Origin of the sequence: Ferrimonas balearica (assembly GCF_019802085.1) — a bacterium.
GTDB classification, from domain to species: Bacteria; Pseudomonadota; Gammaproteobacteria; order Enterobacterales; family Shewanellaceae; genus Ferrimonas; species Ferrimonas balearica_B.
In genome coordinates this window covers 900,781-944,149 of record NZ_JAHVHV010000002.1, presented here as the reverse complement: position 1 = coordinate 944,149, position 43,369 = coordinate 900,781, and the positions used below count along the sequence as shown (strand labels likewise).

The window sequence follows — 43,369 nt, the reverse complement described above, 5'->3', positions numbered from 1 at the left end:
GTCAAGCACGCTGAGCTGGAGACCGCTGGGGTGCCCTGGGTGAAGCACGCCGAGCTGGACACCGCTGGCGTTCCTTGGGTCAAGCACGCTGAGCTGGAAACCGCTGGGGTGCCCTGGGTGAAGCACGCCGAACAGAACATCGCTGGCGTTCCCTGGGTCAAGCACGCTGAGCTGGAAACCGCTGGGGTGCCCTGGGTGAAGCACGCCGAACAGAACATCGCTGGCGTTCCCTGGGTCAAGCACGCTGAGCTGGAAACCGCTGGGGTGCCCTGGGTCAAGCACGCCGAACAGAACATCGCTGGGGTGCCCTGGGTCAAGCACGCTGAGCTGGAAACCGCTGGGGTTCCCTGGGTGAAGCACGCCGAACAGAACATCGCGGGTGTTCCCTGGGTGAAGCACGCCGAACAAACTTTTGCCGCCGTACCCTGGATCAAAGAAGCCCAGGAGAAGCCCCAGCCCAAGCCTCAGACCAACAACATTCCTTGGCTGAAGCCTAAGCAAGTGGCTTAACGACGATTCGGGACAGGTATTGGGAGAAGAAAGATGATTGAACTGTTGAAAAAAGCTTTGGGTCACCACCCCCGCCGCAAGAAAGTCACCCTGCCTCAGGGCCTGCAGTGCCTGGAAGTGGTCAAAGCGGAGCGCTGGTGGCATTGAGCGCCACCAACGCCATCAGGGTTTCATGACGGTGGCGTTGAGCCTCTGCCGACGGCGGTGCAGCTGACGCTCGGCCTGAAACAACGGCCACAGCAGGGGCCCGAGCAGCAGGGCTTTGATGCCCCAGCGCAGTGGGGTCATGCCCTCTTTCGCGGCTTCAACATAGAAAAACGGCGCACTGAGCAGCGCCAGGCAACACCAGAAGACCATCGTACCCCCTTCAATTGGCGAAGGCGCATTGTACACAGAATCGCCGGCCAAGAAAGAAAAAGGCGCCCGAAGGCGCCCTGGAGCGATCACGATCACAGACTATGAATGAAACCGGTCTCCGGATTCGGCCATCGCCAGCAACGTCGGCGCAGGCTCGAAGCGGTCTCCGAAACGCGCCTGGTAGCCTTGTAGGATGGACACCAGCTTGTCCGCCCCCATGGCATCGATGTAGCGGAAGGGCCCGCCCAGGAAAGGCGGGAAGCCGATGCCAAAGATGGCGCCGATGTCGCCATCCCGAGCGGAGGCGATGATCCCCTCCTCGAGGCAGCGCACCGCTTCATTGAGCATCTGCACCACGCAGCGCTCCGCCAGCTCCGAGCCGGTCAAGCGCGCTTGCGGCGTCAGGCCCAGCACCTGGTAGACGGACTCGTCCACCGGTTTGCGGCCCTTGCCCTTACCATCGTAGCGGTAGAACCCTTTCCCGTTCTTCCGCCCTTTACGCTCATCCGCCAATAATTTGGCGAATGCGGCGGGCGCGGCGAATCGTTCTCCCAGTTCTCCCTCCAAAATCGGCGAAATTTTGGCACCCACGTCGATGCCGACTTCATCCAGCAGGGTCACAGGGCCCACCGGAAAACCGAATTTCACCAAGGCTTTATCCAGCGCCTCAATGGGTTCACCCTCGAGCAGCAGGTTGGCCGCTTCGTTCATGTAGAGCGCCAGGATGCGGTTGACGTAGAAGCCGGCACCGTCCTGAACCACGATGGGCGTCTTGCCCTGCTTGCGAGCGAAGGCCACGGTGGTGGCGATGGTCTCCGGGGAGGTGCCTTTGTGGGCGATCACCTCCACCAGGGGCATCTTCTCCACCGGGGAGAAGTAGTGCAGGCCTATCACCTTATCCGGGCGGCTGGCCGCTTCGGCGATCTGGCCGATGGGCAGCGACGAAGTGTTGGAAGCGAAAATGGTGTGTTCGCCGCAGTGGGCTTCCACGTCCTTCACCATCTGGTGCTTAAGGCCCAGATCTTCGAACACCGCCTCCACAACGATGTCCACATCCTTGATGCCGTCGTAGCGGGTGGTGGTGGAGAGCAGGCTCATCGCCTTGTCGCGCTGGACCGGGGTCAGTTGCTTCTTCTTGACCCGCTTATCCACCTGCTTGTAGGTGTAGGCCAGGGCGTTTTGCAATCCGGGCTCGGCAATGTCCTTGATGCGGGCCGGCACCTTGGCCTTCAGCGCCGTCACCGAAGCGATACCGCCCCCCATCAAACCGCCACCAAGCACCATCGCCTTGTTCACCGGCAGCGGCTCGGCCTCACCGGCGCCACTTTCCTTTTTCATCTCGGTGGTGGCAAAGAAGATGCTGCGCAGCGCCTCGGACTCCGAGGTGGCCACCAGATCACCGAAGTGGCGGGCTTCCGCCTCGTAACCGGCGCTGGCGCTTTTCTCCATGCCGGTGCGCACACAATCGATGATCTTCAGCGGCGCCGGGTAGTTACCCTGGGTCTTGGCCAGCACCTTCTTGCCCGCCTGGTCGTAGATCACCTTGCGGCCAAAGGCGCTGCTCTCCAGCAGCTTCTCGGCACCTTTAAGATTGGGTTTGACCTTCTTGCGCTTGCCCTTGAGGGCGTAGCCCTTGGCCACCTCCACCAGTACCGACAGTGGCACGGTTTCCTCCACCAGGCCGAACTTCTTAGCCTGCCGGGGGCGCAACTGTCGGCCCGAGAGCATCATGTCCAGGGCGCGAGCCACTCCCACCAGGCGCGGCAGACGCTGGGTCCCGCCGCCGCCGGGCAGCAGACCCAGCTGGACCTCCGGCACCCCCAGCACCGTCTTGTCGCTGTCGGAACTGATGCGGTAGTCGCAAGCCAGGGCCAGCTCCAGGCCACCGCCCAGGCAGGGGCCGTGGATGGCAGCCACCACAGGCACGGAAAGGTTGGCCAGTTCATCGAACAGCTGCTGGGCACCGCGGGAGATCTGGTAGGCGTCCTCCGGGCTCTGGCAGGCGTCCAGCATGGCGATGTCCGCACCGGCGATAAAGGAGTTGGGTTTGCCGGAGGTGAACACCACCCCCTTGATGCCGCTGTCCTGGGTGATCTGGCCCAGCATATCGCGCACCTCGGTGGCGAAGCTGTCCCGCAGGGTGTTCATGGTCTCGCCGGGCACGTCCATGGTGATGATGGCCACGCCATCGCTGCCCACCTCGAGGCTAAAAGTCTTGTCACTCATTATTCGGCCTCCACAATCATCGCGGCCCCCAGGCCGCCGGCAGCGCACGCGGTGGTCAGGGCGGTCCCACCCCCACGCCGCTTCAGTTCACGACACACCTGGGTGATCAAGCGGGCCCCGGTGGCGGCAAAGGGGTGGCCGTAAGCCAGCGAGCCGCCCATCACGTTGAACTTGGTCATGTCGATTTCGCCAATGGCGTCGCTGCGCCCGAGTTTCTCCTCGGCGAACTTGCGGCTGGCGAACATCTTGACGTTGGCCAGCGCCTGGGCGGCAAAGGCCTCGTGCATTTCTACCAGGTCCAGATCCGCCAGGCTCATCCCGGCGCGCTCCAGTGCCAGGGGCGTGGCGTAGGAGGGGCCCATCAACATGTCTTCCCAGACGTCAATGGCGGCAAAGGCATAGCTTTTGATGTAACCGATGGGCTCGTACCCCATGGCCTTGGCCTTGCTTTCCGGCATCAGCAACAGGGCGGAGGCCCCGTCGGTGAGCGGGGTGGCGTTGGCGGCACTGACACTGCCGTGCTTGCGGTCGAACACCGGCTTCAACTTGACCAGCTTCTCCAGCTGGATGTCGGCGCGGATGTTGTTGTCCCGTTCGATGTAGTGCTTGTAGGGGGGGACATGGCAGGTCATCACCTCGTCGGTCAGCAGGCCATCATCCCAGCTTTTTGCCGCCAACTGGTGCGAACGCACCGCCATCTTGTCCTGATCTTCGCGACTGATGCCGTGGGTCTTAGCCATCTGCTCGGCGGTCTGTCCCATGGAGAGGCCGGTGGAGTACTCCGCCACCGCCGGGGGCACCGGCAGCAGATCCTTGAGCTTAAGCTTCTTAATGACGTTCAGACGCTGGCCCAGGGTGCGGGCCTTGTTGAGGTCCACCAGGGCGTGGGCCAATCGACGGCTGACGCCGATGGGCAGCACCGAGCTGGAGTCCGCGCCGCCGGCGATCCCCACCTCGACGGTGCCGGCCATGATCGACTCCGCTACATTGACCGCCGACTGGAAAGAGGTGGCGCAGGCGCGGGAGACCGAGTAGGCGTCGGTGTGCACCGACATGCCGGTGCCGAGCACGATCTCCCGGGCGATGTTGGGCGCCGCAGGCATCTGCACCACCTGGCCGTAGACCACCTGGTCCACCACCTTGGGATCCAGGTCGTGGCGACTGAGCAGCTCCGACACCACCATCTTGCCCATGTCCAGGGCACTGATCCCGTGAAACTCCGTTGCCTGGCGGGCAAAGGGGGTGCGCAAACCCGCCACGATGGCGATGCGATCGCCCCCGGCGGTTTTGACCTCTTGTCGTCGACTCATCGCGGTTCCTCTCGATGTGGGCCAGACGGGGCTCAAAGTGTGATCCATGATGGTCTGACCAGTAAAGTGTGACTCGATTCTAACTTTTCGCAGCCCAGTTTCAAACAGTTGTGTGAATCCCTTCGTCTCCTGTGACAGGGGGTTGGGCGTTCCGCGCCACTTGAATCCGCCGCCTGACCTCGATATAACGGCGATTACCCTGATTTACGTTAGTTTTTTTATGAAGCCCGACACCAATCTCAGCCGCCGCCCCCTGTCCGTTTGGATCGCCCTTATTTACCTGCCGCTGGGCGTGCAGATGCTGTTCTGGATGATGGGGTTCGGTTTGGTGGACTTCTCCCTGGCCACCAGCCTGACGGAGATCCCCATGATGCTGGTGCGCTACTACGTGGCGATCACCATACTGCTCTACCCCGCCTTTTTCGGGTACGGCCTCTTCTACAGCCTGCATCTGAACCGCATCGGGGCCCCGGCCTGGAAAGTGATTCGCGCCAGCCTGATCCCCTTTTTGAGCGCCGCCCCCTACCTGCTGGTGGGCGAGATCCAGGGCTATTTTCAGTAATCCCGGCCTGAGCCCGGACGCCAGACAAAATCGAGGATCCCATGCAGCTGGAACGACTCAATCAGATCCAACACTATCTCCAGCAGATGGTGCTGGGCCAGCCCGCCCTGGTGGAGGGCCTGCTTATCGCCCTTATCGCCGACGGCCACCTGCTGGTGGAGGGCCCGCCGGGCCTGGCCAAGACCCGGGCGGTCAAGGCGCTGGCCGACTGCATCCAGGGCGACTTTCACCGGGTGCAGTTCACCCCGGATCTGCTGCCGGCGGATCTCACCGGCACCGACATCTTCCGCCAGGAGACCGGCCAGTTCGAATTCCAGCCCGGGCCCCTGTTCCACAATCTGATCCTGGCGGATGAGATCAACCGAGCCCCGGCCAAGGTTCAGTCCGCCCTGCTCGAGGCGATGGCGGAGGGGCAGATCACCGTGGGCAAGCGCAGTTATCCGCTGTCCAAGCTGTTCCTGGTGATGGCCACCCAGAATCCCATTGAGAACGAGGGCACCTACCCACTGCCGGAGGCCCAGCTCGACCGCTTCCTGCTGCACCTGGCCCTGGACTACCCGGACGCCGAGACCGAGCGGCAGATCCTGGCCCTGTCCCGCAACGAGGCACTGCAATCCCCCCTGGCGGCGCCGGAGCCCATCAGTGAGCAGGAGCTGTTCGGTGCCCGACGCCAGGCGCTGGATCTCTACCTGGCCCCACAACTGGAGCAGTACATGGTGGCCCTGGTGATGGCCACCCGGCAGCCGGCCCAGTATGACGATACCCTGGCCGGCTGGATCCAGTGGGGCGTCAGCCCCCGGGCCACCATCGCCCTGGAGCGCTGCGCCCGGGCCCGGGCCTGGATCTGCGGGCGCGACTATGTGGCGCCGGAGGACATCCAGGCGGTGGCCCCCAATGTGCTGCGCCACCGCATCCTGCTCAGCTATCAGGCCGAGGCCGAAGGGGTGGACGCCGATCAGGTGATCCAGCGCATCCTCAAACTGGTGGCGGTGCCCTGATGCCCCTGGCCCTGCCCCGCCACGGCGATGGTGTCACCCTCAACCTGCCGGAGCTGCTGGCCCGTGCCGAGCATCGCAGCCTGGTGCAGAGTCACCACAGCGGCCAGGCCCGGGCCCTGATGGCCGGTGAACGCTTAAGCCGGCTCAAGGGCCGGGGGATGGAGTTTGCCGAGGTGCGCGGCTACCAGAGCGGTGACGACGTGCGCACCATCGACTGGCGGGTCACCGCCCGCACCGGCAAGGCCCACACCAAGCTGTTTCGCGAAGAGCGGGAGCGCCCGGTGTTGCTGTGCGTCGATCTGGGGGACCGTCTGCGCTACGGCTCCGAACTGATGCTGCAATCGGTGCAGGCGGCGCACCTGGCCGCCCTGCTGGGCTGGCACGTCAGCAGTGCCGGCGACCGCCTCGGCGGGCTGATCTTAAGCGAGCATGGCCACCGTGAGCTCAAACCCCGGGCTCGCCGCACCGGACTGCTGGCCCTGCTTGAGGCCCTGGTGGAGCTGCACCCGCCCCAGGGGCCCAGCGAGCCCAATTACTGGGAGCGGGGCCTGGCCCGACTCGAACGCCTCGCCCGCCCCGGCACCCTGGTGGTGGTGATCACCAACACCCTGGGGCTGGATCCGGCCAGCCTCACCACCCTGTCCCGGCTCAAGCGCCACGGCCAGGTGCGACTGTTTAACCTCACCGATCCCCTGTTTGATCGCCTGCAACAAACCCCAGGCGCCCTGCCGGTACGCCAGGCCGGCGCCGGTCTGCCCCTGACCGGCTGGCTCAATCGCCGCAGCCGTGACCAGCTGGCCGAACAGTGGCAAACCGCCCGGGACCTGGCACAAGCGGGGGTGCGCCAGCACCAGCTGGCCTACAGTGAGATCAGCGCCACCGAGCCGCTGGAGCAGCAGTGGCGGAGGCTCTGGTTATGAACCCCGGTGCCGCCCTGCACGACATTACCCTGCCCGGGCCGCTGAGCCCCTGGCCGGCCCTTTGGGTCTGGCTGATTCCCCTCGCCCTGCTGGCGCTTTTGGCACTGGCGCTGTGGCTCTATCGCCGCCGCCGTCACCGCCTGGCCCCGCTGCGGGCCGCGCAGCAGGAGCTGGCGCAGCTGAAGGCCAGCGAACCGACCCTGCCTGCCCAGGTGCAGGCGCTGCTCAAACGCTGCTGCCTGGCCTACTACCCCCGGGAGGGAGTCGCCAAGCTCAGCGGCGACCCCTGGTACGCCTTTCTTGACCGCGCCCTGGCCCCCACTGAGCGCGGCCAATGGCCGAAACTGATGGGCAACCCCTATGCGGCCGAACCCGGCCACGGCGGCGAGGCGCTGCTGCGTCACTGCGCCCGGGTGCTGCCCAAGCTCGGTGACCGGCGACCACGCCAGGAGGGCCCATGCTGAGCCTCGCCCTGCCCTGGGTCCTGTTGCTGTTGCCCCTGCCCTGGTTGCTGCCCCGGGCCCGGGCCGCCCGGGCTCGCGCCCTGATGTTGCCGCAGGCCCTGATGCCCAGCGAAGGGCTGGGTCAGGCGCCTCTGCCCCACCCGCTGTGGCGCTACCTGGCGGCCCTGGCCTGGCTGCTGCTGTTGCTGGCCGCCAGCCGCCCACTCTGGGTGGGCGAGCCCGTCCCCCTCAAGCGCGAAGGGCGGGATCTGATGGTGGCGGTGGATCTCTCCGGCTCCATGCAGATTGAAGACATGGAGCTTAACGGCCGGGTGGTGGACCGTTTCACCCTGGTCCGCCATGTGCTGAGCGACTTTATCGAGCGGCGCGACGGCGACCGGCTGGGGCTCATCCTCTTTGCCGATCAGGCCTACCTCCAGGCCCCCCTGACCTTCGACCGCTTTGCCGTCAGCCGCTTCCTGCAGGAGGCCCAACTGGGGTTGGTGGGCCAGCAGACCGCCATCGGTGATGCCATCGCCCTGGGGGTCAAACGCTTCTCCGAGCTGGAGCAGAGCTCCCGGGTGCTGGTGCTGCTGACCGACGGGGAGAACAACGCCGGGCGCTTTAGCCCCGCCCAGGCCACCGCCCTGGCCCGCCAGGCCGGGGTGCGCCTCTACACCGTCGGGGTGGGCTCCGCCGAAGTGCGCCGCCGGGGGCTGCTGGGCACCCGCACTTTGAACCCCTCCACGGATCTTGACCGGGCGGAGAGCGAGCTGACCCAGCTCAGCGAGTCAACCGGTGGCCGCTACTTCCGGGCCCACGACGCCGATCAGCTGATGGCCATCTACCAGGAGCTGGACGCGCTCGAGCCCCTGGCCCGGGACGACACCCAGTGGCGACCGGAAACCGAGCTCTACCATTGGCCCCTGGGCGGCGCGCTGCTGTTGCTGCTGGCCTGCCTGCTTCGGAGGGCCTATGGCTGAACTCCACCTGGTGCGCCCCTGGGCGCTGCTGCTTATCCTGCTGCTGCCCCTGTTGTGGTGGCTGCTGATGCGTCGTGAGGCCCAGGCGGGGGTGTGGCAGCGCCTGCTGCCCCGCCACCTGCAGGCGGCGATGCTGGACGGCGAAGGCCAAAGCGGGAAAGGTGAGCGCCCACTCTGGCTCTGTCTGGGTCTGCTGCTGGCCATCCTCGCCCTAGCGGGCCCCAGTTGGGACAAGCAGGAGGTGCCGCTGTACCAACTGGGTCAGGGGCGGGTGCTGGTGATCGACCTGAGCTTCTCCATGTGGGCCACGGATCTGCCGCCCAACCGCATGACCCAGGCCCGCTTCAAGGCCACGGATCTGCTGCGCCAGGCCAAGGAGGGGGAGATGGCCCTGGTGGTCTACGGGGGTGATGCCTTTACCCTGGCCCCCCTGACCGAAGACCGAGCCACCCTGCTCAACCTTTTGCCGGCCCTCTCCCCGGAGATCATGCCGGTGCCCGGCTCCAACCTGCCGGCCGCCTTGACCCAGGCTGACACCTTGCTGCGGGACGCCGGATACCAGCAGGGAGAGATCGTGCTGCTTATCGATGACCTGCTGCCCGAGCACGCCGAAGCGGCGATGGACCTGGCCCGGAGTCAGCCCTGGCAATTGAAGATCCTGGCCCTGGGCACGGCGGAGGGCAGCCCGATGCAAACCCCCAACGGCGAGCTGATCCGCGGCCGGGACGGCAGCGTGGCCCTGGCCCGCACCAACTTCGACCTGCTTGAACGTCTGGCCGAGGCCAGCGGCGGTCGCTTGGTGCGCTATCGCCCCGGCAGCGGTGACATCGACGCCCTGCTCGATCCCCTCACCGCCCTGGATGCCGCCGGTGGCGCCAACCGCAGCGAGCAACAGCACAGCCAGTGGCGTGACCGCGGCGGCCAGCTGCTGGTGCTGGCCCTGCTGCCCCTGGCCTGGGCCCTGCGACGCCAGGCCCTGCTGGCGCTGCTGCCCCTGGCGTTGTGGCTTGCCCCGCCCCCGGCCCAGGCCGCCTGGTGGCAAACCGACGATCAAAAAGCCAAGGACCTGTTTGACCAGGGCCAATTCGCCGAAGCGGCGGAGCAGTTCGACTCCCCCGCCTGGCGGGGCAGCGCCCACTACCGGGCCGGTCAGTACCAGCAGGCCCTGGACGCCTTCGAACAGGCCGAAGGCGTGGACGCCCTTTACAACCAGGGCAACGCCCTGGCTCAGTTGCAACGCTATCCGGAAGCCGCCGAACGGTACCGCCAGGTACTGGCCCAGCAACCGGAGCACCAGCAGGCCAAGGACAACCTGGCCTGGGTGGAAGCCCAGCAGCCCCCGCCCCAGGACTCTGACAGCGCCGGCGAACAGGGAAAGGACGGGGAGGAGCAGCCCGAGCAAAGCGGTGACCAACCCTCGCAAAACGGCGAGCAAAGCGATCAATCCGGCAGCGACGACGCCCAGGACGCGCCGCCGACGGGCAACAGCGAATCCCCCAGCGACGCCCAGGAGAGTGCCTCGCCTGAGGACCCCGCCACGGGAGAGGGAGAGTCGCAAACGCCCCCGCAGCCTCAGCCCCAAGATCAGCAGCAAGGTGAGCCCGCCAACGATCCCCACGGCGACAGGGCCGAGGAGGCCACACCGCCGCCCACCGGAGGGGAGTCGAAAAGCGAGGCCGAACCCGACGCCCAGGCCAGTGCCGCCCAGATGGGGGATGGGGATCTGGGGGAGGAGCAGCTTCAGCAACTGCTCAATCAGGTCCCCGACGACCCGGCCCGGCTGCTGCGCAATAAAATGGAGCTGGAATACGAGCGCCGCCGACAAAACGGCACCATCAATACGGAGCGAACCCAGTGGTAAGTCCCAACGCCTTTCGGTCACTGATCCTGTGTCTGCTGACCCTGCTGATCTCACCGGCCTGGGCCCTCACCCAGTTGCAGGCCACCGTGGATCAGAACCCGGTCACCGCCGGCCAGTCCTTCATTCTCGAGGTGGTGGCCGACGACGACCTGGACAGCAACGCTCTGGACACCAGCGCCCTGCTCAGCCAGTTTGCCGTAGGCCAGACCCAGGTCAGCCGATCCACCCAGATCGTCAACTTCGACGCCCGGCGGGAAACCCGCTGGACCATCATGCTGCTGGCCCGGGAGCCGGGCACCCTGACCATTCCGGCGCTGGAGGTGGAAGGGATCCGCTCCGCCCCCATTGAGCTGACGGTACTGGCCCGGGGTCAGGAGGCCGCCGATGGTCAGGCGCCGCTCATCTTCCTGGACACCGAGCTGGCCTCCCAGAGCGTCTGGCTGGGCCAGCCCCTGCTGGCCACGGTACGCCTCTACCTGGGGGCGGATCTACAGCGCGGCGCCCTCAACGCCCCCAGCCTGGACAACGCCCTGGTGCGGCAGCTGGGGCAGGACCGGGAGCAGAGCCAGATCATCAAGGGCCGGCGATACCGGGTGGTGGAACGCGACTACGTCATCGTGCCCCAGACCACCGGTCAGCTGACCCTGGAGGCGGCCAGCTTCGAGGGGGACGTCATGGTGCCCAGCGCCCGGCGCGATCTCTTCGGCCGGGCCCAATCCCGCCCCATGGCAATCCAGGGAGAGCCCCAAACCCTCACCGTCAAACCCAAGCCTGCGGCCTACCAGGGCCACTGGCTGGCGGCGGATCTGGTGACTCTCAGCGACAGCCTGGAGGGCGACAGTCAGTTCGAGGTGGGCCAGCCCATCACCCGAACCCTCACCCTCACCGCCGTGGGCGCCGTGGAGGAGAGCCTGGGGGAGGTGGAGGTCAGCCTGCCCGAGAGCTTCCGCCTCTACCCGGACAAGGCCGAACGCAGTGGTGGGGTGCAAAACGGTCAGCTGATCGCCCGGCTGCAGCAGAGCATGGCGATGGTTCCGGCCCAGCCCGGCACCTACACGCTGCCCCAGATCCGGGTGCCCTGGTGGAACGCCAAGCTCAATCAGCAAAGTTGGGTGACGGTGCCCGCCAAGACGGTGACCGTCACCGGCCTGGCCGGCGCGCCCCTGGACGCCCCCGCGCCGACCCTGGCCCCGCCCCAGATCCCGCCAACTCAGCCGGTGGCCGAGCCCGGCCTTTGGCCCTGGGTCAGCCTGGCGCTGGCCCTGGCCTGGCTGACCACTTTGGTGTGGGGCTGGCGTCGCGGCCAGGCTCCAGCATCGCCAAGCGTGCCACCCTCGGCACCGGCTCCCAGCGCCTCCCTCAAGGCTCTATTGGTCGCCTGTCGCGCCAACGACGCCGCCAAGACCTTGGCCCTGCTGCCTCGCTGGGCCAGCGAACACCAGGGTCGGGCGGTCTCCCTGGCCCAGTTGCCGACCCTCTACCCCGCTCTGGCAGCGCCACTGGAAGCGTTGCAACGCAGCCGCTACAGTGCCCAGAGCGCCCAATGGCAGGGGCAGTCCCTGCACGCGGCCCTCAAGGCCCTGCCTCAGTCCAGCACCGGGGAGGGCGAAGGGCCCTTGCCGCCGCTGGATCCCACCACCAGAATGGAGTCATAGCGGGGGCCCGGCACCTCGCTCCAGCAGGATGGAAAAATGTTGAACTGGCTAGGAAAGAAAACAGGCACTGCTGCGGTCTCCTCAGACATGATCAGCAAACAACGACGCTACGAGACGCTGGTGCGCGCCCTGCACGGTGATCTCTACCGATACGCCTATTGGCTGTGCCACGACGCGTCCGTGGCGGAAGATCTGGTTCAGGAGACCTTCCTGCGTGCCTGGAAGGCCCTGGACTCACTCAAGGATGACAAGGCGGCCAAGTCGTGGCTGATCACCATCCTGCGGCGGGAAAACGCCCGTCGCTTCGAGCGCAAACAGCTGGATCTGACCGACATCGACCAGTGTCAGGTGGCGGATCAGGACAGCCTCTCCAATGAGCAGGTGGCGGACCACCAGGTGCTGCACCGACAGATGCGGATGCTCAGCCCGGAATACCGGGAGCCCCTCATCCTCCAGGTGATGTACGGGTTCAGCGGAGAAGAGATCGCCGAGATCCTCGAGCTGAACCGCAACACCGTGATGACACGCCTGTTCCGCGCCCGCAATCAACTTAGGGAAGCGCTCAATCCCACTCAAGCATCAAGGGGTCACAGCAATGGATGAACTGGAATTTCGGCGCCGGGCTTACGCCGATCCCAATCAGCGTGACGACGACTTCCTCGCCGCCATCGAAGAAGCCGACAGTCGCGCGGACTTTATTCAGGAGTTGCAGGCGATGGATCGCCAACTGGAGCAGAGCCTCAAAGTGCCGGTGCCCGAAGACCTGGCCGAGCGGCTGCTGCTGAAACAGAACCTGACGGTACACCGGGTGCAAAAGCGCCGCCATCGCTGGCAGATGGCGGCCGCCGCCTCGGTGGCCTTCGCCGTGGGCCTGTCACTGGCGGTTATTAAAGAGGGGCCGGCGGATCTGGGCCAGCACGCCCTGGCCCACGTGGCCCATGAAGCCGGCTACGTGGATACCGTGGATGAGCGGGTGGATCTCACTGCCCTCAACACCAAGTTGGCCAGCTTCGGGGGTCAGTTCAGCGAACTGCCCGGTCAGATCTACTACGCCAACTACTGCGACTTCGAGGGGATCCGCAGCCTGCACGTGGTGATGGGCTCCGAACAGGGCCGGGTGACCCTGTTTGTCATCCCCAAACAGAGCCAGATGTCGCTGCCGGCCCAGTTTGCCGACCAGCGCTACCACGGCATCGGTGAGGACCGCGGCCAGGTGCATCTGGCCATCGTCGGCGACAAGGGCCAGCCCCTGGAGCCGGTGCTCAAGCGGGTGGAAGCCGGCTACCAGAGCCTCTGAACCCACAGAAAAGGAAAACGGGCCATCGGGCCCGTTTTTTTATGGCGACTCCAGCACCATGTCCAGGTGGAGCACGCCACCGTCGTCGTAGGGCTCGGAGCACACCGCAAAGCCAAAGCGCTGGTAGTAGTCCTTGAGCGCCAGCTGGGCGGAGATCTTGATGGGCCGACCGGGAAAGCGCTGGTGCGCCTCGTCGATGCCCGCCTGGATAAGCGTCGGGCCCAGACCGCTGCCCCGGACGCTCGGACTCAGCACGATGCGGCCCAGCTTCAGCGGCCCCGCCTGCACGTGCAGCAGACGCAGGTAGCCCACCAGCTCCCCCCCCTGCTCCACCAGCAGGTGGGCGGCGGCCTGGTCCTGGTCATCGAGGTCCTCGTAGAGGCTGTTCTGCTCCAGCATGAACACCTGCTCGCGCAGGCGCAGCAGCGCGTAGAGCCGATGCCCGTCCAACTCGTCGAACGCCATCCAGAACCACTTTGCGTCTGAATCCCGTTTGCTGGCCACCATCACACTCCTCTGTTAGCATCACTTCGCATTTCGATAGAAAACACCAGAATATAACAATGATACCGACCGCCACCATGATCACCTTCTTCGCCTATCTCATCCTGCTGCTGGTGATAGGCACCCTGGCCTGGAAGGCCACCTCCACCTCCTCGGATTACATCCTCGGCGGACGCAAGATGGGGCCCGCGGTCACCGCCCTGAGCGTCGGCGCCTCGGACATGTCCGGCTGGCTGCTGCTGGGGCTGCCCGGCGCCGTCTACCTCTCGGGGCTGTCGGAGGCCTGGATCGGCATCGGCCTGGTGCTGGGGGCCTGGGTGAACTGGCACCTGGTGGCCAAGCGTCTGCGGGTCTACACCGAGTTCACCCAGGACTCCCTGACCCTGCCGGACTTCCTCGAGCGTCGCTTCGCCGATAAGGGCCTGCTGCGCCTGGTGGCGGCCTCCACCACCTTGCTGTTCTTCGTCTTCTACACCTCCTCCGGCATGGTGGGGGGCGCCATCCTGTTCGAGCAGGTGTTTGGCCTGGATTACACCACCGCATTGCTTATCGGCGCCGCCATCATCGTCTCCTACACCTTTGTCGGCGGTTTCTTCGCGGTAAGCTGGACCGACTTTTTCCAGGGGATTTTGATGCTGCTGGCCCTGCTGCTGGTGCCCATGGTGGTGTTCGGCAGTGACGCCCCGACCGCCGAGCTGGATCCGGCGATGCTGGCCCTGCTGCCGGAGGGCACCACGGTGCTGGCCATCGCCTCGCTGATGGCCTGGGGCCTGGGCTACTTCGGTCAGCCCCACATCCTGTCGCGCTTTATGGCCATCGGCCGGGTGGCGGACCTGCCCACCTCCCGCCGCATCGCCATGGGCTGGATGGTGCTCTCCCTGATCGGCGCCCTGGCCACCGGCCTGGCCGGCGCCGTCCACTTCGCCGGCAGCCCGCTGACCAACCCGGAAACCGTCTTTATCGAGCTGTCCAAGGTGCTGTTCAACCCCTGGATCGCCGGCATGCTGATCGCCGCCATCCTCTCCGCCATCATGAGCACCATCGACTCCCAGCTGCTGGTCTGCTCCTCGGTGGTCACCGAGGACTTCTACCGCAAGTGGATCCGCCCCGAGGCCAGCGAGAAGGAGCGGGTCGCCGTGGGTCGTCTGACGGTGCTGGCGGTGGCGGTGGTCGCCACGGTGATCGCCCTGAACCCCGAGTCCAGCGTGCTGGGCCTGGTGAGCTACGCCTGGGCCGGCTTCGGCGCCGCCTTCGGCCCGGTGATCCTGCTGGCCCTGTTCTGGCGTCACTACAGCCGCCAGGGCGCCATCGCCACCATTGTGGTGGGCGCGGCCACCGTAGTGATCTGGAAACCCCTAAGCGGCGGGTTGTTCGATCTCTACGAGATCCTGCCGGGCTTCCTGTTTGCCACCCTGGCGGGGGTTCTGGTGAGCAAGATTTGGCCGCCGGAAGATAAGGTGCTGACCCTGCACGAAAAGTTCGAGCAGCAACTCTAAACCCAAATACAACAAAGGGCGCTTTTTGCGCCCTTTTTGTTTACTTTTTGACAACCCGTTTCGCACATTGCCCCCCGGTTTTTAGTGTTTCCCCACAAAAAGCCGACATTTTCCCCGAAAATGTCATCTGGTCGGATATGTAGACCAGTGCCGTCCCCCTAGAATTCGACCCCAATATTACAAGACCAACTGCCACTTAAGAGAAAGCAGATGAAGACGATGAACAAGACTTTGCTCGCCACTGCCGTTGCGCTGGCCAGCACCCAGGCCATGGCCGCCGGCTTCCAGCTGAACAGCCAGTCCGCCACCACCGTTGGCCGCGCCGCTTCCGGTGACGCCATCATTGCCGACAACGCCTCCGTGCTGGCCCGTAACCCGGCTGCCATGGCGCTGTTCGATGAGGCTGCCTTCTCCGGTGGCATCACCTACGCCGACGTGATGGTGGACGTGATGGACGTCAACTACGGCGGCACCGACCTGGGCAGCATCGACGACGCCGCCGAAGGCAAGATCATCCCCAACATCTTCTACATCCAGCCGCTGAGCGACCGCTGGGCCATCGGCTTCGGCGCCTTCTCCAACTTCGGCACCGGCACCGACACCTCCGCCCTGTTCAGCCGCGTCCCGGCCGGCGAGACCGGTCCGCTGGATCTGATCGGCAACACCGAGGTGACCACCGTCAACCTCAACGCCAGCGTCTCCTACCGCATCAACGAGCAGTTCAGCGTCGGTGCTGGCCTGGACGTGATCTACGGTGAGGGCAACCTGACCCGCGCCCAAGGTGTCATCTCCGCCGATGCCGACGGCTACGCCGTGGGCGGCATCCTGGGTGCCACCTACGAAATCAACGAAAACCACCGCCTGGGCCTGAGCTACCGCTTCAGCCCCACCGTGGCCGCCAGCGGCGCGGTCGGTGCCAACCTGGTCGCCAACCTGCCCACCGGCAACCCGATGCTGCCTGAATTTGCTGCCGCCATCGCTGCCGATTTCGATGAGCTGGAAGTGCCGCTGCCGGACATCTTCCAATTCGCCGGTTTCCACCAGCTGACCAACCAGTTCGCCGTGCACTACACCGCCCAGTGGACCCAGTGGAGCGCCTTCGACCAGATCACCGCCACCAATGGCACCGGCACCGCCCAGTGTGTGGACAACCCCGTTGTCTGTGCCGCCGTTGGCAGCCAGATCCCCGGTGGTTTCCCCATCTCCGTTGACCTGGGTGACGTAGCCCTGAAGGACTACCAGTGGAAGGACTCCTGGTTCCTCTCCTTCGGTGGTACCTACACCATCAACGACAAGTGGACCGTGCGTGCCGGCTACGCCTACGACCAGGGCGTCGTGGACGAGATCGCCTCCCTGTCCATCCCGGACTCCGACCGTCAGTGGTTCTCCGCCGGTCTGGGCTACAACCTGACCCCCAAGTCCACCATCGATCTGGGTGTGACCTACGTGAAGGGTGAAGAGGTTCACCTGACCGAAGAGTCCGCCCTGGTGGGCCCGGTGAACGCCGTCACCGAATCCGGCGCCATGTACTACTCCGTGCAGTACAGCCATCGCTTCTAAGCGGGTCTGGCACGACAAAGGGGACCTTCGGGTCCCCTTTTTGCGTCCTGCGACCGATTGTCGCGCTTTCAGACTTTCCCCTTGCCTCCTCCCCCGCCCTCTGCTGTGCTGGCTTGGACCCATGCATCATTAAATTAGATTTTTCTAATTCTTGTATTTTAGAAATTACTAATTTATGATCTCAGCATCCTAAGACCAACCTTGGAGTCGAGATGAAAGCCGGTCTTATCCGCTTTGCCACCGAACGGCCCCGCACCGTCTACGCCCTGATCGGCGCCCTGGTGCTGCTCACCGCCGCCCTGATCCCCAATATCCAGATCGACACGGATCCGGAGAACATGTTGCCGGCGGACGATCCGGCCCGGGTGTTCCACAACCAGGTCAAATCGGACTTCGCCCTCTACGACAGCATCGTGGTGGGCGCCGTGGCCGAGCAGGGGATCTTCAATCCCGACTCCCTGGCTTCCCTGCATCAGCTGACCAACGCCATCCTGAAACTGGATGGGGTGGTTCAGGCGGATCTGATGGCCCTGTCCACCTCGGACAACATCACCCAGGAGAGCCCCGGCACCATCCGCTTCGAGTACCTGATGCGCGAAGCCCCCCAGACCCAGGCCGCCTCCGACGCCATCGGCGACGCCGTGGCCCGACTGCCGATGCTGGACAACACCCTGGTCTCCGGCGACGGTAAGGCCGCCGCCATCTACGTGCCCCTGCAGGATAAGGACGACAGCTACGCCGTGGCCGAACGGATCCGCGCCCTGATTGCCGAGCAGGCCCCCAAGGACACCTACTACCTCACCGGTCTGCCGGTGGCGGAGAACCAGTTTGGCCATGAGATGTTCGTCCAGATGGCGATCTCCGCCCCCCTGGCCGGCGCCATGATCTTCGCCCTGATGTGGTTCTTCTTCCGCAGCCTGCCCCTGGTGGTGGCCCCCATGCTGGTGGCCATGGCCACGGTGATCGCCACCATGGGCACCCTGATTGGCATGGGCTACACGGTGCACATCATGTCCTCGATGATCGCCATCTTCCTGATGCCCATCGCCGTGGTGGACTCGGTGCACATCATGAGCGACTTCACCGATCGCTACCGGGCAGGGAAAGACCCCAAGGCGGTGATCCGCGAGGTGATGGGGGATCTGTTCAACCCCATGCTGTTCACCTCGGTGACCTCCGCGGTGGGCTTCTACTCCCTGATGCTGACCCCTATCCCGCCGGTGCAGATCTTCGGTGCCTTTGTCGGCAGCGGGATCCTGCTGGCCTTCCTGGTCTCGATCCTGCTGGTGCCCGCCTACGTGGTGCGAATGAAACCCGCCACCCTGGACGCCATGCAGGCCCGACTGCACGGCCAGGGCCAGGGCGGCCTGCTGGCCCGCATCCTGCCCAAGGTGGGCCGCGGCGGGGTGCGCCTGGCCAAGCCCATTGTGGTTGTCGCCATCGCCGCCCTCGCCTTCTCCGCCGTGGGGATCGGTAAGATCCAGATCAACGACAACCCGGTGCGCTGGTTCAAGGCGGACCATGAAATTCGAGTGGCCGACAAAGCCCTGAACCACCACTTTGCCGGCACCTACGACGCCTACCTGGTGCTGACCGACACCCGGGCCCTGGCCACCGACGCCGAAGCCCAGGCCCTGGGCGCCCAACTGGCCACCGCCCTGCCCGGCGACAACCAGGCCGCCAGCTTGCTTCAAGCGGGCCTGGCCGGCGACACTCAGCAACTGGCGACGCTGCTCAGCCGCCTGGACGACGCCGCCTTCGATGCCCAGGAGGCGACCCAGCTGGCGGCCATCGATACCGCGATGGCCACCCTGGAGGCCCTGGCCGAGCGCAGCCGCCGTTTCCTCGACCCGGCGGTACTGAGCTGGATCACCGGATTGCAGGAAGATCTCGAGGCCAGCGGCCTGGTGGGCAAGTCCAACGCCCTGACCGACATCGTTCAGACCGTGAACCGGGAGCTGCACTCCGGCGAGGACGCCGATTTCCGCCTGCCGGACAGCGCCGCCGGCGTGGCCCAGACCCTGCTGCAGTTCCAGTCCTCCCACCGGCCCCAGGATCTGTGGCACTTCGTCACCCGAGATTACCGCCAGAGCCTGCTGTGGCTGCAACTGACCTCCGGCGACAACCAGCACATGAACCTGGTGATCGACCGTGTCGACGCCTACCTGGCGGCCCACCCGCTGCCGGCGGATCTGAAGGCCGACTGGGCCGGTAAAGCCTACATCAACGTGATCTGGCAGGACGCCATGGTCAGCGGCATGCTGGAGAGCCTGCTCAGCGCCTTCGTGGTGATCTTCATCATGATGAGCCTGCTGTTCCGCTCGCCCCTCTACGGCCTGGTGGCCATGCTGCCGCTGTCCCTGACCATCGCCTTTATCTACGGCCTGGTGGGCTGGCTGGGCAAGGACTACGACATGCCCATCGCCGTGCTCTCCGCCCTGGCCCTGGGGCTGTCGGTGGACTTTGCCATCCACTTCCTGGAGCGCACCCGGGCCCTGCACCGCCAGACCGGCGACGTGCGCCAGACCCTGGCGCTGATGTTCGAAGAGCCGGCCCGGGCCATCAGCCGCAACGCCATCGTCATCGCACTGGGCTTCACCCCGCTGCTGCTGGCGCCGCTGGTGCCCTACATCACCGTGGGGGTGCTGATGGCCTCCATCATGGCGGTGTCCGCCACCGTGACCCTCTTGCTGCTGCCGGCGGCATTGACCCTACTCGCTCGCTGGGCCCTGCCGGCCCGGCCCAACGCCCACCAGGGAGGCTCCCATGCTGAAGTTCGCGCCTAAGTTCCTGCTCACCGCCCTGCTGGGCAGCGCCCTGGCCCTGCCCGTTGCCGCCGAGACCCTGACCGCCGAGGCGATCATCGACAAGGCCAACCTGGCCTCCTTCTACGCCGGTGAGGATGGCCGCAGCCAGGCCCGCATGCGCATCGTGGATGGCCAGGGCCGGGAGCAAACCCGCCAGTTCACCATCCTGCGTCGCACCAAGGCCCCCGCCGGCGACCAGCAGATGCTGGTGTTCTTCTCCCGCCCCTCCGACGTGCGCGGCACCGTGTTCCGGGTGGAGAAGAAGGTGGCCAGCGACGACGACCGCTGGCTCTACCTGCCGGGGCTGGATCTGCTGCGCCGGATCAGCGCCGGCGACAAGCGCACCTCCTTCGTTGGCAGCGACTTCTTCTACGAGGATGTCTCCGGCCGCAACCCGCGGGAGGACGACTTCACCCTGGTGGAGGAGACCGACCAGCACTACCTGATTGAGGCCACCCCCAAGCGCGCCAACAGCGTGGAGTTTGCCCGCTACCGGGTGTGGGTGGACAAGGGCCACTTCCTGCCGATGAAGGCGGAGTATCAGGACGGCCAGGGCGAGGTGTACCGCCGGGTCAGCGTGGCCGCGGTGGAGACGATTCAGGGCCACCCGACGGTGATGCGCTCCAAGGTGGAAGACCTGCGCAGCGGCGGTTACACCCTGATGGAGTTTCGCGGCGTCCAGTATGACCTGGGCCTGCCGGAGTCCATCTTCAGCGAGCGCAGCATGCGCACGCCGCCCACCCAGTACCTGCGCTGAGCCGGGAGGATGAGGATGTTGCGTTACGCTTTTCCCCTACTGGCGCTGGGCCTGGCCGCACCGGGCCTGGCCTCGGAGGATCCCTGGGGGGACGACTGGGGGGACGACTGGGGCGAGGAGGCGCACTCCCCCTGGCAACCGGTGAGCGGCTTTATCGAGGGTGCTGCCGGCGCCCGGCTGCAATCCGATGGTGCCGGCCTGCCCCGCCAGACCCTGGGGGAGGCCCGGGCCCGGGTGGAGACCGGCTACCGCGGTGACGCCCTGTGGGGCGATCTGCGGGCCGACCTGCGCTACGACAATGTGGTCGAAGGCTGGGAGCTGGATGTGCGCGAGCTGTCCGTGGGCTTTGCCCTGGGGGAGCGGGTGGAGATGAAGCTGGGCCGCCAGGTGCTGACCTGGGGCACGGGCGACTTCCTCTTCCTCAATGACCTCTTCCCCAAGGACTGGCAGGCGTTCTTCTCCGGGCTCGACGACGAGTACCTCAAAGCCCCGGTTAATGCGGTTAAGGCCAGCTACTTCGGCCAGCACGCCAATTTGGACCTGACCTGGCTGCCACGCTTCGAGAGCGACAACTACCTCAATGGCGAGCGGTTCAGTCTGTTCAGCCCCGAGTTCGGTGGCCCGGTGGCCCCGGGGTTCGAGGCGGATGAGCCCAGCGACGACGCCCTGGCCGCCCGGCTCTATGGTCAGCGGGGCAGCACCGAGTGGGCGCTGTACGGCTACTGGGGCTACAGCGGCTCCCCCGAGGCGGTGGACGCCCAGGGGCAACCGACCTTCGCCCGACTCAATGCCTACGGGGCCAGCGTGCTGCTGCCCCTGGGCCCGGGGCTGTTCAACCTGGAAGCGGCCTACCACGACCGTCGTGACCAGGAGGGCGACACGCCGCTGCTGCCGCCGGACACCCTGATGCTGCTGGCCGGCTACCAGTGGGAGCTTGTCACCAACCTGACCGTGGGGCTGCAATACCAGCTGGAGCACCGGCGGGACTACCAGCGCTGGCTGGCCAGTCAGCCCTACCCGGAGTACGCGGTGGAGCAAAACCGCCACCTCACCACGCTGCGCCTGGATTACCGGGCCCTGCAGGAAAAACTGACCCTGTCGCTGTTCAGCTTCTACAGCCCCTCGGACCAGGACTTCTACCTGCGTCCCCAGGCCAGCTACCGCTACGACGACAACTGGTCCTTCGCCGCCGGTTTTAACCTGCTGGGCGGTGAGCAGGACCACACCTTCTTCGGCCAATTGGCCGACAACAGCAACGGCTGGGTGCGGGTGCGCTACAGCTACTGATGGAACCCGCTCCCCAAACGTCGGCCTAAGGCCTAAAGGGGAGCCAAGAACCAGGAGGCCCCATGAGCCAATCGTCCTTTTGTACCGCCCCTCGCACCACCGAGCGAGCCCTGTTCGCCTTCGCCGGATTGATGGTGCTGCTCTCCGTGGCCCTGACCGTCTGGGTTCACCCGGGCTTTGTCTGGCTAACGGTGTTTGTGGGCGCTAATCTGTTCCAAAACGCCTTCACCGGCTTCTGCCCCGCCACCATGGTGATGCGCAAGCTGGGGATGCGTTCGGAGCGGGAAGCCGTCGACAGCAAGTAGGAAACCCAAGATGAGATACCCGTTACTCGCGCTGCTGTTGTTGTCTCTGTCCCTCCCCCTGTGGGCCTCGGAGCGGGCCGACATCGCCTGGCAGTGGATAAGCCAGGGCGCCCTGATCGTCGATGTCCGCACCCCGGAGGAGTTTGCCGAGGGGCACCTGCCCGGGGCGGTCAACCTGCCCCATGGGGAGATCGAGCGGCGGGCCGGTGAGTTGGGGGTTGGCCCGGAACAGACCATCGTGGTCTATTGCCGCAGCGGCCGACGCTCCGGCCTGGCCATCGGCGAGTTCGCCGCCGCCGGCTACCTGGAGGTGCACAACGGCGGGGGCCTGGAGGAGATGCGCGAGGCCCACACCCCCTAACGAAAAAACACCGCCGAGGCGGTGTTTTTGCTTCAGTGGCCGTTGCGGGCCCGACTCATGCGGTCAATCTCCGCTTCAATCTGCTGCTGAGCCTTGAGCACCGCCGCCTCCCCGGCTTCGATCGCCTCCTCGGCACGCTGAAACTCCATGGTGCCGATGGCCCCAACGTGGGGCAGCACCATCACCTCCGGCGGGTCCCCCATCAGACGCGCCCGCTTGTGGCGCTGCTCCAGAATCTCCATCGACTGGTGCATCACCGCCAGCATGTTGGGCTGGGTGGTGGTGTTGGAGAAGCCGTCCACCACCCGGTTAAGCAGCTCCCGACCGGACACCAGCAGATCCATAAAGCCGTTGGAGGCCTCCTGGCGTGCCACCTGGGCGGTGCTGACCGGGGTGTCCATATTGACCACCTCGCTGACGTGGTGTCGGCCGTCGCCGTGCAGGTCCACGGCGATCACCAGATCCGCCCCCAGGGCCCGACAGGGGGAAACCGGCACCGGGTTGACCACGGCCCCATCCACCAGCCAGCGATCCCCCAGCCGTTTGGGGGAGATGAGCCCCGGGATGGAGCAGGAGGCCCGCACCACCTCCGACAGCTTGCCGCGATCCAGCCACACCTCCTGGCCGGTGTAGAGATCCGTGGAGACCGCCACGTAGGGCATTTTGAGCTCACCGATGTCGGACAGGTCGATCGCCTTGCTGGCCGCCTCGAACACCTTCTCGCCCTCGATGAGTCCGCCCCGGCGCCAGGTGAGATCCATCAGCCCCATCACGTCCCAGGAGGAGAAGCCGCGCACCCACTCCTCCAGCCGGTCCAGTCGGTCGGCGGCGTAGGCGGCGCCGACAAAGGCGCCGATGGAGCAGCCGGCCACCACTTCCGGGTGGATCCCCATGCGGCTCAGGCCGTTCAACACCCCGATGTGGGCCCAGCCCTTGGCGGCGCCGCTGCCCAGGGCCACCCCAATCTTGACCGATTCACTCATAGCAGACTCCTTGAAAACCTTGCTCTTTCTATCCTAGCGCCCTTGGGGTTCCCCGCTCCAGATGCAGATACAGTTTCCGTGGATACGGTCGCCTATCTGTTATTAAGTGGGCCGATAGGGGGCCACTTCTCCCAACCACCTTCCTGTGGATTAGGACCATGTTGGTCTGAGTCGATTTAGACAAGCGGGCACCCCAGCCCGCTTTTTTTCGCCACCCTGTTACCCTTCACGAACGCGGTTTTGACTTTACCTCCAAGGACTGTTAATTTTCGCGCCTTTTGACAACCGTTTCGTTACAGGGATCCCCCGCTTCCATGTTTGAACTTCGCAGTAATCCCCAGGCCAGCGTCAAAGCCGACTTGCTCTCCGGCCTGACGGTCGCCCTGGCCCTGGTGCCCGAAGCCGTGGCCTTCGCCTTCGTGGCCGGCGTCGAACCCATGGTGGGCCTCTATGCCGCCTTTATGGTGGGGCTCATCACCGCCCTGATCGGCGGCCGCCCGGGCATGATCTCCGGCGCCACCGGTGCCCTGGCCGTGGTGATGGTGGCCCTGGTGGCCCAGCACGGGGTGCAGTACCTGTTCGCCACCGTGGTGCTGATGGGGATACTGCAGATCCTGGCCGGCGCCCTGAAACTGGGCAAGTTTATCCGCCTGGTGCCTCACCCGGTGATGCTGGGCTTTGTGAACGGCCTGGCCATCGTCATCTTCCTGGCCCAGCTCGGCCAGTTCAAAGAACCCAACGCCGCCGGCGAGATGACCTGGATGCAGGGCGAAGCCCTCTTCACCATGCTGGGCCTGGTGGCCCTGACCATGGCCATCATCCACTTCCTGCCCAAGCTGACCCGGGCCATCCCCTCCTCCCTGGCGGCCATCCTGGTGGTGACCGCCCTGGTGCACAGCCTGGGGCTGGACACCGCCTCGGTGATCGACTTCGTGCGCAGCATGACCGGCGACGCCGGCGCCACACTGGAAGGCACCCTGCCCAGCTTCGCCATCCCCATGGTGCCGCTGAACTGGGAAACCCTGACCATCATCTTCCCCTACGCCCTGGTGCTGGCCGCCATCGGCCTGATTGAGTCCCTGCTGACCCTCACCCTGGTGGACGAACTGACCCAGACCCGGGGCCAGGGCAACCGCGAGTGCGTGGGCCAGGGCGTGGCCAACGTGGCCACCGGTTTCTTCGGCGGCATGGGCGGCTGCGCCATGATTGGCCAGTCGATGATCAACATCAACTCCGGCGGCCGCTCCCGCCTCTCCGGCGCCTCCGCGGCCCTGTTCCTGCTGGGCTTTATCCTGTTCGGCGCCCACCTGATTGAGATGATCCCGGTGGCCGCCCTGGTGGGGGTGATGTTCATGGTGGTGCTGGGCACCTTCGAGTGGTCCAGCTTCCGCATCATGAGCAAGGTGCCCAAGGCGGACGCCATGGTGATTGTGCTGGTTTCCGGCGTCACGGTGATCACCGATCTGGCGGTCGCCGTTATGGTGGGGGTGGTGGTTTCCGCCCTGCGCTTTGCCTGGGACCACGCCACCCACATGACCGCCAAGACCGAAGTGGACGCCCAGGGCTGGAAGAGCTATCAGCCCCAGGGCCCGCTGTTCTTCGCCTCGGTCACCAGCTTCCTCGACCTGTTTGACGCCAAGAACGACCCCGACGACGTGGTGGTGGACTTTGGCCAGTCCCGGGTGGCGGACCACTCCGCGCTGGAAGCGATCGACACCCTGGCGGAGCGCTACCTGCGCGAAGGCAAGCGCCTGCACCTGCGCCACCTGAGCCCCGAATGCCGCCAACTGCTGCACAAGGCCGGTGACCTGGTGGAGGTCAACGTCCTGGAAGATCCCACCTACAAGGTGGCCACCGACGAGCTGGCCTGAGCCAACTGTCCATAGGGACGATGCCGAAGGCTCGGCACGAATGAAAAAACGGGACCGAATGGTCCCGTTTTTTGTCCCGTTTCGCCTCGGGAGGGGCTGCACTCGCCCCATCGCGGTCGTCAAAGCGTTCAATGACTCTGAATGCGTAAACCTTACCGACGAAGCACCGCAATCCACCGCCCCAGGTTTAACAAGCTGGTCAGCGAGGCAGCGACATAGGTCAGTGCCGCTGCCTTGAGAATTTTCTCCGCATGCTTCAGATCACCGTCGTGCAGGTACTCGCCTTTCTTCAGAAGCGGCAACGCCTTGCCATAGCTGGCATCGAACTCAACAGGAAGGGTAATCAGGTGCACCAAGGTACTGAGTGCCATCGAAACAACGCCAATCACTATCGTAAATGCGCCCGCCTGCGGTAGGCGGGTTAGCAGTAGGATAACCGGAGCCGCCACCAGCATAATGCCGGCAAGGCGCTCGCCGACCATGGCTGCCTTAACGAGATTCTGCCGCGCCAGGAACAAGGATTCGCCCCGTGAATCCTGAATGGCATGCCCCACCTCATGGGCGGCAACGGTCACTGCCGTCAGGGAGTATCCGGAGTAGTTTTTCGGCGTCAGACGCACCGCCTTAGCGGCCGGGTCATAATGATCGCCGACAGGGGTCTCCTCGACCTTGACGTCCTCCAGGCCGTGACGGTCGAGCAGATGGCGCGCGAGTTCCCCACCGCTTCCCTGCTTGCGGTAACGATCGGCCGGCTGTTCGTACTTTTCCATCACATGTTTGACCCACATCCCCGGCAAGAAGACGCATAACATGATGATGAGCAAGATGATTATCCAGAGCATTTAAATCGCTTTGTAATGAGCATTTGTGCACCTACCGATCATTGTACGCTGAGAAATGAGCAACGGACGCGTGCCGACGATTGCCTGTTTCAGAATTGGGCGAAAATCGGAAACGACTTTGGCGATGAGCCCAGCGACAGGCGCTTGCAACACCGCACCTTCCGACCCGGGCTGGCACTCTACATCATTCATCCGTGCCATCGGCGCAGAGGCAGGTATCGCGACGAAACATCCTCAACGACTTCCGTATGTCGCAAGTGGATTGATTGTATGGGGTATCCAAGCATTACGCGTTACACCAACCTCTCGCCAAGACAGTTGATTGGAAAAAATGAAGGCAACGACGCCCGAAGTTAAGCCCCAGATCCAGCCCAATATCGCCTACTTTAAGGGGCGATAGGGCTAAAAGAAAAAACCGTCCTTAGACGGCTTTGCTTAAACGGAATAGGACCCCACTGTGAGTGGCACCAGTACTGTTTGACCTAGACCCAAAAACCGACACCCCACTTGGGCTGTTCGCCAGAGTGCAGCGGTCAATCGTCTGGTGTTAGTCCGTGATCCTTTGTTTCCAAAACAGGTAATAGCCCGCGGTGATGGAATATCCGTACCCCCCACCCGGGGAGGACGAAGTCACGTCTTTAACCCCTTCAAGCAGAGGCTGGACGGTCACCAACTCCCAGCCGTGTTCGCCCATCCCCGTCATCATCTCCAAAAACTCCGAATCCTCGTACAGAGACTCGGCCGCCGGGGTTTGGGGATGCCCAGAGAACATCGTCTTCAATAAGCCATCTGACTCGTCAGTATGCTCCCGATAACGAACCGGCATGAAATTGGTGAAGTATTTAAATTTGTCCATACGCACTCCCTAGCGACATTCAAAATCCGAAGCACTGTAGCACGCTGAATAGGAGTCACAAAACGGCCGAACTGGCGGCCGGACCTAGGTATGACCGAGCCATAAAACCAGGCACTGATCGACTCGACCCGAAAGGCGGGGTCAGAGCACTGTGGTGGCCATTAAGGGGGTGCTACAGCGTCTGCATCAACTGGACGTAGTTGCCACAGGTATCATCCAGCACGGCAATCTTCACGGTACCCGCCTCTTTGGGCGCGATGGAAAACTGCACTCCCAAAGCGGACAACCGTTCGTATTCGCCAAAGACGTGAAGGTGATTGTTAATATCAGAGTGAGTAGTTTCATAGTGGTGGAGCTTAACGCCTCTATAACCGGCAAAGCTTTGCTGAGTCCGGTGCCGTAGGCACGTAGTCAGTTGATTTATTAGTTTTTAGCGTGCAAGGTCATTGATAACCTCAATAAGTTTTTCATTGTACGTACCGCCATCTTTCCCGAAGTGAACTCGACGATGACAGTTAGGGCAGAGCGCAATAACGTTTGCTGGATGATCTGGGCCGCCATCACTAAGCCTGTGGAGATGATGTACCTCTAGGAACGGACCTTCTTTTCCCTGAAAGGGTGCAGGTACTGAGCAGCCTTCGCAGATGCCTTTGGAGCGCTTCAAAGCATACAACCTAATTGCCTCAGTCCGTACAGCAGTATTTTGAACAACCTGTTCTTTTGGTGAGTTTTCTGATGCTGCTTGCAAGGCTAGTCTTCGGAGCTCGGCAAGTGATTGATTACGATTTGGCTTGGAGTTGTTTCCGTAACTCGCTTTAGGTTCCTGGACTTCATTTGCAACAGCAGGAAGCAGCGCAAGGTGAAAAATTATTGCTTTCCTGGTGTTGCCATCGCGATCAGGCCTTTCTTCAATATGGTGGCCAACGCATTGAGTTTCGCCAATGTAACGGACGTGAGCTTTTCTTACATACTCGAAAAGATATAAGTGTTTCCCGACCTCTTCGTGATCGCGAATAGCCGCATTACCGCGAAGCATTTCCATGTCTCCGACTTGGCCTTCACCCGTGTACCAAAACGTGCCATCCGGACGAAATTGATCTTGGTAACCATAATTTTCTCCGGCATCACTAGTGAAAACGAGCACCATGGCATGTTTTGAGGGTGTACTGATACCACCTTGGCCTTGCCCTCCATAGACGCCATGAATTTGTTCTTTGCGCTTGTAGATTTTTCCTACTTCAAACATTCCGTTGTCTCTGCCTTTTAGAGCCTAACGCCGCAAGCAAAGGCGCGCGTCAGTGCTTCCAGCCCGAAGGACTATTTTGCCTTTCATTGTTAGCACAAAAACTTTAACGAGACTAACCAATATATAGCGAACTGCATCGATAAAATAATAGACAAGAAAAACCACGAGCCAATGCCTTTTACAGTAACACCAACATTTTTTGAACTATTGTACCAAGCTTCGGGGATGTCACTTACATCTTTATCTAGATAATTATTCAAGACGTCTATGCGTTTGCTATAATGAAACACACATAGAAAGAAAATAATAGACAGCGTTAGGCTAACACCAATAATTGAGTAACCAAATGTATTACCATCCAGAGATTCTGAGTTACTGCCAGCAATTGCGCCTGCGATAAAGAAGCCCATGATAGTCACATACCAACTAATACATTTGTGATGAAATTATTGGTAGTAAAGCTTTATCTTTAATATCTCACTCTTTTCAACGCTCATTAATGAATCCTCGTGGAAGTGCTAACAGTGTGTTTATTGCGCCCGTGGCACCTTTAAAGTCGCAATAACACCGGCGAAAGTTCGCCCAACGTACCAAGCGAATCCAACTCAATCAATGCTTTAGGTGTCAGATCAGAGTGTTATCTGGATGAAACGAAAGTGCGCCAGAGTTCCTGCATGCCCGCTTCTGGCGCCAAAGCGGCCCTTTATCCCTTGTTTTGTCCGAGAGTCGGTGCGCTGGCCTTGGGTACACCAATTGCGAGGCAAGACTGACGGTTTACCCAACTCTGGTCGTCTCCAGGTTTCGAGCGTTGCGCTAAGCCCGTTGCCGCCCAAAGGAGTTGCCGGATTTATAGATACAATGAACCAAGCCCTTTAAAGCGGGTCGTATTGGTCAGCAAACCAGCGGCTTTGAGTCGATTTCCAGGGAGACGGAACGTGAAACCATTGGCTTCGATCTTACTTGTCCTAAGCGCAGCGCTGCTGCTGATCTACCCGCTGTGGGGGCTGCTGTCGCCCGAGTCCTACGCCGAAGAGTTGATGGCCCATTACGTCTACGCCGAGGGGTTTGAGCTCGGCAAGGTGCAATTGTCGGCCGCGCTGTTGTGGTTGAGCAATGGGGTGCTGGCCTTAAGCCTGGTCGCGCTGGCGGTGTTTTTGTACCGGCCGCACAACTCTGCACTGCTGCAACGTTCCGGCCTGGCCCTGGCGCTCTACCCCTTTGTTCGGGCTTTTGTTGAAGTCCGCATCGCGCTGAACTTAACCGCCCACGTTGACGACGCGGCCGTCACCCTGTCAATTTCGGCCGAGAAGCTGTTTTACCTGGTGATGGGGATTGGACTGATGGCCATCGCCAAGGTCGTTTCCGCGCCCGGCGCGTCCCGTCACACCGAAGCGCCGCTCTAAAATCGACAGATCCCCCTGTCCCACGCTCTTGCTCGCCTTGCCTCAGGGCGCGACGTTTTTGTGGCCAAACTGCTGGCGATAGGCGCTGGGGGCGAGCCGAAAGGCGGCTTTGAACTGCTTGCGAAACAGGCTTTCGCTGCCAAAGCCCGCCAACTCCGCCACCCGGGCGATGGAGAAGGCCTCCTGCTCCAGCAGCCGTTGACTGAAGGCCAGGCGCTGGGCGGTCAGCCAGGGGACAAAACTCATGCCGGTGTAGGCCTTGAACTGGCGGGTAAAAGTGCGCCGACTCATGGCGCAGCGCTCGGCCACGCTGGCCACGGTGTGGGGTTCGGCCAACTCCTGCTGCAGGGCTTCGAGCACCCGGCCCAGGGTACCGTCTCCAGCCCGGGGCTTGGGCACCGGGGCCGGGATGTACTGCTTCTGCCCGCCGTGGCGGTAGGGCGGGGCCACCAGCACCCGGGCCACCTCCGAGGCCACCTCACTGCCCAGGGTTCGGCGCAGCAGGTGCAGACAGCAGTCCAGGGCCGCGGCGGTGCCCGCCGAAGTAACCAGCTGACCGTGGTCCAGATAGAGGGGGTCGGGGTCCAGGGCCACCCTGGGGTAGGCCCGGGCAAAGTCCTCGGCGTAGGCCCAATGGGTGGTGGCACTCAGGCCATCCAGCAGCCCGCTCTGGGCCACCACCGTCGAACCCAAACAGAGCCCCACCACGGTGGCCCCGCGCCGGTTTGCTGCCCGCAATGCCTTCAGCAGCGCAGGTGGCGCAGCCGTGGTGGCATCCGGCCAGCCGGGGATGATCACCCAATCGGCCTGGGCCAGCTCGGCCAAGTCCGCCGCCACCGTCAGCTCGAAGCGCGACTGGGTGGTCAGCCGGGGGCCATCCAGGCTGCACACCGTCAGCTCAAACGGCGATTCTCGGTGCAGAAAAGCGTCATGGAACACCGCGCAGGGGATGGAGAGGTGCAAGGCGCTGATACCTTGGTAGGCCACCACCGCTACCCTTTGTCGTGTCATGCCGGGCCTCGCTGTCATTGAACTTGGCCCAATATGAGCGAAATGGATCGTTTACGCCACTGTTGCTGTCGAAGCGCACGGCCCACAATGGCCCCATTCTTCACCACGGCGGAGCGCCCCATGAAACTGCACCACCTTCGAAGCGCCACCTTTATCATCGAATCCGGCCCCCACCGCATCCTGGTGGACCCCATGCTGGGCGAGGCTGGCTCCATTCCGCCCTTTGCCGTGGCCCGCTTCAAAGCCCGCCGCAACCCCACGGTGGGCCTGCCTGATGGCGCCCAGGCTCAACTGGACGCCGTCACCCACTGCCTGCTGACCCACAGCCAGACCTTTGGCCTGAAAGTGCTGCAGCACCAGGACCATCTGGACGCCGAGGGTGAGCGCTTCCTGCGCCAACGCCACACCCCGGTGGTGACCGGTGCCCCGGACCAGGCCTACCTCAAGCGCCTGGGCCTCAACGTCAGTCAGGCGCTCACCCCCTGGCAGCCCCAGCCCTTTCTCGGCGGCACCATCACCGCGGTGCCGGCCCAGCATGGCCACGGCTGGATCCACCGGGTGATGGCCAACGGCATCGGCTTTTACCTCGAACTGCCCGGCGAGCCCTCCCTCTACATCAGCGGCGATACCGTACTGACCGACGACGTTCGCCGCGCCCTTATCGAGCTCAAACCGGACATCGCCATACTGGCGGCGGGTCAGGCGCAGATGGATGTGGGTCAGCCGCTGCTGATGGCCGGACAGGAGCTGGTGGAGTTCGTCCGCCTGGCCCCGGGCAGCGTGGTGGCCAACCATATGGAGGCGCTGAACCACTGCCCGGTGGACCGCCCTACCCTGGCGAAGATGATGAGCGAGGCGGGATTGGCGTCACGGGTGCGGATCCCCGCCGATGGACAGACCCTGGCCTTCTGAATTCGGACAGCGGAAACGACCAACGCCCGGCCATGCCGGGCGTTGTGCTTAATGGGGCTAGGGCGCGACTCAGATGTAGTTGAACAGGGTCAGGCCGCTCAGTTTGCCGAAGGTCTGGGAGAGGGAGTTCATCGCCAGGGACTGCTTCTCAAACTCGGTGATCGCCTTGGCGTAGTCGAGATCCTCCAGGCTGGACTGGGCGGAGGCCGCCACCAGCTCCAGGTTCTCGTGCTGCTCCTGGTAGGTCTCCAGCGACTTGAGGTGGTTGCCGCTTTCGGCCCGGATCACCGAGGCGTGGGTGATCGCCTGGCCGGCGTCCGCCAGGGCCTGGGCGTACTGGGCCTGCTCCCGGTCGCCCACCAGCCCCGAGGGGGTGTTGAGCATGTCGATGGCCTCCTGCAGGGTGCTGAAGATATCCACCTCGGTCTGGGGCCCCAGGGTGACGCTGTCGCCGATCTGCGGGTTGCCGGACAGCTGCACCTCCATGCCGTTGAAGTTCAGCGGCACCGTCACGTCGAAGGGCTGTGAGGGCAGCACCACGGCGCCACCGGAGTCGGTCACCTCCACGTTGACGTTGCCAAAGCCGTCATCGAGAAACTGGATCTGGAAGTTGTCCTGGACGTGCACCGCCGGGTTGGTGACGTTCGCCTGCTCGACAAACCATTGGTCGCTCATCACCGCGTTGGCGTAATCGGCCCGGTAGTCGCCACTGGCGTTGGGGATGCTCATAAAGATCCGCTCGCCGGACTCATTCACCGGTACGGTCACGCCATCGGCCACCACCGCCTCGCGCACCCCGTTGTCCCCCTGGTAGCTCACTACGCCGTTGGGGTCCTCGATAAAGGGTTTGCTCTGGGTCTGGAAGCCGGCAAAGAGGAAGTTGCCGGACTCGTCCTGGTTGTTGGCCAGGGCCAGGATGGCGTCCCGGGTCTCGGTGAGATCCTGGGCAATGGCGCCCTTGTTCTCGTCGGACAGGGCACCGTCGTTGCCCTGGACAATGAGATCCCGGCTGTTCATCAGCAGTGTCTCGTACTCGCCGATGCGGCTCTCCTGCTGGGAGAGCCGGTTGTTGGCCAGGTTGATGTTGGCCATGTACTGGCTGAGCTGCTGCCCCTGCTGCTTGAGGTTCTCCAGCACAATGGACGCCACCGGGTCGTCGCCGGCGGTGTGCACCCGCTTGCCCGAGGAGAGGTGGGCCAGGGTGGTGTTGGCGTCGGACTGGATCCGCAGCAGGTTGCTGGTGTTCAGGTTGTAGAACTGATTCGTGGCGACTCGCATGCCCGCTCCTTATCGTACCGACGCAAACAGGGTGTCGAAGGTTTCCTTGGCCACCGTCATGATCCGTGCCGAGGCCTGGTAGGCCTGCTGGAACCGCATCAGGTTGGCCGCTTCCTCGTCCAGGTTCACCCCGGACTCCGCCTGCACCCGCTCGGTGGCCTGCAGCTTGGTGATCTCCGCCGAGTCCAGGGCCACGCCCGCGGCCTTGGTCTTGCCGCCGACGCTGGTGGTGATCCCCTCGTAGACGTCGGTCAGGGTGGCGTTGCCGTTGCCCATCAGCTTGGCGGTGGCCAACCCGGCCATGTTGACCGCGTTGCTGTTGTCCCCGGGGCCGAAGGAGAGATCCAGGCTGAACTGGTCGCCGCTGGCGGTGTTGGGGTCCACCGCCAGGGTGAAGCCCAGGGTGCTGATCTGGTTGCCGCTCATCGCCCCGGTGGAGAGGGTGTTGCCCTGGCTGTCGAACACGCTGAAGGTGCCCAGGGTGGGGTCCACCTGCACCGTCATCACCTCGCCGTTGGCGGGCAGGCTGGGATCGGTGCGATCCACCGCCAGCAGCTGGGCTTCGCCGCTGCCGCTCAGGGTCTGCAGGCCGTAGCCGGCAGCCGCCAGGTGGCGGGGGTTGTTCATCACCACGTCGAGACCGGAGGCGGCCCCGGCGGAGGGGGTAAGCGCCCACTTATCCCCGGCCACCGCCGGGCCGGAGGCGCCATTCAAGCGCACGCTGAAGCCGTCGGGGCCCATCAGCCGGGTGGCGTCGTTGGGATCCGTGGTCAGGGTGGTGGTGGTGCCGTACTGGTCGGTGAGCTGGTAGTTGGCGCCATCGAAGGCCAGCTCGTAACGACCACCGGTCAGCGCCGAGGTATCGTCAATCTCCACCCCCAGGGTCATGCCGCCGGCGTTGTGCTGGTAGGCGGCCACCCGGCCGGTGGTGAGGTTGGGATCGTTGATGGCGGTAAAGAGGTCCTGGCCGACGTTGCCGTCCAGGTCAAAGCCCTGGGCCTGGGCCTGGTTGAAGGCGTCCGATACGCCCAATGCCATCACCCCCAGGGTGTTGATGGCCGCCGACAGGTCCTGGTCGCGGTAGTCGAACAGCCCCTGCAGTTGGCCCCCCAGGGCGTTGGTGCCCAGGATGGAGGTCTGGTTGCCGATGCTGCTGGTCAGCCGGGTTTCGTGGGCCACCGGGTCGCCGGCGGTCAGCCCCAGCTTCATGGGGGTCTCCCCGGCCACCAGCATCACCGAGCCGCCGGCCATCACGCTCTTCACCCCGTACTCCTGGGGGATGACGTTCACCTGCACGTACTCGGACAGCTCGTTGATGAGCCGGTCCTGCTGGTCCAGCAGCTGCAGATCATTGCCGCCAATTTTCTGCAGCTGGGTGTTGATCTCCGCCAGCTCTGTGGTGATGGCGTTGACCCTGTCCACCACTCCGTCGATCTGCTGGTTCACCTGGCGCACCTGGCCTTCGAGCTCCTGGCCCAGGCTGTTGAACGCGGCGCTGAGCTGGCCGGCGCTGGTCAGCAGGTTCTCCCGCACCCCCAGGTCGGCGGGCATGTCCGCCAGGTTGTTGATGTTCTCAAACAGGCCGTTCAGGGAATTGGGCACCGCCTTGCCCACCACGGAGAACAGCTGGTCCAGCTCCGACAGCTTGCTGTAGCTGGTCTGGGCCTGGCTGTGCTGGCTGATGGAGAGGGAGAGTTCCCGCTGGGCGTAGTCGTTGTAGATCCGTTTGACGTCGGAGACGTAGGTGCCGGTGCCCAGGAACTGCCCCGCCAGGAACTGGGATTCCGAGGTGCGCTGCTCCGCCACCTGGCGGTTGTAGCCCTCGGTGCCCACGTTGGCGATGTTGTTGCTGGTGACCCCCATCTGCTTCTGGGCGGCGAGGACACCGGAGCGGGCAATGCTCATCAAGTCGGCCATGGTACTTCCTTAACTTAGGGCAGCGGGTTGCTGGACGGGCTGTACTGTTTAATCAGGTTGTTGAACAACCGCATGATCTTGTCGGCGTAGAGGGGATCCGTAGCGTAGCCGGCCTGGTGCAGGGCGCGGATATAGCCTTCGCTGTCCGCCGCCTCCCGGGCGGCCTGGTAGCGGGGCTGCTGCACGAAGCGGACGTAATCGTCGAAGCTGGCCTTGAGATCCTCGTAGACCCGGAAGTTGGAGCGGCGCATCACCGGCAGCTCGGACTCAAACTCCAGGGCGTTGACCGAGGTTTTGTCCCCCTGCCAACGGTTATCGGCCTTGATGTTGAAAAGGTTATGGCTGCTTTTGCCTTCCGGGTCCCGCAGCACCTTGCGGCCCCAGCCGGTCTCCAGCGCCGACTGGGCGATCAGCAGCATGGGATCCACCCCCAGGGCCTGACCCGCGGTCTCGGCGTGGGGGATCAGGCTGCGCACGAAGTGCTCCGCATCCTGGAAATGCTGGGGGTCCTCATTGGCCGCCGAGGCCAGCGGCGGGTGGGCCTCGGGGGCGGCCACCGCGGGTTGGGCCGCTTCCGCCTCAGTCGCCGGGGTCGGGGCCGGGTTGGCGGCCGCCGCCAGGGGCACCGCGCTGGGCGCCGGGGCCTGCACCGGCAGGCTCAGGGGCGCCACGGCGGCGCCGGGGGCCAGGGCGGAGGCCGGGGTCAACGCCTCGTCACCGCCCAGCTGGGCGACAATGAGATCCGCCAGCCCCAGGCTGCCCTGGGCGGAGAGCTCGTTGGCCAGCTGGCTGTCGTGCATCTGGCGGTAAAACTGGGTGGTGTGTGAGCTGAAGGGACTGTCGCCGTCCTCGAAGGCAGCGTTGGCGTCACGCATGCTCTTGAGCAGCATGTTCATGAAGATCCCTTCGAACTGCAGCGCCACCTGGCGCAGGCTGGCGTCCGGGTCCTGCTGGGCCTGCTGACGCAGCTGGTCCAGGCCCGCCAGATCGAGGTAGTGCTGTCCCGACTGCTTGAGGCTGTCCATCAGATGATCACCAACTCGCCGCGCAGGGCGCCCGCCTGGGAGAGAGCCTCGAGGATGGCCATCAGGTCCGAGGGCGCCGCCCCCACCTCGTTCACCGCCCGCACCAGCTCATCTAAGGTGGTGCCGGTATCGAACTTGAACATCCGGCTGTCCCGCTCGGTCACTTCGATCTCCGAGTCCGGCACCACCACGGTGTTGCCGCCGCCGAAGGCGTTGGGCTGGGAGACATTGAGGTTTTCACTGATGGTGACCGTCAGGCCACCGTGGGTGATGGCGGTGGGCATCAGGCGCACGTCCTTGCCCACTACTATGGTGCCGGTGCGGCTGTTGACGATCACCTTGGCGGACTCATCCGCCGGCTGCACCTGGAGGTTTTCCAGGGTGGCCAGGTAGGAGACCCGCTGGGACGGGTCCCGAGGGGCGGAAACCTGGATGGAGGTGGCGTCCAGGGCCCGGGCCACGCCGGGGCCCAGCAGGCCGTTCACCGCCTCCACCACCCGCTTGGCGGTGGAGAAATCGGGGCGATGCAGGTTGAAGGTTAGGAAGTCACCGTTGGCAAAGGGGGTGGGCACGCTGCGCTCAACCAGGGCGCCGCCGGGGATCCGCCCCACGGTGGGGGTGTTCTGCAGCACCTTGGAGCCATCCAGCCCCTCGGCGGAGAAACCGGACACCACCAGGCTGCCCTGGGCCAGGGCGTAGACCTTGCCGTCGGCCCCCTTGAGGAAGGTTTGCAGCAGGGTGCCGCCTCGCAGGCTCTTGGCGCTGCCGACGGAGGAGACGGTGATGTCGATGGCCTGACCGGGCTTCACAAAGGGGTGCAGCTCGGCGTGCACCGCCACCGCGGCGACGTTCTTCAGCTTGGGCCGGGCATTGGCCGGCAGGTTGATGCCGAAGTTGGAGAGCATGGTGGTGAAGCTCTGCTCGGTGTAGCGGCTCTGCTCACCGGTGCCCGGCAGGCCCACCACCAGGCCGTAGCCCACCAGTTGGTTGGGGCGCACGCCCTGGACGTCGGTGAGATCTTTGAGGCGCATCGCTTGCGCCCCCAGGGGCAACAGCAGCAACAGCAGTGCGGTCAGGACTCGCATGGGTCGCCTCCGTTAGAACGGCCAGAGCGGGCCGGAGAAGAAGCTGGAGAGCCAGCCGGATTTCTGGGAGTCGGCGAAGGTGCCGGTGCCGGAGTACTGAATTCGCGCGTTGGCCACCCGGGTGCTGGCGATGGTGTTGTCCGGGCTGATGTCCCGCGGGCGGACGATGCCGGTGATGCGGATGAACTCGTCACCGTCGTTGATGGTCATCCACTTCTCACCCCGGATCACCAGATTGCCGTTGGCCAGCACCTGCAGCACGTTGACCGAGATGGAGCCCGCCAGGCTGTTGGACTGGTCCGCATCCGAGGCCCGCTTCATGTCGAACTTCTCTTTGTAGGCCAGGTCGATGGTGTTGCCACTGACGGTGATGGGCCCGCCACCGGCGCTGATAGGGTCCAGCTGCATCTGGTTGTCTTTGCTGATCTCGTTGGAGGCGGACTTCTTGGCCTTGGTCTGCTCGGTGAGCATCACGGTGATCACGTCCCCCACCTTGAGGGCCTTGATGTCGGAGTAGAGCTCGTTGGCGTAGCCGTCATTGAAGATGGAGCCTGTGGTCACCACCTGGCTGGGCGGCAGGTCCGGGTAGACCGGCGCATAGTAAGGGTCGTCCGGGATGGGCGAGTTGGGGTGCACGCAGCCGACCAGGGTCAGTGCCGCGAGGCCGGTCAGGGTCAGACGAAAAGCGGTGGTGATCATCTTAAGGCCTCCTCAGAGCTGCTGGTTCAGGTTGGCCAGCATCTGGTCCACGGTGGAGATCACCTTGGAGTTCATCTCGTAAATCCGCTGGCTTTCGATCATGTTCACCAGCTCCTCGGTGACGTTGACGTTGGAGGTCTCCAGCGCCCCCTGGCGGATGCTGCCCAGGCCATCGAGCCCCGGCACCCCCTGGATGGGCGCGCCGCTGGCCCCGGTCTCCAGGTACATGTTCTGGCCGATGGGCTCCAGCCCGGTGGGGTTGATGAAGTTGGAGATCTCAATCTGCCCGATTACCTGGTTCTCCGCCTGGCCGGGCACCCGCACCGACACCTCCCCTTCACCGGAGACGGTGATGGTCTGGGCGTCATCCGGCACCTGAATCCCGGGGTTGAGCAGGAAGCCGGCCCCCGGGGTCACCATCTGGCCTTCATCGTCCAGGGTGAACTGGCCGTTGCGGCTGTAAGCGATGGTGCCGTCCGGCAGCTGGATCTCGAAAAAGCCGGGGCCCTCGATCATCAGGTCCAGGCTGTTGTCGGTGGTGAGCATGTTGCCCTGGTTGAAGATCCGCTGGGTGGCGGCCACCTTGGTGCCCGCCCCCAGGGTCAGGCCCGCCGGCAGCTCGCTGTTCTGGGAGCTGATCCCACCGGCCTGGTTGATGGTCTGGTACAGCAGATCCTCGAAGATCGCCCGGCTTTTCTTGAACCCCACGGTGCTGGCGTTGGCCAGGTTGTTGGAGATGGTGGCGATGTCGGTCTGCTGGGCGTCGAGCCCGGTCTTACTGATCCATAATGCCGGTTGCATGGTGTGTCTCCTTTAGGCTCAGCGCATCAGCTGCGCGTGAGCGCGATCATTCTCTTCCGCGGTCTTCATCAGCTTGACCTGCATATCGAACTGGCGCTGGGCTTCGATCATCCCCACCAGCTCGCTGACCGGATTGACGTTGCTGCCCTCGATGGCGCCGGTCACCAGGTTCACCTCGACGGCGTTGGCGTAGGGCTGGTCATCCAGGCGACGGAACAGGCCGTCTTCGCCCTTGGTCAGGGTGTTCAGCGGCGGGTTGACCAGGCGCAGCTGGCCCACCTCCTCCATGGCGTTGGCCGGGGCCCCCTGGGGGCGCACCGTCACCACGCCGTCCTGGGCGATCTCCACCTTCTCGATGGGCAGGGGCAGGAAGATGGGGCCGGCCTGGCCCATCATCGGCTGGCCTTCGCTGTTGAGCAGCATCCCGGCTTCATCGAAACGCAGGCTGCCGGAGCGGGACAGGGCCTCGTTGCCGCCAGCGTCCTGCACCACGAACCAGCCCTGGTCCTTGATGGCCACGTCCAGGCTGCGGCCGGTGGTCTTGATGACGCCGGGGTCAAAATCGGTGGCGGGCCGTTCGGTCATGGCGAACACCCGGGTGGGCAGCCCCTCGCCGAAGGCCTGCATGGAGCGGGCCTGGCTGAGATCCGCCTTGAAGCCGTCACTCTTGGCGTTGGCCAGGTTGTTGGCGTGGGTGGCCAGCGCGTTCATGTTCTGCTTGGCGCCACTGGCGGCGATGTAGAGGAAGTTATCCACTGTCGTTCCCTGGGATCGGATTCCTGTTGATTCTGAACAGAGTTAAGCAACTGTCGTGCCAACCGACAGGGAGCCAGCTGTACCGGGGCTGAAGGGGACGGTGGGGAGAAATTGAACGGGGGAAGGGGAAACGACTTGCCGCCCCCGGATGGGAGCGGCAAGGTTCGGTGGCAAGCGCGGCTTAGCGGATCTGCAGGATGTTCTGGCTCAGCTGGTTGGACACGTCCAGGGCACGGGAGTTGGCCTGGAAGTTGCGCTGGGCGCTGATGAGATCCACCAGCTCCGTGGTCAGGTCCACGTTGGACTGCTCCAGGGCCGCCGAACGGATGCTGCCGAAGGCGCCGATGTTGGGCTCGCCCACCAGCGGCTCGCCGCTGTCCTGGCTCTGCTTCCAGGAGGTGTTGCCGATCTGTGTCAGCCCCTGCTCGTTGGCGAAGCGGGCCAGGGCCACCTTGCCCAGGGCCTGCTGGGTGCCGTTGGAGTAGGTGGCGTTGATCAGGCCATCGGCGGTCACCTCGACGTTGGTCAGGCGGCCCACGGTGGCGCCGTCCTGGCTCAGCTCCGTCACCTCGAAGGGCGCGGCGTACTGGGTGGGGCTGTTGAACTGCAGGGTCAGGCGCTGGGTACCGTCGGCGCCCGGGCCCACCACCCCGGCGCCATCACCGGGCACACCGGAGCTGGGATCATCCAGACCCAGGGCTTGGGTCTGCACCACCGCCGGATCGGTACCGATGTAGCCGCCCACGTCATCGAAGCTCATCACGAAGCCGGTCTGGCCGCTGGCGCCCACGGCGTTGTGGGTCACATCGGCCACCCCGTCACCGGTGGTGTCTTGGCCCCACTGACCGGAGGTGGAACTGCCGCCAGCCACGTCCCAGATGTCCACCGGCTGGTTGTCCACCGTAGTGAACACCACCCACTGGTTGTTGTTGTTCAACGAACCGCCGGTGGGTTTGACGAAGTAGGTGGTCTGGATGTGGGGCTCACCCAGGGAGTCGTAGATGGTCACCGAGGTGGCGGTGTTGTAGGTGGAGGGATCCGTGGGATCGAAGTTGGCCGGATCCAGCTCGGTCTCGTTGGCCGGCAGGTTCATCGACATGGTGATGTTGTTGGTGGCCGTGGGCTGGCCGGCAGTCTGGGGGATCTGCACCGGTTTGGTGGTGGAGAGGGAGACCGACTGCACCGAGCCATCGGCGTTCACCGGCAGGGCCATCAGGTAGTTGCCCAGGCTGTCGACGATGAAGTTGCTGTCATTAAGCTTGAACGCGCCCGCCCGGGTGTAGTTGAAGTCCTGGCTGCCGAACTCGGAGTTGGTGACGAAGAAGCCGTTGCCGTTGATCGCCAAATCCAGGGCGTTGTTGGTGAAGGAGAGCGCCCCCTGGTGGAACTGCTGGGCGATGTGGCTGGTGGCCACACCGGAGCCGACGTTGGTCTTGCTGTTGGTGAACAGCGAGTTGTTGTAGACGTCGGCGAACTCGGCCCGGGACTCCTTAAAGCCGATGGTGTTGACGTTGGCGATGTTGTTGGACGTGGTGTCCAGGTCCTTCTGGGCGGCGTTGATGCCACTGAGCGAGATGTTGAATGACATAAGTTGGCTTCCTTTATCCTTCCGCAACGGCCAGCACATCGCCCAGGCTGATGCCGCCCAGGCCACGGAGATTCAGTACGGTGTCATAGTCGGCGCCCCCGAGGGTGACGCTGTTCACGTGGGCATAAGTGGAGACCGGCAACTCCTGGTTGGCGCCGTCGGTCAGGCCCTGAGCGGTAAAGCTATAGGTGCCGGGGGGCAAGGGGTTGCCCTCGGCATCGTTGCCGTCCCAGGCAAAGTCGACGTTGCCGCCACTGGCGGCGTTCATCGGGATGGTGCGCACCACCTGGCCGGTGCTGTCCTCCACCCGCACCACCAGGTTCTGGGTGCCGCTGGGGGCACTGACCACGCCGGTGACCGGCTGGCCCCCGTCGGCCAGGTGACCGACGTTGGAGGGGATCAGCACCTTCTGACCCACCAGACCGGAGGCCTGCAGGGCCTGGTTGGAGGTCATCACGGTGTTGAGGCTCTTGATCTCGTCGTTCAGGTTGTTGATGCCGTCCACGGTGGCGAAGGAGGACATCTGGGAGATCATCTGATCGTTGTCCACCGGCTTCATCGGGTCCTGCATCGACAACTGCTGGGACAGCAGGGCGAAGAAGTCCTCCTGGGTCAGCGCCTGGTTGTTGTTGGACTCCGGCACCGTCTCCTGCTCCCAGCGCATGGAGTTGAGGTAATCGTTATTGATGGTACTCACGGGGGCTCTCTCCTACTTAACCCTTGCCCAGGCGCAGCGTCTGCTGGGCCATGTCCTTAGCGGAGTTGGCCACCTGCACGTTGGCCTGGTAGGTGCGGGAGGCGGAGATCATGTTGGCCATCTCCTCCACCACGTTGACGTTGGGTTTGTAGATGTACCCCTCGGCGTCCGCCAGGGGGTGGTTGGGACTGAACTGGCGCACCAGCGGCTTGTCGCTCTCGACGATGCCGGCAATGGCCACCGGCACGCTCTGGCTCTGGTAACCGGAGGCCTGCTGCATGGCCGCCTCGAACACCGGCTGACGGGCGCGGTAGGTCTCTCCGGCGCTGGAGCTGACGCTGTTGGCGTTGGCGATGTTGGAGGCGGTGGTGTTGAGGCGCACCGACTGGGCGCTCATGCCGGAGCCGGCGGTATCAAAGATGTTGAACAGGCTCATGGTCAGTCTCCTCGGATCGCCTTTTTCAGGCCGCTGAACTTGCCGTCCAGGAAGCCCAGGCTCATCTGGTGCTCCAGGGTGTTCTGCATAAACAGGTTGCGCTCGGTCTGCAGGTCCACGGTGTTGCCGTCACCGGTGTCCGGGTGTAGAGGCACGCGGAACTTGAGCCCCGGCTGGGGATCGATGCTGGCGTCAAAGTGTTTCTCGTGGCTGCGGGACAGGGAGAAGGCTTGCCGGCTCTTGGCCCCCGCCAGGGCCTGCTCGAAATCGAGATCCTGGGCCTTGTAGTTGGGGGTATCGGCATTGGCGATGTTGCTGGAGAGGACCTCTGCCCGCTCCGCGCGCACCCCGAGGGTGTGCTGGTGAACGCCCAATGCTTTGTCGAATGAGATGGCCATGCGTTGCCTCCTAAGCGCCTATGGCCCATAAAAAGCAAAAGGCGTGCCATAAGACACGCCTTGTTGAGCTCGCTCCCGCCTCAGGGCCGGTAATAGAGGATCCCCGAGGGGAAACGGCGCATCTCGAAGTCGCTGGAAAGGTTGGCAATGGACTCCGAGGCCCCCAGCACCAGGTAGCCGCCGGGGTTCAAAGCGGCAGCAAATTGCCGCAGGATCTGTTGCTTGCTCTCCTGGGAGAAATAGATGAGGACGTTGCGACAGAAGATGACGTCGAAGCGGCCCAGCAGCAGGTAGCTCTCCAGCAGGTTTTGCTGGCGGAAACTCACGCTTTGGCGCAGCTCCGGCTTGATGCGCATGCGGCCACTGCCCAGGCAATCGAAAAACTGCCGCTTGCGCTCCTCGCTGAGGCCGCGTGCCATGGCCAGGGCGTCGTACTCCCCCGCCTGGGCCTGGGCCAGCACCTGGCTGGAGAGATCCGTGGCCAGGATCTCCGCCCCCTGCAGCAACCGGCCCGGCTGCTTGCGGCGAAACTCCTGCAGGCTCATCGCCAGGGAGTAGGGCTCCTGGCCGGTGGAACAGGCGGCGGACCAGATCTTGAGCCGGCGCCCCAGGCGGGCCAAGTCCGGCAACACCTCGCTTTGCAGCAGCTCGAAGGGGTAGGTATCCCGAAACCAGAAGGTCTCGTTGGTGGTCATCGCCTCGATCACCTGGGTTTTCAGGGTCGAGCGCTCCGGGCGCATCGCTTCGCGCACCAGATCCGCCATGGAGGCGTGGTGGGCCGCCATCAGCGGTCCCAGTCGGCTGCGCACCAGGTACTGCTTGTTGTCGCCCAGCACGATGCCGCACTGACGCTGCAGAAAATCGGCAAACGCCTGGTAATCCTCAATTGCCAGAGACTTCGTTGGCAACGTCATTCCCCTTGTGCTTTGGCCAGGTAACTGTTGACCGTGCGGGCCAACTCATCCGGGTTGAACTTGGCGATGAACTCGTCCGCCCCCACCTTCTCCACCATCGCCTGGTTGAACACCCCGGACAGGGAGGTGTGCAAAATCACGCTCAGGGAGCGCAGCTTGGGGTGGGCCCGCAGTTCGGCGGTGAGGGTGTAGCCGTCCATCTCCGGCATCTCGATGTCGGACACCACCAGGGTGAGCTTCTCGGCGATGTCGTCGCAGTCTTCGGCCATCTGTTTGAGGGTGTTGAGGGCCTCCAGGCCATCCTTCACCACGATAAGATCCAGCCCCATAGGCTCCAGGGCACGCTGCACCTGCTTACGGGCCACCGCAGAGTCGTCGGCCACCAACACGGTGCGCCGGTTCTGCTGGGTCGGCGCCAGGGTGGCGACCACCTCTTCGCTCACCTCGGTGCG

42 protein-coding genes (1 of these 42 cut by a window edge) are annotated in these 43,369 nt (G+C 64.1%); 20 read left to right on the top strand and 22 right to left on the bottom strand.

Annotated features, from left to right (window positions below):
* Positions 1-510 (top strand): hypothetical protein (locus KUV81_RS12725; RefSeq protein WP_222544224.1); only part of this gene is annotated, 510 nt, incomplete at its 5' end.
* 162 nt (positions 511-672) lie between these two features.
* Here KUV81_RS12725 and KUV81_RS12720 read toward each other — a convergent pair.
* From KUV81_RS12720 to fadI, 3 genes are all read right to left on the bottom strand, one after another.
* Positions 673-867 carry a hypothetical protein gene (locus KUV81_RS12720; protein WP_222544223.1) on the bottom strand — a complete coding sequence of 65 codons (195 nt, stop codon included), beginning with the start codon at positions 865-867 and terminating at the stop codon, positions 673-675.
* 99 nt (positions 868-966) lie between these two features.
* Positions 967-3,093: a fatty acid oxidation complex subunit alpha FadJ gene (gene fadJ, locus KUV81_RS12715; RefSeq protein WP_222544222.1), complete on the bottom strand. Its 2,127-nt coding sequence runs from the start codon at positions 3,091-3,093 to the stop codon at positions 967-969.
* Positions 3,093-4,403: an acetyl-CoA C-acyltransferase FadI gene (gene fadI / locus KUV81_RS12710; protein WP_222544221.1), complete on the bottom strand. Its 1,311-nt coding sequence runs from the start codon at positions 4,401-4,403 to the stop codon at positions 3,093-3,095. Before fadI ends, fadJ begins: the two co-directional genes overlap by 1 nt.
* A 220-nt stretch (positions 4,404-4,623) precedes the next feature.
* Between fadI and KUV81_RS12705 the strand changes: the two genes are divergently transcribed.
* The 9 genes from KUV81_RS12705 to KUV81_RS12665 are packed head-to-tail and all read left to right on the top strand — an operon-like array spanning position 4,624 to position 13,122.
* Entirely contained in the window at positions 4,624-4,965 is a 342-nt protein-coding gene (locus KUV81_RS12705) for a hypothetical protein (RefSeq protein ID WP_222544220.1), read from the top strand.
* 41 nt (positions 4,966-5,006) lie between these two features.
* Positions 5,007-5,963 carry an AAA family ATPase gene (locus KUV81_RS12700; RefSeq protein WP_222544219.1) on the top strand — a complete coding sequence of 319 codons (957 nt, stop codon included), beginning with the start codon at positions 5,007-5,009 and terminating at the stop codon, positions 5,961-5,963.
* On the top strand, positions 5,963-6,883 hold the full coding sequence (locus KUV81_RS12695; RefSeq protein ID WP_222544218.1) for a DUF58 domain-containing protein: 921 nt from the start codon (positions 5,963-5,965) through the stop codon (positions 6,881-6,883). The genes KUV81_RS12700 and KUV81_RS12695 overlap by 1 nt, the downstream gene beginning before the upstream one ends.
* Positions 6,880-7,347 carry a DUF4381 domain-containing protein gene (locus KUV81_RS12690; RefSeq protein ID WP_222544217.1) on the top strand — a complete coding sequence of 156 codons (468 nt, stop codon included), beginning with the start codon at positions 6,880-6,882 and terminating at the stop codon, positions 7,345-7,347. Before KUV81_RS12695 ends, KUV81_RS12690 begins: the two co-directional genes overlap by 4 nt.
* Entirely contained in the window at positions 7,341-8,309 is a 969-nt protein-coding gene (locus tag KUV81_RS12685; protein WP_222544216.1) for a vWA domain-containing protein, read from the top strand. The genes KUV81_RS12690 and KUV81_RS12685 overlap by 7 nt, the downstream gene beginning before the upstream one ends.
* Positions 8,302-10,170 carry a VWA domain-containing protein gene (locus KUV81_RS12680; RefSeq protein WP_222544215.1) on the top strand — a complete coding sequence of 623 codons (1,869 nt, stop codon included), beginning with the start codon at positions 8,302-8,304 and terminating at the stop codon, positions 10,168-10,170. The genes KUV81_RS12685 and KUV81_RS12680 overlap by 8 nt, the downstream gene beginning before the upstream one ends.
* A complete protein-coding gene (locus tag KUV81_RS12675) occupies positions 10,164-11,825 on the top strand; it encodes a BatD family protein (RefSeq protein ID WP_222544214.1) in 1,662 nt (553 codons plus the stop codon). The genes KUV81_RS12680 and KUV81_RS12675 overlap by 7 nt, the downstream gene beginning before the upstream one ends.
* Before the next feature lie 36 nt (positions 11,826-11,861).
* Positions 11,862-12,428 carry a sigma-70 family RNA polymerase sigma factor gene (locus KUV81_RS12670; protein WP_222544213.1) on the top strand — a complete coding sequence of 189 codons (567 nt, stop codon included), beginning with the start codon at positions 11,862-11,864 and terminating at the stop codon, positions 12,426-12,428.
* Complete coding sequence (locus tag KUV81_RS12665) at positions 12,421-13,122, top strand: DUF3379 domain-containing protein (RefSeq protein WP_222544212.1); 702 nt, start codon at positions 12,421-12,423, stop codon at positions 13,120-13,122. Before KUV81_RS12670 ends, KUV81_RS12665 begins: the two co-directional genes overlap by 8 nt.
* Before the next feature lie 39 nt (positions 13,123-13,161).
* Here KUV81_RS12665 and KUV81_RS12660 read toward each other — a convergent pair whose 3' ends face one another.
* A complete protein-coding gene (locus KUV81_RS12660) occupies positions 13,162-13,626 on the bottom strand; it encodes a GNAT family N-acetyltransferase (RefSeq protein ID WP_222544211.1) in 465 nt (154 codons plus the stop codon).
* A gap of 59 nt (positions 13,627-13,685) precedes the next feature.
* Here KUV81_RS12660 and putP point away from each other — a divergent pair, with 59 nt between their 5' ends.
* The 7 genes from putP (at position 13,686) to KUV81_RS12625 (ending at position 22,199) form a co-directional block, all read left to right on the top strand.
* Entirely contained in the window at positions 13,686-15,122 is a 1,437-nt protein-coding gene (gene putP, locus KUV81_RS12655; RefSeq protein WP_222544210.1) for a sodium/proline symporter PutP, read from the top strand.
* A gap of 210 nt (positions 15,123-15,332) precedes the next feature.
* A complete protein-coding gene (locus KUV81_RS12650; RefSeq protein WP_222544209.1) occupies positions 15,333-16,682 on the top strand; it encodes an OmpP1/FadL family transporter in 1,350 nt (449 codons plus the stop codon).
* Positions 16,683-16,894: 212 nt separating this feature from the next.
* Positions 16,895-19,468, top strand: coding sequence for an efflux RND transporter permease subunit (locus tag KUV81_RS12645; RefSeq protein WP_222544208.1), 2,574 nt, complete (start codon positions 16,895-16,897; stop codon positions 19,466-19,468).
* Positions 19,449-20,246 carry an outer membrane lipoprotein-sorting protein gene (locus tag KUV81_RS12640; protein WP_222544207.1) on the top strand — a complete coding sequence of 266 codons (798 nt, stop codon included), beginning with the start codon at positions 19,449-19,451 and terminating at the stop codon, positions 20,244-20,246. Before KUV81_RS12645 ends, KUV81_RS12640 begins: the two co-directional genes overlap by 20 nt.
* A gap of 15 nt (positions 20,247-20,261) precedes the next feature.
* Positions 20,262-21,533, top strand: coding sequence for a hypothetical protein (locus tag KUV81_RS12635; RefSeq protein WP_222544206.1), 1,272 nt, complete (start codon positions 20,262-20,264; stop codon positions 21,531-21,533).
* Positions 21,534-21,595: 62 nt separating this feature from the next.
* Positions 21,596-21,838: a DUF2892 domain-containing protein gene (locus KUV81_RS12630; protein ID WP_222544205.1), complete on the top strand. Its 243-nt coding sequence runs from the start codon at positions 21,596-21,598 to the stop codon at positions 21,836-21,838.
* A 10-nt stretch (positions 21,839-21,848) separates the two neighbouring features.
* Positions 21,849-22,199: a rhodanese-like domain-containing protein gene (locus tag KUV81_RS12625; protein ID WP_222544204.1), complete on the top strand. Its 351-nt coding sequence runs from the start codon at positions 21,849-21,851 to the stop codon at positions 22,197-22,199.
* Between the two features lie 32 nt (positions 22,200-22,231).
* Here KUV81_RS12625 and rssA read toward each other — a convergent pair whose 3' ends face one another.
* Positions 22,232-23,182: a patatin-like phospholipase RssA gene (gene rssA, locus KUV81_RS12620; protein ID WP_222544203.1), complete on the bottom strand. Its 951-nt coding sequence runs from the start codon at positions 23,180-23,182 to the stop codon at positions 22,232-22,234.
* Positions 23,183-23,496: 314 nt separating this feature from the next.
* Here rssA and KUV81_RS12615 point away from each other — a divergent pair, with 314 nt between their 5' ends.
* Positions 23,497-25,053 carry a SulP family inorganic anion transporter gene (locus tag KUV81_RS12615; protein WP_222544202.1) on the top strand — a complete coding sequence of 519 codons (1,557 nt, stop codon included), beginning with the start codon at positions 23,497-23,499 and terminating at the stop codon, positions 25,051-25,053.
* A 152-nt stretch (positions 25,054-25,205) separates the two neighbouring features.
* On the opposite strand, the gene KUV81_RS12610 is transcribed toward KUV81_RS12615, so the two are convergent.
* From KUV81_RS12610 to KUV81_RS12600, 3 genes are all read right to left on the bottom strand, one after another.
* Entirely contained in the window at positions 25,206-25,877 is a 672-nt protein-coding gene (locus tag KUV81_RS12610; RefSeq protein WP_261389355.1) for a zinc metallopeptidase, read from the bottom strand.
* Positions 25,878-26,442: 565 nt separating this feature from the next.
* Positions 26,443-26,751, bottom strand: a complete 309-nt coding sequence (locus KUV81_RS12605) for a hypothetical protein (RefSeq protein WP_222544200.1) — start codon at positions 26,749-26,751, stop codon at positions 26,443-26,445.
* Positions 26,752-27,181: 430 nt separating this feature from the next.
* Entirely contained in the window at positions 27,182-27,997 is an 816-nt protein-coding gene (locus tag KUV81_RS12600; RefSeq protein WP_222544199.1) for an HNH endonuclease signature motif containing protein, read from the bottom strand.
* A gap of 935 nt (positions 27,998-28,932) precedes the next feature.
* Here KUV81_RS12600 and KUV81_RS12595 point away from each other — a divergent pair.
* Complete coding sequence (locus tag KUV81_RS12595; protein ID WP_222544198.1) at positions 28,933-29,400, top strand: hypothetical protein; 468 nt, start codon at positions 28,933-28,935, stop codon at positions 29,398-29,400.
* A 42-nt stretch (positions 29,401-29,442) separates the two neighbouring features.
* Here the strand turns inward: KUV81_RS12595 and KUV81_RS12590 are convergent, their stop codons facing one another.
* Complete coding sequence (locus KUV81_RS12590; protein WP_222544197.1) at positions 29,443-30,411, bottom strand: GlxA family transcriptional regulator; 969 nt, start codon at positions 30,409-30,411, stop codon at positions 29,443-29,445.
* A gap of 120 nt (positions 30,412-30,531) precedes the next feature.
* On the opposite strand from KUV81_RS12590, the gene KUV81_RS12585 reads away from it, so the two are divergent.
* Positions 30,532-31,323, top strand: coding sequence for an MBL fold metallo-hydrolase (locus KUV81_RS12585; protein WP_222544196.1), 792 nt, complete (start codon positions 30,532-30,534; stop codon positions 31,321-31,323).
* Between the two features lie 69 nt (positions 31,324-31,392).
* On the opposite strand, the gene flgL is transcribed toward KUV81_RS12585, so the two are convergent.
* The 13 genes from flgL to KUV81_RS12520 form a co-directional block, all read right to left on the bottom strand.
* Entirely contained in the window at positions 31,393-32,601 is a 1,209-nt protein-coding gene (gene flgL, locus KUV81_RS12580) for a flagellar hook-associated protein FlgL (protein ID WP_222544195.1), read from the bottom strand.
* A gap of 9 nt (positions 32,602-32,610) precedes the next feature.
* Positions 32,611-34,518 carry a flagellar hook-associated protein FlgK gene (flgK, locus tag KUV81_RS12575; RefSeq protein ID WP_222544194.1) on the bottom strand — a complete coding sequence of 636 codons (1,908 nt, stop codon included), beginning with the start codon at positions 34,516-34,518 and terminating at the stop codon, positions 32,611-32,613.
* A gap of 14 nt (positions 34,519-34,532) precedes the next feature.
* On the bottom strand, positions 34,533-35,543 hold the full coding sequence (flgJ, locus tag KUV81_RS12570; RefSeq protein WP_222544193.1) for a flagellar assembly peptidoglycan hydrolase FlgJ: 1,011 nt from the start codon (positions 35,541-35,543) through the stop codon (positions 34,533-34,535).
* Complete coding sequence (locus KUV81_RS12565; protein WP_222544192.1) at positions 35,543-36,628, bottom strand: flagellar basal body P-ring protein FlgI; 1,086 nt, start codon at positions 36,626-36,628, stop codon at positions 35,543-35,545. Before KUV81_RS12565 ends, flgJ begins: the two co-directional genes overlap by 1 nt.
* A gap of 12 nt (positions 36,629-36,640) precedes the next feature.
* Entirely contained in the window at positions 36,641-37,327 is a 687-nt protein-coding gene (flgH, locus tag KUV81_RS12560; protein ID WP_222544191.1) for a flagellar basal body L-ring protein FlgH, read from the bottom strand.
* Between the two features lie 12 nt (positions 37,328-37,339).
* Positions 37,340-38,128: a flagellar basal-body rod protein FlgG gene (gene flgG / locus KUV81_RS12555; protein ID WP_222544190.1), complete on the bottom strand. Its 789-nt coding sequence runs from the start codon at positions 38,126-38,128 to the stop codon at positions 37,340-37,342.
* An 18-nt stretch (positions 38,129-38,146) separates the two neighbouring features.
* On the bottom strand, positions 38,147-38,884 hold the full coding sequence (gene flgF, locus KUV81_RS12550) for a flagellar basal-body rod protein FlgF (protein WP_222544189.1): 738 nt from the start codon (positions 38,882-38,884) through the stop codon (positions 38,147-38,149).
* Between the two features lie 181 nt (positions 38,885-39,065).
* Positions 39,066-40,472 carry a flagellar hook protein FlgE gene (gene flgE / locus KUV81_RS12545; RefSeq protein ID WP_222544188.1) on the bottom strand — a complete coding sequence of 469 codons (1,407 nt, stop codon included), beginning with the start codon at positions 40,470-40,472 and terminating at the stop codon, positions 39,066-39,068.
* 13 nt (positions 40,473-40,485) lie between these two features.
* Entirely contained in the window at positions 40,486-41,169 is a 684-nt protein-coding gene (locus tag KUV81_RS12540; RefSeq protein ID WP_315900079.1) for a flagellar hook assembly protein FlgD, read from the bottom strand.
* Positions 41,170-41,185: 16 nt separating this feature from the next.
* Positions 41,186-41,605, bottom strand: coding sequence for a flagellar basal body rod protein FlgC (gene flgC / locus KUV81_RS12535; RefSeq protein WP_222544187.1), 420 nt, complete (start codon positions 41,603-41,605; stop codon positions 41,186-41,188).
* Positions 41,606-41,607: 2 nt separating this feature from the next.
* Entirely contained in the window at positions 41,608-42,003 is a 396-nt protein-coding gene (gene flgB, locus KUV81_RS12530) for a flagellar basal body rod protein FlgB (protein WP_222544186.1), read from the bottom strand.
* An 80-nt stretch (positions 42,004-42,083) separates the two neighbouring features.
* Positions 42,084-42,917 carry a CheR family methyltransferase gene (locus KUV81_RS12525; RefSeq protein ID WP_222544185.1) on the bottom strand — a complete coding sequence of 278 codons (834 nt, stop codon included), beginning with the start codon at positions 42,915-42,917 and terminating at the stop codon, positions 42,084-42,086.
* A protein-coding gene (locus tag KUV81_RS12520; RefSeq protein WP_222544184.1) for a chemotaxis protein CheV crosses the window boundary here: on the bottom strand, positions 42,914-43,369 show its 3' portion. The gene runs 477 nt beyond the window's last position; 456 of the gene's 933 nt are visible here — the last part of the coding sequence; its start codon lies off the right edge, out of view; its stop codon occupies positions 42,914-42,916. Before KUV81_RS12520 ends, KUV81_RS12525 begins: the two co-directional genes overlap by 4 nt.

Bases quoted from the DNA above. Each gene is read 5' to 3' on its own strand.
- KUV81_RS12650 (WP_222544209.1), top strand. From the start codon at position 15,333: ATGAAGACGATGAACAAGACTTTGCTCGCCACTGCCGTTGCGCTGGCC.
- KUV81_RS12615 (WP_222544202.1), top strand. From the start codon at position 23,497: ATGTTTGAACTTCGCAGTAATCCCCAGGCCAGCGTCAAAGCCGACTTG.
- KUV81_RS12605 (WP_222544200.1), bottom strand. From the start codon at position 26,751: ATGGACAAATTTAAATACTTCACCAATTTCATGCCGGTTCGTTATCGG.
- KUV81_RS12690 (WP_222544217.1), top strand. From the start codon at position 6,880: ATGAACCCCGGTGCCGCCCTGCACGACATTACCCTGCCCGGGCCGCTG.
- KUV81_RS12640 (WP_222544207.1), top strand. From the start codon at position 19,449: ATGCTGAAGTTCGCGCCTAAGTTCCTGCTCACCGCCCTGCTGGGCAGC.
- KUV81_RS12680 (WP_222544215.1), top strand. From the start codon at position 8,302: ATGGCTGAACTCCACCTGGTGCGCCCCTGGGCGCTGCTGCTTATCCTG.
- KUV81_RS12630 (WP_222544205.1), top strand. From the start codon at position 21,596: ATGAGCCAATCGTCCTTTTGTACCGCCCCTCGCACCACCGAGCGAGCC.
- KUV81_RS12635 (WP_222544206.1), top strand. From the start codon at position 20,262: ATGTTGCGTTACGCTTTTCCCCTACTGGCGCTGGGCCTGGCCGCACCG.
- KUV81_RS12670 (WP_222544213.1), top strand. From the start codon at position 11,862: ATGTTGAACTGGCTAGGAAAGAAAACAGGCACTGCTGCGGTCTCCTCA.
- KUV81_RS12705 (WP_222544220.1), top strand. From the start codon at position 4,624: ATGAAGCCCGACACCAATCTCAGCCGCCGCCCCCTGTCCGTTTGGATC.
- fadI (WP_222544221.1), bottom strand. From the start codon at position 4,403: ATGAGTCGACGACAAGAGGTCAAAACCGCCGGGGGCGATCGCATCGCC.
- flgG (WP_222544190.1), bottom strand. From the start codon at position 38,128: ATGCAACCGGCATTATGGATCAGTAAGACCGGGCTCGACGCCCAGCAG.
- flgC (WP_222544187.1), bottom strand. From the start codon at position 41,605: ATGAGCCTGTTCAACATCTTTGATACCGCCGGCTCCGGCATGAGCGCC.
- flgJ (WP_222544193.1), bottom strand. From the start codon at position 35,543: ATGGACAGCCTCAAGCAGTCGGGACAGCACTACCTCGATCTGGCGGGC.
- flgE (WP_222544188.1), bottom strand. From the start codon at position 40,472: ATGTCATTCAACATCTCGCTCAGTGGCATCAACGCCGCCCAGAAGGAC.
- rssA (WP_222544203.1), bottom strand. From the start codon at position 23,182: ATGAGTGAATCGGTCAAGATTGGGGTGGCCCTGGGCAGCGGCGCCGCC.
- flgH (WP_222544191.1), bottom strand. From the start codon at position 37,327: ATGATCACCACCGCTTTTCGTCTGACCCTGACCGGCCTCGCGGCACTG.
- flgK (WP_222544194.1), bottom strand. From the start codon at position 34,518: ATGGCCGACTTGATGAGCATTGCCCGCTCCGGTGTCCTCGCCGCCCAG.
- KUV81_RS12525 (WP_222544185.1), bottom strand. From the start codon at position 42,917: ATGACGTTGCCAACGAAGTCTCTGGCAATTGAGGATTACCAGGCGTTT.
- KUV81_RS12700 (WP_222544219.1), top strand. From the start codon at position 5,007: ATGCAGCTGGAACGACTCAATCAGATCCAACACTATCTCCAGCAGATG.
- KUV81_RS12645 (WP_222544208.1), top strand. From the start codon at position 16,895: ATGAAAGCCGGTCTTATCCGCTTTGCCACCGAACGGCCCCGCACCGTC.
- KUV81_RS12600 (WP_222544199.1), bottom strand. From the start codon at position 27,997: ATGTTTGAAGTAGGAAAAATCTACAAGCGCAAAGAACAAATTCATGGC.
- flgL (WP_222544195.1), bottom strand. From the start codon at position 32,601: ATGCGAGTCGCCACGAATCAGTTCTACAACCTGAACACCAGCAACCTG.
- KUV81_RS12590 (WP_222544197.1), bottom strand. From the start codon at position 30,411: ATGACACGACAAAGGGTAGCGGTGGTGGCCTACCAAGGTATCAGCGCC.
- KUV81_RS12565 (WP_222544192.1), bottom strand. From the start codon at position 36,628: ATGCGAGTCCTGACCGCACTGCTGTTGCTGCTGTTGCCCCTGGGGGCG.
- KUV81_RS12720 (WP_222544223.1), bottom strand. From the start codon at position 867: ATGGTCTTCTGGTGTTGCCTGGCGCTGCTCAGTGCGCCGTTTTTCTAT.
- KUV81_RS12665 (WP_222544212.1), top strand. From the start codon at position 12,421: ATGGATGAACTGGAATTTCGGCGCCGGGCTTACGCCGATCCCAATCAG.
- KUV81_RS12585 (WP_222544196.1), top strand. From the start codon at position 30,532: ATGAAACTGCACCACCTTCGAAGCGCCACCTTTATCATCGAATCCGGC.
- flgB (WP_222544186.1), bottom strand. From the start codon at position 42,003: ATGGCCATCTCATTCGACAAAGCATTGGGCGTTCACCAGCACACCCTC.
- putP (WP_222544210.1), top strand. From the start codon at position 13,686: ATGATACCGACCGCCACCATGATCACCTTCTTCGCCTATCTCATCCTG.
- KUV81_RS12625 (WP_222544204.1), top strand. From the start codon at position 21,849: ATGAGATACCCGTTACTCGCGCTGCTGTTGTTGTCTCTGTCCCTCCCC.
- fadJ (WP_222544222.1), bottom strand. From the start codon at position 3,093: ATGAGTGACAAGACTTTTAGCCTCGAGGTGGGCAGCGATGGCGTGGCC.
- KUV81_RS12685 (WP_222544216.1), top strand. From the start codon at position 7,341: ATGCTGAGCCTCGCCCTGCCCTGGGTCCTGTTGCTGTTGCCCCTGCCC.
- KUV81_RS12695 (WP_222544218.1), top strand. From the start codon at position 5,963: ATGCCCCTGGCCCTGCCCCGCCACGGCGATGGTGTCACCCTCAACCTG.